This is a genomic window from Blautia sp. ZXY-1-B12 (assembly GCF_056339915.1).
Map to the genome: position 1 here is coordinate 1 of NZ_JBWJVP010000229.1, position 51,642 is coordinate 51,642.

Genomic DNA, 51,642 nt, shown 5'->3' on the forward strand with positions numbered 1-51,642 from the left:
TCCAGAGTGCCGCGGCTGAGACATTCCAGTGCTTCCGCTCCGTTCCCGGTAGTTACTGTCATGTGGGATGCCGCATCCATCTGTACGTCCTGATATTCACCATCTGTAATCTCACTCAAAATCTGAGAAGTACGTATCTGCAGGCTTTCGTCCCACCTGAAGATGAATATTTCCTGACATTCTCTCTATGGTTTCCATCGCCATATTCAGAGCCTGTACTTCCCGCTCTTCCGATGTAAGCAGAAAAGAATTTTCTTCGTATTCCCGGTATTCTTCCTTAAGGTTACAAAGTTCTGTTTCTTTCTCATCATAGTCCTGTCTGAGATTTTCTTTACTGCATCTGAGTTTCTCCTGCCTGGATACCCAACGTTTCTTCATCAGTATTCTCTTCTGAAATTCCCTTGCATACTTCAGCTGCTGTTTTCCACAAAATCCCACCAACGCAGCTGCAATAACCGCTACGATCAGACTTACCGAAACACTGTCCGCTATAATCGCAGTCAAAATCAATCCAAAGATGCCGGCAGCGGCCGATATCAGCATTCCCATTGCAAAGCTGTTTCTTTTTGCCTTTGCCTGTGCCATTCTCTCATCCAGAATAACCGCACCATTTTCATCTCCGGGATGCATCCGTAACGACTCCTCTTTCTCATTAATCTGATCCAGCTTTCCATTCAGATCATTCAGATCACTTATGATATCATCCATCCTGGTCAGAAGTTTCTGCCTCTCCTGTTCTGTCTCTTTCTGTTTTCTGTCTGCCTGTACCAGATAACCCTTTCTGGACATCTTGAGCATCTGCATGGCCCGTCCCAGATCCATGGAGCTGTCTGCAGTTCCCTGATAGCCGGTCATAAATTTTTGCAGCTCCCGAGCCAGATCCTGTTCTGTCGGACTCTTTAACTTCGCAGCAAAAACTGCATTATCGTAGATTGCTTCACTGATATCTCCGAGAAACATATTTTTAATATACGTATGTACTATCGCTCTTTCGCTTTCATTCTCTCCATACAGAACGTTAATTCCCGGAGAAAACTCTAAAGTTTTATCATGGATTTCTCCAGAGTTTTTAATATTTAACTGTCTGATAATCATATTCTGTCTGTCACCTGCTTGTTTCCAGTAAAGCCTGAAGACCATAATATAATGCCTTCTCCTCCACTGCATTTCTGTCTTTTTCAAGAAAATAACTGATATAGTCACCAATCAGTGTTCCACTATATTTTTTTTGAAGTGCTTCCAGATCATAGGAAGGCTTTGATTCATCCAGAACCTCTGTTACGTAGCCAAAAGACTTCAGTCTCTCGGGAAGCAGCAGAAGCTCCGGTGCCCTGGTTCCCTGGATTACGATCCTGTAGATATTCATGCGTCCTTTATTCGCCAGATCCGCCTTCAGCATATCCTCCAGAGATGCCTGTGTAGAATCTTCACGCAGCATCAGAAGAATCTGCTCATAGGAACGGCAGGCAAAAGGAACAAAATTTGTCTTAAGCCTTCCATTTTCCAGATGTCCTTCTATGTATCCATGATCACCCAGATCATTTCTGTCAACAGGCTCCAACGCACCTGCATAAGCTGCATTATCCCGGATCAGAATCTGGGGTTTATGAATATGTCCTAATGCAATATAATCAAATCCTGACGCAGCAATTGATTTGATATTCATGGGGATATGCTTCGCATCTCCACCATGAGCCAGTAAAATGTGAACCCCCTCTCCCTCTGCAGGATGTATAGAATCATACAGAGGATTCTCTATTTCCTGATGTTCATAGCTCAGTCCATATACATAAATATCCAGTTTCTCATCTTTCACACAGGTAAGCTGTTCATTCTTAAAAAATGTCACATTCTTTTCCCACTGAAAATCCCGGTAAAAAGAATCAGCCTTAATATAGTCATGATTTCCTGCCATCAGATAAACCCGGGTATCCGGGATGGTGGAAAACAGGTTATTTACTTCTTTCAGTTCCCGTAGAAGAGGCTGGCGGTGGAACAAATCTCCTGCTATAAATAACAAATCCACCGGATTCTCGCGGATACCCGCAATAACCCGGCGGAAAGTTTCCCAGATTTCTTCCTCCCGCCTGCTGCTCCATGGACAGCCCCTGTCAGGAACTGCACCAAGGTGTACATCTGCAAGATGAATAAATCTCATGCCAATCTCTCTTTCTATAACATTTTTGATATCTGCGGATTGCTCTGCAGCTTCAATGCTCCCACAATACTGATATCAGTCAAATTATAAATCACAGTTTTTAACAGTTCTTGGGAATGGAATTACGTCGCGGATGTTGCCCATGCCGGTAAGGTACATTACGCAACGTTCAAATCCAAGACCAAATCCTGAATGGCGTGTGGAACCATATTTACGAAGATCAAGATAGAAGTCATAATCCTCTTTCTTAAGTCCCAACTCGTCCATACGTTTCTCAAGTTTCTCAATGTCATCCTCTCTCTGGCTTCCACCGATGATCTCACCGATTCCAGGCACCAGACAGTCCATAGCTGCAACAGTCTTGTTATCCTCATTCATCTTCATGTAGAAAGCTTTGATCTCCTTCGGATAATCTGTTACAAATACAGGTTTCTTAAAGATTTCTTCTGTAAGATAACGTTCATGCTCTGTCTGCAGATCGCATCCCCAGAATACTTTGTAGTCAAATTTATCGTTGTTCTTCTCCAGAAGCTCTACTGCTTCTGTGTAAGTGACATGACCAAACTCAGAATTGATCACATGGTTCAGTCTGTCCAGAAGTCCCTTATCAACAAAAGAATTGAAGAAATTCATCTCTTCCGGTGCATTCTCCAGTACATAACGGATCACATATTTCAGCATTGCCTCTGCAAGATCCATGTTGTCATTTAAATCTGCAAATGCGCATTCCGGCTCGATCATCCAGAACTCTGCCGCATGGCGGGTTGTGTTGGAATTCTCAGCGCGGAAGGTTGGTCCGAAAGTATAAACATTGCGGAATGCCTGTGCAAAAGTCTCGCAGTTTAACTGTCCGCTTACTGTCAGATTAGTTTCTTTTCCGAAGAAATCCTGAGAGTAATCTACAGCACCCTTGTCATCTGTCGGAACGTTGTTCATATCCAGAGTAGTTACCTGGAACATCTCACCTGCACCTTCACAGTCGCTTCCTGTGATCAGCGGAGTATGCACATAAACAAATCCCTGCTCCTGGAAGAAACGGTGAATCGCATAGGCACACAGAGAACGTACACGAAATACTGCCTGGAATGTGTTTGTTCTCGGACGGAGATGTGTGATGGTTCTTAAGTATTCAAGACTGTGGCGTTTCTTCTGAAGCGGATAATCAGGTGCAGAATTACCCTCTACTGTAACTTCTGCTGCCTGGATCTCAAATGGCTGTTTTGCCTGTGGAGTTGCTACCAGTGTACCTTTGACAATGATCGCTGCACCTACGTTTAATTTGCTGATCTCAGCAAAGTTCTCCATTGTATCGTGATAAACTACCTGAAGAGTCTCAAAGAAGCTTCCGTCGTGAAGCACGATAAATCCAAATGTCTTGGAGTCACGTACGCTTCGTACCCATCCGCCTACTGTAACCTCTTTATCCAGGTATTTTTCTCTCTCTTTGTAAATCTCTTTTACTGTTGTTAACTTCATATCTATGTTTCCTCTTTCTCCTCATCGTTCTGGTCTTACACAAAAAGACGAAACGCTGTTTCAGATAACAGCCGTCTCGCCTTTTAGTATAGACTATTCCCTGTTTTCACGCAAGGAGTAATCTGGTATTTAACTATGTTTTTTCTTTTGTCAGGTGTAGCAAAATCATGCTCTCTGCCATTTGGTCAGGCAGGCACTCTCAATGAATCCATACATTTTGCAAAAATACGCTTATATGTCCTTGTAGTATAGTGAAGCCCGTCATCTACCGTACCGGTTCCGTAATGATCACTGGCAAAGCTGTATCCTGTTGATTTCAGATAAGAATACATATCAATATAAGTATAAGCAGAAGACAGATTTGCTTTCATATACTGATTGAATGATCTGACTGCCGCCTCACTTCTGTCCGCTCTTCCCGCATTGGGAAGCATCAGACGATTCACCGGATTTACAGACATGAAGTACAGTTCACATCCTTTGCTTTTAAGCTGTGGTGCAATCCAGTTATAATACTCCGCATAATCTGCAGATTTTGACAAGTCGTTTACTCCAAAATTAAAGATCACTGCGGTTTTCTTTGAAAGAATACTGTTGGAATCGTGCTGTACTATGGAATAAAGCTGAGCCCATCCTGTAGTGGTAAACCAGTCCAGTCCCTTTCCTGCCGAGCAGACAAACTTCACATTTTTAGTCGCAGATTCTCCCATTCCTGTCAGAACATTTTCCATAAATTCCGTACGGGAATCACCTACAAAAATCACCTGTTTATATTTATAGATATCTACCTGCGGAAGCTGATCCTCTGTAAGGTCTGTTTCCGTTGTTCTGTTAAATACCACTGCATAGAGATCCACATTTCCATTTACCGTGATTTTTTCTTCTGCCTCATACTGCGGAGAAACACTCTGCATTGGTTTTGTGGACCACCCCATAAAAGTATAACCTTCCGCATCCCTTACGCCCGGAAGAGAATAAGAACTTCCTTTTGCCAGAGTCGTTTTCTGCCAGGTGCTGCCGTCACATCTGTGAAAAGTCAGCTGTACTGCCTTCTTCTGTACCGCATAAAGAGTGATATTTTTGTTGACTGTACATTTCGCCTTTGCTGTTGCTTTCTCAGAATTTTTCTTACTTGACCATCCCTGGTTAACATAACCGGTTCTTGCCGGTACTTTTGCAAAGGTAACAACCGTTCCCTCTTCTACTGTCTGAGTAAGTTTTTGATAAGCCGCATTAGTGCTTCCATTTCCCAGATAGTAGCTGACCGTATAATAATTACTCTTTCTGCGCACTGCATAGAACTGAGTTGCCTTTGTAATCTTTACTGTATCACCGGCTGAATATTCCGGTTCTGTTTCTCCCTTTTCAGTTGTCCAGCCCAGATTTGTATAGCCCTTTACTTTCGGCACATCAGGCAGTGTCACTTTCTGATTTTTTGACGCATACATGGTGAGCGAAGTATAAATTTTGCTGGTACTTGTTCCATTATTGTTATTGAAAGTAACTGTGTAAGGCAATTTCTTATATACAGCATAGAGAGTCAGTGTTTTTGATATAGTCACATTCTGGCCTGCTTTATAGTCAGCTTTGGAGGCTTTTTTACTCTTTGACCATCCCAAAGACTGATATCCTGTCTTGACAGGCACCTGCGGCATTGTAACTGTAAGTCCTTTTCCGACTTTCTGATTCAGTCTGGTAAATTTACTGTTGCTTGCCCCCGTATTGGTCTTAAAATTCACCTGAAGTGCTGTACGGCGCACAATGTAAAAATCTGTGTCGCCGGTCACTGTAAATTCTGAATTCAGTTCATATTTTACAGCAGAACTTCCCTTTGTATCTGTCCATCCATAATTAATGTATTTAGATGATGGCATATCCGGAAGTATGACGTTTTTTGTCTCATATGCCTGCAGAATCCCATTGGAAAACACACTGGTTCCTGAATTATTATAAAGGGAAACCGTACATTTCTTTGGCATATAGAAGTTCAGGATGCCTTTTTCGAGAAACAGATTCCAGCTCTCGCCTTTCTTCAGAGTAAGAATATCTCCACCCTTCAGAGTGATCGCATCTCCAAGTTTTTCATTTTTTTCCAGTTTCCACATATCTGGTGCACCTGTATCCGGTACATTGGGAAGGATCAAAGATTCACCCCAGGACATCACTGTTCGCAGCTGTTCGCATTCATTTCCTTCTCCGTCTATAAACCGGAGCATTACCTCTTTCTCCGGATTAATCGTCGGCGTGGGAGATGGTGATGGTGTGACTGAAGGAGTCGGTGTTGAAGACGGCATCGGTGTGACCGAAGGAGTCGGTGTTTCTGTCAGTGCAGGTGTACCCTCCGGTGTCGAAGTCACTGTTGGTGTTGGTGACAGTTCCGATGCCATTACTTTCTCCGAATCAGAAGCTGCCGGCAAAGTATTTTCTGTATCAGTTATGCACGAATCTTCTTCCCCTGAACTGAAAATCTCTTCAAAACTGTCCGGAGTGCCGAACTCTGCTGCCTGTACGGGAACTGTTGCAGTGATCAGTGCCACAGTCAGAAACACACTTGCCAGACGCTTTCCTCTTTTGTGTCTTTTTCTGTACATATTTACCTCCATTTTGCAAAAACGTCCCAACATAAAATATGCGGGACGTTCTCTATGCATTCCCAATCATTCAAAAACATCTTCAGACTGCCCGGCTTTTGATCAGAACCGCCACAACCTGCTCATATGTAAATAATACCAGATTTGTCATCCTGCTATGTAAACACTGTTTTCTTATGGTTGAAAATATTCCTTATAATTTATTGATAAACCTCATAAATGCTTCTCTGCCTTCAGCAGTGCATTTATATACGCCGGCATCCTCAAGTACATGAACGAATACATTACCGACTTCTTTTCTGAGAACATCCTGAATGTTGTCTTTATCAAGGTTGTCATATTTCGGAAGGAATTCTGCAACCCACGCTGCATGTTTCTCAATCTTCTCATTGGAAGAAATGTCTTTTCCCTCCAGAATATATTCTGCCAGAAGTTCCAATTCTTCTTTTAATCTTGCCGGAAGTACGGCAAGTCCCATTACTTCGATCAGACCAATATTCTCTTTCTTGATATGGTGATACTCTGCATGCGGATGGTATACACCAAGAGGATGCTCATCAGTAGTAATGTTATTTCTAAGTGTGAGATCCAGTTCAAACATATCTCCGGATCTGCGGGCGATCGGTGTGATCGTATTGTGCGGTTCTCCATCAGTTTCAGCAAAGATAAACGCACTTTCGTCTGTATAACCTCTCCACGCTTCCAGAACATGTGTAGCAAGCTCTATCAGTCTCTTCTCATCCTTATGACGGATCCTTAAAACTGAAAGAGGCCATTTAACAATACCTGCTTCTACATCCTCATATCCCGGAATAGTCACATGTTTCTCGATCGGTGCTTTTGCCATTGCGAAAGTATAATGTCCGCCCTGGAAATGATCGTGACTTAAAATAGAACCGCCTACGATAGGCAGGTCTGCATTGGATCCCAGGAAGTAATGCGGAAAAAGTTTTACAAAATCAAAAAGTTTAATAAAGGTATTCTTCTCAATCTTCATCGGAACATGCTGACTGTTAAAGACGATGCAATGCTCATTGTAATACACATATGGGGAATACTGAAATCCCCAGGGGCTGTCATTTACAGTGATAGGAATGATTCTGTGATTCTCTCTGGCAGGATGATTAACTCTTCCTGCATATCCTTCGTTCTCCGGGCAAAGAAGACATTTCGGATAACTGCTGGATTTTACAAGCTTGGCAGCAGCGATTGCCTTCGGATCTTTTTCCGGTTTGGAAAGATTGATGGTGATATCGATTTTACCATATTCACTGTCTACTGTCCATTTCTGATCTTTCTTTACACGATAACGACGAATATAATCGCTGTCCTGACTGAGTTTATAGAAGTAATCGGTTGCTTCCTGTGGATCTTTCTCATATCTGCTCCAGAACTCATTCTGTACCTGCGCCGGACGCGGCATCAGACAGTTCATAAGTCTGGTATCAAAAAGGTCTCTGTACACAACACTGTCTTCTATGAGATTTCTCTTCACAGCCTCATCCAGAAGTGCATTTAATACCTCTTCAAGATTGATATCCCTGTACTCTTCCTCAGGTTCCACATATTCGTCTTCTTTAAAGACATCCAGAAGAAGATTTATTGTATAATTCTTCTCGCAGGCCGGTGTAAGTCCTGTTTCTACTCCGTACTGTACTAATTTTTTAATGTTCTCATATAACATCTGTACGTTCCTCCGTTTCGCTGTTACTGTTTCACTCTTACAGTAACGTATTTAAACAATAAATTTCTCTGCCACTGTTTGTCCTTTTTAGAATACTCAAATATCAGTGAAATGTAAAGAAGCATTTTTACAATTTTTTGGATGAATAACCGGCAGGTTGCTGTCGCGTTACTGTTCGCTCCGTTCTCAGCTGCCTGCCGGTTATGTTTTTCATCAGTAATTTACTGTTTCTATATAGGTGATAAACACATTTCCGGCTTTCTGGAAAAGATCCGTACTGTCATTCATTCCATACGGATAGGTCTCTTTTTTAACCGGATCATACAGCCAGGTATTATATTCATCATATCCTACGATCACCACGCTTGTATCTGCTCCCGTTTTGGCAATTACCGGACGCTGTGCACTTATCTCGTACAGCACACTGTCCAGACTGCAGCCGGAAAGATCGATCACAGTTCCGGTCTTTTTGAGACTCTTTTTCAGGGTTTTAATATCATAGGTTCCCTGAAGCACAATCTCCGGAATCCCTTCTGTATCTATCTGCATTTTTGTCTTTTTATTTCCACGTTCCCATACATACTGCTGTGTACGGTTCAGCACTACACCTCCCAGCGTATCTGCACGCAATACAGCCTTCGCCGGATCTGTATAGATACCGTTCAGTCCGCCCTGTCCGTAAACATAATATGCTGTTTCCTGAGGAATCTGAGTGTCCAGAACAATGTCTTTCCGGTCGGAACTGCTTACCTTTGCATACATAGTCAGCGGAGAATCTGTCTGTTTGGTTGTGTTAAATACCAGTTTCACACGAACACCTGTCCTGGATGCAGAAATAAGTTCGATTTTTACTGTATTTGCCGCTGCCTTTTTATTATTCATGATCGTATCTTTCTTCTGGGCAACATAAGAGGTTTCTCCGGATTTTGCAGAAAGTTCAAACTCGATCAGAGTATTTCCTACTGAAATATCAGTGATATAAAGTCCGTCTTTCCGGTATTCTTTTTTTACATTTCCTTCAAAATCTTCAATACGCAGAATGCGGATCCCAACAGATTTATGTTCCTCCTCATCTGTAAGAATATCTTCTTTATTCAGCATTCCATAAATCAGATCTTCATTCATAAATCCAACTGTACGAAGTCTCTGGCCTTTCTGCGGTGCGATCAGTCGGGTTTTACAGGTATCAAAATCAATTTCCTTGATATTTCCTTTTTCATCCCCCTCTGAAACCAGCCAGGCTGCATGATCATTATTATCGGAAGATACAAAATTCGCATTTTTTATTCCTTTTTCAAGAATTTCACTGGAGTTCTCTTCGATATTGATTCTGTAAAGATTCTTCGCCAGAATCAGAAACAGCTCATTCTTTTCATTGACATAGGACAGTTTTTCAAGATCTTTTTTCAGAAATTCAAATGATTCCGAAACAGGGATAAAGGCTCTTTCTTCTGCCACGTTTTTATCACGATTGTAATGGTAAACTGCAATTCCTTCATATCCTTCATGGCTTCCTCTGTTCATATATCCATAAAGTACGAAATCAATATCTCCTTCATCAGTTACTCTGACGATCTTGATGTCATGCTGAGTTCTGGAATCGCGGAAATCTCCGTCCTTCAATTTTCTGAAACTGAAAACCTGATTTACCTTTTCATTGCCCGGTGAATAGGACCACAGATCTCCCTCCTGCACAAAAGCTATCACAGTAGCAGCATCATTCATCATATATTCTACATTCTTATCGCGCACTCCAAGGATAATCCCATCATCCTCATAAACAGGCAGTGTACCATCAAAGACCTGATTTGCAGAACGCTGGAAATCCAGCAGATAAATCCTGGTATCCTGATATTTCATTCTGTAAAATTCTTTTACGTCATATAATTCCGTTTCCTCATCATCATTCTGCGAAGTCAGCTGATATTCCAGCACAACGCTGGCAGTTGTCTCATTGATCTCTTTGATCACAGGAATTCCCTCCTGACACAGCTGCGGAGCAAGATTCCCCCAACTGATCTCACTCAGGGAAGAATTAATATTAATCCCCGAATAATTCGTTGCTGCTCCTGTTGTCTGTGGTTCCAGATAACTTCCCAGTGCATCTGCTGACTCTTTGTCAAGACACGCTTCATAAAAATATTTTACAAAAGCTGCATAATCTGATACATGTACCTGTGACCTGGAAACAACTCTCGTATAATAATATGCTGTACCCTCATCCAGTTCCAGGGCAATCTGCATGGAATATTCCTGATTCATACGCAGATCACTGCCAATCTCCACGTCTACGGACAAATACTGATCTTCTTTTACAAGATTCTTAATCTTCTTATTTTCAAGGACTTTACTTCCATCAGATGTACGGATCTCATAAGAAAAACTCTTTACTTCCGAATCATAGGGATTCACTTTAAATGTCAGTTTTTTTGATGTATCCAGAGGAGTCACACTGTCTCTGGTAAAATCCGCCTGCATAGGCTGCGCATATCCATACATCCGGTTTATCAGCGTATCATTCATATCCACCATGACTTCCGGAAACACTGCGTCATTAAAATCAGAACGGTTATCTGTGGATTCACTGTTAAGAAGCAATGCAGTACCTGCTGTACCAAGCAGAAATACCAGAAGAAGAATACCTGCTTTTTTCAGTATCCTTTTCATCGCACACTCCCTTCCTGTTCTTTTTCATTCAGAAGCCTGTCCAGTGTGGGATGGATATTCAGGGCTGCAAGCATTTTCTCCACCTTACCCTGGTCTGATCTTTTCCCTGTTCTGACTGCTCTGATCAGGAGATTCTTAGGTGTATGTTCCATATCAATAAACTCCAGGATCTGGGTATCATAACCTTTGCTCTCCAGAAGATCTGCACGCACAGCATCTGTGATCAGCGCAGACATCCTTTCTTTCAGGATTCCATAGCGCAGAACCGGCTCCAGCATTTCATTTTTGATCTGTTTATTAACTTCATGCTGACAGCAGGGTACGGAAAGAATGACTTCAGCTCCCCATTCCACTGCCTTGGCAAGTGCATAATCGGTAGCTGTGTCACAGGCATGAAGCGTTACCACCATATCCACACAGGATACACCTTCATAATCTGCAATATCACCATGATAGAAATGCAGCTTCTCATATCCGTATCTGAGTGCCAGAGAATTACATTTCTCAATTACATCTGTTTTCAGGTCAAGACCTATGATATTTACATCATATCCTTTTAGTTCTCTTAAATAATAATACATGGCAAAGGTAAGATAACTCTTTCCACAGCCAAAATCCAGAATCGTTATTTCTCTGTCTCTGGAAAGTCTGGGAAGTATATCTTCAATAAATTCAAGGAAACGATTGATCTGTCTGAATTTGTCATATCTGGCATGGATAATCTTTCCCTGTTCATTCATAACTCCCAGATCGATCAAAAACGGAACCGGAACGCCTTCTTTAAGAATATATTGTTTCACCCGGTTATGTGCCTGGATCTGAACTTTTTCTTTCTGTTCATGGTGTTTCTGTTTAATAGTCATTTTCCCCTTTTTACTGACAAGAACAACCCCGTCTGTTACTGCACCCTGTGCCTGAAACTGTCTGAAATTCTCTGCAAGTTCTTTTTCCACATATTCAATCAGTTCCGTACGCCCGTAGTTTTTATGCAGAACTTTCTGTCCTTCTGTGGCAGATGCCTGATAACAGATCTGTCCTTTCAGCCGGATCGGACGAATCTTTATTTTTGATATGCCATCTTTATTTCTGCCGGCACTCAGAACAGCCTGTATCAGATTTTCATTTATCTGTTCTTCTAAATATTCTCTTAAATTTTTCATTGCTCTTTCTGTCTGTTAATGTTATATAATCTGTTGTAACTGTCCGGTGTACCAGCAAACCGATTTCCCGAACAATTACAATCTGTTTTAAAAGTATCTCCTGCAGCGATATCTGCGGCATCTTCTTCTGGATATTTCCTGACAAAGCATTACCTGTATCAGTTCATCCAGAAAATCCTCCCTGATAGCCTGAGTGCTTATTTCCGGTTCCATACTCTCCCTGATCTTGCAGCTTAAATGATAAATCATATATTTATCCGGATATTCATCATAAAGGCGGCTTCCCTCATAATCCATGAGATCACATTCCTCTTCTATTTTCTCCTGAATATGCTGTACAGTCCCCGGATAATAGGATTTCATCAGGTTAAATTCTTTATCCTGCATCCGTTCTCCTTCATACAGAAGAGGATTTGCATATGTGGTATAAAACGGAAAATATTCTTTCAGATACATCGTACGATCCTGCATTCTTTTCGATTGTCTATTTCAGTATATGCAAAGTTCTGCAGACTGTGCCGAAATACAGTTCACGTGCCGCTTTATTTCATCTGCTTCTTGCAGATTACAATTCCTGGATCATTCTTACAGTTAATTTGACACTGTGTTCAATTGCCGCCATCTCAAACTCAGCGTAATCCATGTGAGCACTTCCGTCTGCCTTATCAGAGATTGCTCTTACTACAAGGAATGGAATATGGTTCAGATAAGCAGCCTGACCGATAGCAGCACCTTCCATCTCTACTGCAAATCCGCCAAATTCTGAAATGATGGCATCTTTAACGCTCTTATCTGAGATAAACTGATCTCCGGAACAGATTCTTCCTTCAAATACACTGATCTCAGGATTTACTTCTTTACATACTTTTGCAGCCAGTTTACGAAGTTTTTCATCAGCAGGGAAGGAAAATTCATCCATCTGCGGAATCTGACCTTTCTTATATCCGAAGCCGATTGCATCCATATCATGATGCAAAACATCTGTGGAAAGAACAATATCCCCAATATTTACATCATTATTCAGACTTCCTGCAATTCCTGTATTGATCACCGCTTCCACACCAAATACATCTGCAAGGATCTGTGTGCACATACCTGCGTTTACTTTTCCGATTCCTGAGCGTACAACAACTACTTTCTTTCCTTCCAGAGTTCCCTCATAGAAATCCATACGGGCTCTGGATGTAATTGTGACATCCTGCATTTTTTCCTTGATTTTTGCAACTTCCTGTTCCATTGCTCCGATAATTCCGATACATTTCATTATTAAAACACCTCTTCTTTGTATATTGTAATTTTTCATTTTCATGGTATCAGGTTCAGATGTGTAAACAGTGACAAATGTTCCTGACATTTCTTTATTATAGCAAAACTTTATTTATATGGAAACTTTTTTTATCCTCTGTTATAATACAATTGCTATTTTATGTTACTGTTCACATATCACTATTCCGCGAGGTGTTTTGGCATGAATATGCCAAAATCCCGAGACATACAAGCCAAAATTCCATTGCCGCAGGCAATCTGGAATAAATTTTGGCTACGTTACTGAGAACGAAGTAAACAGTAACGTAGTGGTATATGAACAGCAGCATTTATAGTTACATTTTTTCACACAGGAGGAAACATATCATGACGTATAAAACAAAAGGTGTCTGCGCCAGCCATATTGAATTTGAAGTAGATGACAATAAGAAAGTCCACAATGTCCGTTTCATCGGCGGATGCAGCGGAAATACCCAGGGTGTAGCCAGTCTTGTAGAGGGAATGGATGCAGAGGAAGTGATCAGCAGATTAAAAGGAATCAAATGCGGATTTAAGAATACCTCATGTCCGGATCAGCTTTCCACTGCACTGGAGGAAGTTCTGAACAAATAAACAACTGTGGAAATACTGAACAGTTACGCAGGTGACCATATAAAATATCCCACGAAAACTATAGCAAGCCTCTTAAATAATGTAAATTGAATCAATATATTATTTACAAAGATTGCTATAGATAAAGTTTCGTGGGATATTTTTTTAATTTACATATCTGTCCTGTCCCATTTATCACACAGGGACTGAACATCTCTTGAAAATCTTTCCAGATCTTTATTCGGCGTTCCTTCATTTTTCCTGATAACCGTAATAAGCCTGTAACCAAGTGCCAGAAGTTTCTCGAAGGCTCTGGCTGCTCTTGTTGCCTTCGGTGATGCAGATGCTTTCTGGATTTTCACACCCTTTGCCTCATACAGACATACATCGTCTGCCAGATCATAAACCGTACCGCTGAACGGAGCCATTGTATCATACCCCAGTTCATCTGTCAGACGTTTTGCAAAAATCTCTGTAACTGTATCATCTCCATGAGTAACAAAGACTTTCTGCGGTTTCTCCTCAAATGCCTTCGCCCAGTCTAAAAGGCCATTCACATCCGCATGACCGCTGATTCCCGGCATCTGGCAGATATGCGCTGCCACATGAACAGGTTCACCAAACAGTTTCACATCTGCAGCCCCCTCGATCAGTGCTCTTCCAAGAGTACCGACCGCCTGATATCCTACAAAAAGAATCGTATTCTTCTCATTCCACAGATTATGTTTCAGATGGTGCTTGATACGGCCTGCATCACACATACCACTGGCTGAAATGATTACCTTGGGCTCCTCATCATAATTGATCGACTTCGAATCATCACTGGTGACGGAAACCTTCAATCCAGGGAAACTGATTGGATTAATTCCCTTTTGGATCAGTTCCATCGCTTCTTCATCAAAACAGTCATACTGATGCTCCGAGAAAATCGTGGTAGCTTCATTTGCAAGAGGACTGTCCACATATACTTTAAATCCGTCATGTCCATACACCAGTCCGTCTGCCTTGATCTGTCTGATAAAGTACAGCATTTCCTGCGTACGTCCCACTGCAAAAGAAGGAATCACAAGATTTCCTCCTCTGTCAAAGGTTTCCTGGATGATTTCTGACAACAGTTTCACATAATCAGGCTTTTCTCCATGACTGCGGTCACCGTAAGTGGATTCCATAACTATATAATCTGCATGGTGCAGATACTCAGGATCCTTGATCAAGGGCTGGCAGGTATTTCCAATATCTCCGGAGAATACAATCTTTTTCTCTGTATCCTCCTCCCTGATCGTCAGCTCAATACTTGCAGAGCCCAGCAAATGGCCTGCATCAATAAACCGGGCTGAGATTCCCTCTGCAGGAGTGATCATCTTATTGTACGGGCATCCCACAAAGTTTCTGATCACTCCCATGGCATCTTCCATTGTATAAGCCGGAACAAATTCCGGTTTGCCCTGTCGTCTGCCTTTACGGTTTCTCCATTCTGCTTCAAACATCTGAATGTGCGCACTGTCTCTGAGCATAATATCGCATAAATGGCTGGTGGCATCTGTGGCATATACCGGTCCCCTGAACCCCTTTGCATAAATAGCCGGAAGATTACCTGAGTGATCTATATGTGCATGTGTCAGAAGAACAAATTCTATCTCTCCCAAAGCCACTGGTATTTCTGCATTTTCATAATAATCCGGTCCCTGCTCCATTCCGCAGTCTACAAGAAACTTGTGACCTGCTGCCTCCAGATAATAACAAGATCCCGTAACCTCATGAGTTGCCCCGATAAATGTAATCTTCATATAAAAACCTCCCTTCAGATTTTGATGTACTCTCGGAATCTTTTTGTACTTGATTTTATGAGAAGATTTTTTGTCAGATGTGCCCGAATTTTTGAGGCGTACGCGGTGCGTACGTTGATAAAATTCGGATGCATCTGGCGAAAAATCAGCCATAAAAGCAAGTGCAATAAAGACTCCGAGAGTACATTTTTGATATCCCCAATTGTTTTGCTGCATTTTGCCTGTTTAACCCGGCAGCTTTTTACTGCTTTTATGATCCTTCTATATTGTATTAATTATACACTACAATGAAACAAATTAACAATATCTTTTCTGAAAACAAAAAGCAGAAACAGTTTTTTTTCGACTGTTCCTGCCTTTCTTTGCATCTGCCACGTAAGAATTTTAAAAATTTGCCGATATTTTAATGATTCTCTGTCGGTCAGTGCATAAATATATAACGTTTTGTTCCGAGCCTTTGATCCGCACACTTATCCGAAGAATAAAATGCCGGATTTCTGCTTCGCAAACTTTCATTACATATACTATGCGAATCAAATCGGCAAATATCACACAAAAAAATAAAATTTTTTTATTTTTTTTCAAAAACGGATGTCTTCTGATATGTCTGCGTATTTTTATCCGGATATCGACAGTCAGCTATAGCAGTCATTCCCACCAGCGCAGTCAACATAACTACTGCCACTGCGGCAGCTGCAGATTTCAGGATTCTGTGAGTCCTGTTCCAGTCATACTCAAGAATTTCAAGTTTTTCCTTTGCCGCCCTGGTGCTTCCTGTCTTTTCAGCTCTGGCTGCTTCATTGAAATCCCCTGTTTCTCTCAGTCGGGTGATCAGCCGATCATACCCCGCCCGGATCTTCTCCTCGGATTCTTCCGGAAATTCATCCCATGAGGTTTTGCCTGCTACGTTCAGCAATGCGGATTCAAGTATTTTGGTTTCCGCATCATACTGCTCTTGAAGTATTTTGTCTATCTGCTGATTTTTTGTCTGTATATCTGTTTTGTTCTTCATAATATTTAACTTTCCTTGACAATTTCTCCCCCTGGGTTCATATTAAATAGTAACGTATAGCAATTCCATAAAATAATGAATCCGGACATTTTCGCAGGATTTCACATATTCCCTGCAGTCTTTTATAGAATTGTTGTAACTATTCAGAATAAAACAGGAGGAATCTCTATGAAACATATTGTGCTCACCGGCGGCGGCACAGCCGGACATGTGACTCCGAATATTGCTCTGATCCCACGCCTTAAGGAGCTTGGATACGAAATTTCCTATATCGGATCCTACGATGGAATCGAAAAAAAGCTTATTGAAGAAATGAATATTCCTTATTACGGAATCTCATCCGGAAAGCTGAGACGTTATTTTGATCTGAAAAACTTCACAGATCCATTTCGTGTACTGAAAGGATTCGGTGAGGCCAAAAAATTATTGAAACAATTAAAACCAGATGTGGTTTTCTCCAAGGGTGGCTTCGTGACTGTCCCGGTTGTAATCGCTGCCGGTCAACGTAAAATTCCTACCATCATTCATGAATCAGATATGACTCCCGGACTTGCAAATAAGATCTGCATTCCATCTGCAACAAAAGTATGCTGTAACTTCCCTGAGACTGTAAAAAGTCTTCCTGCTGACAAAGCAGTACTTACAGGTACTCCTATCCGTCAGGAATTATTAAACGGAAGTAAAGAGGCAGCCCGCGAATTCTGTGGTTTCACAGATGACAAACCGGTTCTTATGGTGATCGGCGGAAGTCTTGGTGCCGCATCTGTCAATGAAAATATCCGCAAAATCCTTCCGGAACTTTTAAAAGAGTTTCAGGTTATCCACCTGTGTGGTAAGGGAAAAATGGATGAAAGTCTCAAAGACACAAAAGGATATGTACAGTATGAATATATTAAACAGGAGCTTGCCGATCTGTTTGCTCTGTCTGATATCGTTATCTCCCGCGCAGGTGCCAATGCAATCTGTGAACTGAATGCTTTAAAAAAACCCAATCTTCTGATCCCGCTTTCTGCAAATGCCAGCCGCGGTGACCAGATCCTCAATGCACGTTCATTTGAACGTCAGGGATTCAGCATGGTACTTGAGGAAGAAGAGATTACAGAAAGCACACTTTTAAACGTAATCCGCGAACTGTACCAGAACAGAGAGTCCTATGTTCATGCCATGTCAGAAAGCAGTCATATGAATTCTATTGAAAAAATCACCGGGCTGATCGAAGACTGCGTAAATAAACAGTAATCACCGGGTTATTTTCTTATATTCCCTGGCAAGCCAGCGTCTCGTCCTCATGACTCTGTTATTCACATTATTTTCTGTGATATGATAATGTCTGGCAACGAGACGCGTTGGTATGTCATATAACGTTACACTGACATAGATTTCATAATTTGTCCTGTTCTTTTCTCTCAGTTTTTCAAATATCGACTGCAGGTATCCTGCTGCCTCCAGATTCAGAACAATCTCATCTACACGATTACCTTTTCTTACCCGCATATCTGTCATTTCCAGAATCGCATCTGAGTTCGCATATTCATATTTCCTGAAGGCCTTTTTGCGATGATCGGATGCCTTATGGTAGCTGATTCTGACAATCAGATTCTCCAGTTTCTTTTCATCTGAAAAATCCACACTCCGGCCCATATGAAACAAAGTCTCAAATACGTCCTGACAGACATCTTCTGCTTCGTCTTCATCGCCAAGGATAAATTTTCCAATATTGAACGCCCGCGAGCGGTATTTCCTGTAGATACTTACAAAATCTATATTCTCCATCTTTTGTAATGTGCTGTATCAGAATATCAGGACAGCTGCTCCTTTACTTTTAACAGGATTTCTTCTTTATCTGCATCACTGAGCTCACCCGGGTGCCATGTGATTCCCACCTGATCTCCTTTATATCTCGGAATCAGATGCATATGAAAATGAAATACTGTCTGCCCTGCACACTCGCCATTATTCTGTACAATATTAAATCCGTCACATTTCAGTGCTGCTGTCATCGCTGTCGCCATTTTCTTTGCAAGAATCATTGCCTTTGCAGCCATTTCATCCGATAATTCATAAATATTGGCAGCATGCGATTTCGGAAGGATCAGCGCATGTCCCTTACTCGCCGGGCCCAGGTCAAGAATTACCCTGAAATTCTCATCCTCATAAAGTGTTGCAGCAGGAATCTTTCCATTAGCGATTTTACAAAAAATACAATTTTCCATCTTTAAATCCTTCTTTCTTAAAATTCAAGATTTTGATTTGCAATAATCAGTAATACTTGTCGTTTTATTGCGAATTTTTCAGGACGAAATCAGTTGCGGCTGAAAGTTCACAATGATACACTTTTCCTGAGGTGATAATATGCAGATTGAAATAACAAAACAATCAGAAAAAGATTTTCGTTTTCTTTTATCCAGACTTTCACATGAAATCCGTAATCCGGTCACGCTGATCAACAGTGAACTTCAGTTGATGGCTTCCTCTCACCCGGAACTGTGCAGTTACAGACAATGGGACAGTCTTATGGATAACCTTGAATATGTAAAAGAACTGCTGAAAGAACTCTCTGACTTCAGCCATGCACAGACAGTTACTCTTGTTCCCGTAAATCCCGCGGAATTTCTAACCACTGTTTTATCCTGTCAGAAAAACACTCTGGACTATCTGGGAATCCGGCTGGAAATACATGTGGAACATACTTCTTCACCTGTTTTTCTTGACCGGATAAAAATGCGTCAGGTCATATTTAACCTGATCAAAAATTCCTGTGAAGCCATCGATCAGCCAGGCGGAAAGATTATTGTAAATCTCACCCCTGCAGATTCCGGCATCTGCATCTGTATTAAAGATAACGGATGTGGTATGACGCATAAGCAGACTGAGAACATCTTTCATCCCTTCATTACATATAAACCGGAAGGAACCGGTCTCGGGCTTGCAGTAACAGCAGAAATCATCTCTGCACACCATGGTCAGATCAGGGTTTCCAGCACTCCCGGTCAGGGTTCTGCCTTTTATATTTATCTGCCGGCATCCCCTGAATAAAGGTCGGTTATCCTGCACGCTGCGAAGGGTGATAAAGCAGAACTGCAAGCAGGAATCCACAGATAAGACCGCCTACATGTGCCGCATTGTCCACTCCTTCGCTTGTAAAACCAAAATAAAGCGAAAAAGCAGCCATGATCACTACCTGTCTGGCAGAAAGATCTTCAATATGACCTCTGCCCCTGATCACAGCATAGATCATTGCACCCATCACAGCAAACACTGCACCGGATGCACCTGCCGAAACTGCAAAATCCGCACTGTCCAGTTCCAGGAACAGACACAGCAGATTTCCACCCATTCCTCCCAGAAGATAGATCAGCAGATATTTCAGTTTTCCAACTGTACGCTCCAGTCTGCCTCCAAGCACAAACAGTACCAGCATGTTATTTCCAAGATGCTGCGGTCCAAAATGAAGGAACATACTTGTAAAGATCCTATAGTATTCTCCCTGCATAATGGCGGGAGTATATGCCGCTCCGCACTGAAGCATATGCATGGTATCCTCTGATCCTCCGGTAAATTCCACTGCAGTAAAAACGAGAATATTCGCCAGAATGAGAAGCACTGTAACCGGTGCCTTTTTCAGTTCTTCCAAGTTTTACCTCTTTTCTGTTTCTTTATCTCAAAAACAATGTACCATTACTAATTGTAGCAGACCTCCTGTATTTTGTAAAAACATTTATTCCAGAAATATATATCTTGCCTGTGCAAAATCCACTTCATCTTCCGGTTCAAGCTGATATTCCTCATCCGGACGAAGTAATCTTCCATTTACAGACGTTCCGTTTCTGGAATTCATATCACTAAGGAAATAGTTTTCTTCTTTTTTTCGTATTTTTGCATGGATACGGCTTACGGTAGGCAGGCTGATCACCGCATCACAGGCAGTTTCCAACTTTCCGATCACAGTCAGATCTTCATTGAGATAAATGGTCGCCAGTTCTCCCGGTTCTTTGCTCACCAGACTTGCAGGTCCGCTTACTGTTCCGGCAGATAGTACTACTGTTTCACCATAGTCCATATGTATCCGGGATGATTCGGAAGTTTTTTGTCCACAGTCTGACATTTTCTGCCCATTCACCGGCTGACTCTGATTTGTTTGCTGATTTCTCTCCACTGTCTGGGACAGGTTTTCATATAATCTGTCCTCCCATTTCTGCTCTGACACTTTTCCTTCTGCTTCTTTCCATCCTGATCTTTTCCCTGATGTTTTCTTTTCTGTTTTATTCCATGATGGCATATTTCTTATTTTTTCTATGTGTCTCACTGTTTCTCCTGATGCATACGTCTGTTCCGGGAGATGCAAAACTTTTTTTGTCTTTATAATACGCAGGCCCAGCATGATACCCGCTATAGCTATAACAATTACACCAAGTATGGTTTCCATTTCCACATGTGGCAGATATCCCTTCAGGATAGCAGCTGCCAGTCCACAGATCAGAACAGCAGCCGGCACAATAACACCGACCGGGTTCAGTCGGCCGGGTTCTTTTGAATCTTCTCCTTCTCTTACAAATTCATTCCGGTTTTCATTATCTTCCGGGAAAGTCTCTTCTTCTGCAAACTCCATCTCCTGCTCTGTCTTTTTTGTATTTATTTTTTCTTTCTTCTCCCCATTTACATCTGAACTCTGAGTTTTGTATAATTCTTCTTTAATATGCTCCAGATGAAAACTGTCTTCCATTGCTCTTTTATATACTCCATATCCAAGGATTACCGCATCCTGATCCTGATGGTCTATTTTCGGCAGAATATATTCTGTCAGAAGCTGAAACTGTTCTTTAATATCCTTCTCATATCCGGGCATCATGCAGAAATAAATCTGTCTTTTTTCAATATCTGTATAAATATATTCCGGCGACATTATAAACTGTCCGGGATTGATCAGATATTCCGCCGCATCTTCCATAGCCTTTACAAAACCACCGAAAATAAGCCTGAGATCTTCAACTCCCATCTTCTTTTCTTCATACAGCACATTCACCGCCTGTTTCGAAGTAATATCAAAATAGATAAAAAATCTGCCATCCATCCCCTGTATCCTGCACTTCAGAAGAGAGGGAATCACATTTCCCGCAAGCATCCTTACCTGATAGGAATCTGTATTGATCTCATTCTCACCATAGACAATGAGATAATTATGATTCATATCCCTCTTATATTCTGTCCGCATACTATTCTATTCCCCCATTTCTCTCAGTACCGCCTGCGCCGCCCGCAGTCTGCGGATATGTTTCACCGGATTTATCACTGCGGATTTCCCTTCTGTCCTCAAATGCCAGCTCAGATTGCCATACGACGAGATCGTGTCCAGGTCATAGGTTACCTGCACTTCTTTTCTCACATTTGTCTGGGTACCTAAATTCTCCGCCCCGAAAAAAGCCAATACTCCCCAGCTCCTCACTACGCATCCTTGCAGTATCATATATTTCTCCGTTTTTCTTAATCCCTTCCATGCTCCCGCTTACTGCCGATTCATAAGCTGCCGCTGTCAGCCATGCCCTGTTATGTACAAAAAAGCTCAGATAGATAAGTCCCATCAACACCAGCAGGATCAACGGCATGACACAGGCAGTCTCGATTGTAAAACTTCCCTTACGAATTATACTGTATTCATTTGTTATACAAAAATTATCTTTCATATCAAAAATCCTCCCAGATATCCTGCCAGCAGAAATGGCACAAACGGTATTTCCGTACTTCCCTTTCTGCAAAATCCCATCATCATGATGCCGGACCATACTGCACTGCAGATCATTCCCATAAAAAGTGTTGAAAAAAATTCTTCCGGGTACAGCACTGTCCCCAGTGCCATAAGCAGCCAGCCATCGCCCATTCCCACAGCACCTTCTGTAAGGATGCTGATCAGCACAAAGAGAAAACCTGTCCCCACGCACATAAGAACCTCCGGAACATTTCTTCTGCTATATATTGTCCACACAGTTCCGCAGACTGCAAATATTATGATCAGCAGAAGAGAAACCTGCTTTTTTCTGATATCTATCCATGAATTTATTCCCAGAAATCCAAGTACACATATTTCTTTTACGCCATTCATCTCCATATACATCTCTCCGGCAAAATTCAGCCACACCTGCTACATGCTCCCATTTCCGAAACAGAGGAAGCTTTTACCAGTCTTACCGAACGTTTCAGCCCACTGCAGGACTCCAGATTATGGTATCTGTTTCCCTGTTCCGTAACATATACCACTCCTGCCGGATTCTGATTCCTGCTGCAGATTTCACAGGCTGAATAATGCTCCCCGTACTTATTGGATGCAGATTTTGCGGAACTTCCGGGAATTTGTTTTAATGAAACATTCAGATAGCTGCAGCCCGGATTTTTATGGTACACACTGCCCGAGTCAGTTACATAAACCATCGGTTCTGTTTCTCCCTGCTCTCCTCCATTGTCAGGAAATTCGGTTCCTGTCCATGCATGGACTTTTACATGGTTATAAACTACAACATCCGGAAGAGGTATCAGTCCACCAAAGGGTTTATACGTGTAGATATCCGGCAGCGTAATATCATCAACACTGTCCCCACCCGGAAGATACGCATACATTCCTGCCTGTTTTGCCTTCGTACACAATGCAGTCAGATGTTCCGTCTGCAGTTTATATATATCCATAAACGAAATCAGCGTAACCATTCCCAGGAAGAACAGCGGCAGTACAAGTGCTGTTTCTACTGCCAGACTTCCCTTCTTAATCTTTCCCCGAAAAGAGGTGCAGAAAGATACTTTTACAGAAGAAACTTCTCCAATATGTTCTTTTGCATTTGTCCGAAAATATTTCCGACTCTTTTGGGGGAATAAAAGATCGTAAATATTGCTTAGAGAGACTTTTCTCCTTTCATAAATTTTTTTATCTTTTTTTTCCGATTTCTTCAATGCTTTGTTTTTCTTTCTGTAAAAGCATCTTTTCACACCTCTTTTCAGCAATTCATTCATAACAATACTGACGTATCACCTGAAATTCCTTTTTCCTGTTTGCTTTTACCTCCGCAAATGCCTCCAGAGCTACAACACAGGAATCCATATAAAAATTTGCCCTGCCTTTCTTTCTTATCGCATCTTCGATCATATCCATAGCTCTCATCACTTTCTTTTCCTTTGAAACAGGCAATATCAGAACCTGAAGGTAATCCTCATAGGACAATCCATGTTCATTGTTTTTCCGCATGGAATCCAGTCCTTCCATCAGACTTGAAAGATTAGACAGCGAAATCTGCCAGTCTGCGGAAGTTTTTACAAGGGGAATCTTCCCTCCTGCAAAAAGTTCTCTCACATCCAGTACGCTCTCCGCAAATGCCCAGCATAAAAGCAATGCAGACTCTATCACTACCGCTGCCGGAGGAACCAGAAATCCCGACGCAATGGCTGCAGCGAGTGCCTGTGCCTCTGTTCTTTTTACATTATCTGCCATCAAACATGCAAAGTTTACGCCTTCTCTGATGAACAAGAGCTTTGATGCCACAGATTTAAGGTTATCTATATCATTGTCTCTTCCTCCAAAAACATATTCCATCTGATATGCAAGACTTTCTTTTGACGGATCTGTGTAATTTCCCAGATGATTCATCAGATACTGCTGAAACAAAACCCCGGAAGTATAACTGCTATCTGCTGTCACTCCGTCCGGCATCTCCATTCCCTGTTGCAGCTGTCTTCCCGAAACCATTGTGTCTTTGCTGACTGTCCGGGTGGAAATTTCCCGTCCGGGTGGCAAAACCAGCTCCAGTATTCCCATTTTCATAATTCTTTTTATAATACTGATGGGATTGTCAGCCTGTGGCTGCGTCGGTGCTGGCTGGGTTGATATTTGTCCTTCCTGTTGCTGCCTGTTTTCAGCTTCCTGTGCTGCCTGCCGGCTTTTCTGAGAAGCCTGATTCATTTCCGAATCATATCTGTCGATGGAGCCTCCTGTCTCCGCCTGTTTCGCTTTCAGATCCGCCTCTTCTGTTTTTCTCTCTCGATCAGACATTTTGTTGAGAAGGAGCTGTACCCCCTGACTTCCAAGAGTTTCCTGCATATACTGCACAATCTGCTGATAAAAAACCTCTCCGCACTCATCTGTCAGAAGCCGGTAACCGGTAAGTCCGCTCTGATGCAGTTCAAGTTTCTGACTGTTCTGCTTTAACACCGGTTTCATATAGGATTCCAGATTATCGCAGATCTTTGCGAGATTAAGCTGCCCGCCTCCCATGGAACCATCCAGCGCAAACAGATCATATTCCTCAAGAAGTTTCCTGTCATACTGTCCAAATACAGAATAAAGTCCAATATCCATACTGTTGAGTATTTGGGTTCTGGCCGATGCCATACGTACAGATTCTATACTTGTACATACAAGAGACAAAAGCAGACTGAGTATTAATGCAAGAAATAATGTAATGCTTCCTCTTTCCTTTCCGCAATATTTCATACAGGAAGTACACCTCCTTCTCTTTTCATCTTAAATAGAATTACTCTGTTTGGCGATCTTTGAAAGAATGCTCTGCACCAGTTCGGTCAGCTGCTCTTTGAAAATAATGACAAGCCCGATCAGGACTACAAGAATCAGAATGATCTCCACAACACCTACAGCGTCTTCTTCCTCTGCGAATCTTCGTATCAGTCCGTTTTTCTTTTTTATCTGTCTTATCAATTGTCCCATTTTTTCCCTCCATATCCAAAAGCACCCTTTACGCTGCACAGAATTTACTGCAGCACCTTATCATGTTTCTCCGTAGAAAGACATAAAAGCAGGAATCATGACAATTGCCATAACGACAATAAGCATCATGATCATCGGCACCAGAAGTTTTGTGGCTGCAGCCTCTCCAAGAACACGTGCTTTTCTCTTTCGTTCTTCCCATGCTTCGGTTGATTCTCTTTCAAGCATATCAGCCATCTGTCTGCTGCCCTTCTGGAGATTCTGGATAAGAAGCGTGGCAAATGTTTTATACTTTGCCTGACCACATCTTTCTCCAAATCTTCTGTATGCTTCACTTTCAGAAACTCCGCTTTCCATCTCATAGCAGACAACCCGTATCTCTTCATACGCAGGTCTTGGATTCCGCTTTCTCTTTCTTCCATAATCCAGAGAAATTTTCTGGAATGCCTTTCTTACAGTCATTCCGGCCTGAACCAGAAGTGTAAATTTCATGATCAGTCCCGGATAATCCATAAGAAGTTCTTCATACCGTTTCTGAAGCTGAACCTGTTCTTCTCTCCCTTTCATCACAAGAATTGCCATTGCCGCAATAAGAAACAGTCCTGTCAGAAGCATTCCGGAAGTGTCTGCCGGACTTTCCCATTTTACCTTTTTTCCATTCAGCTTATCCGGAAGATAATAATAATCCGGATCACTACGCTGCTCGTTATACCGGGATACTGCCTCTGCAATACTTTTTTGTGCCTGTTCTTTTCTGGTCAGCTTCTTATTCTGTTTCGGTTCTTCCTCCTGCTCTTCCAGTTCCTTCTCCGGTACCTGAATGTACATGGAGACCGATTCTTCTCCGTCAACGGATACCATAAATTCCTTCTCATATGATCCTGTATCCTCCTTTTCCAGACGGTATCCCTGAGGATACACCTGTCCACCGTTTTGCAAAGTAAGGATCATGCCCAGCAGATTTCCGGCTATCGCTACTACCGCAAAAAGTCTGATACCATCCTTCCCTCCGATTCCGGAAGATGGAATCCATCCTTTTTTCCAGCCGGTCAGTGCACACAGGATCATAACAAAAATGACAACATGTACCCACATTTGTACTGTCACACCTCAATATCTACAATCTTTCTGCCAAGCCAGTATGCCGCAGCATAAATGACAAGACAGATACTCATTGCTGCAATTCCAAAGGGATTTCCATAAAGAACACTTAGGAAGCCCGGTGAAGTCATCTGCAAGTACAGGATAATTCCCACAGGCATAAGACTCATGATCATCTGTTCTGACTTCTTTGCTGCCAGTGTAGCCTCTATCTCTTTTTTAACGTCAATCTTATCTCCAAGCATACGAGACACCTTCTGAATTACCCGGTTCATATCACCACCTGTACGCTTGGCTGTATAAAATACAGAGGCAAAATTTTCGATATCTTCTATCTGACTTCTTTCTCCAAGATCCAGAAACAGCTCTTCCAGCGGAACACTGATATGCTGCTGGCTTTCAATATAGCGAAATTCCTCCACAATATCCGTTCCCTTTCCGTAGAGTCTCTCCAAATCTCTGACACAGGTTTTTACCGCGCTTTCCACCGAATATCCGGCCTGAACCGCAACACTCAGCGAAGTAAGTGCATCCTTAAACTGATAATTCAGATTCTTCCGTCTTTCCCTGATCATACGATTTTTCTGCCATTTCAGATAAAATACAGGAACGGGAAGCATAAGAAGCAACACCCATTTACTTTTGTAAAAAAGATAATCTGCCATTATGCACAACGCCAGTGCCTGTCCCATATATTTCAGAAGTTCTTTCATAGAAAAACGATAATGATCATAATTACGTTTCTGATAAAGCTGTTCTTTTTCTTTCCCTTTCATAGTTCAATCCCCGCTCTTTCCAGTTTTTCCACATGGAGGAGGGATGCTGTCTTTACAAGACCTTTCCCTTCCTGCCATTGATACAGCGGCCGGATACGGATTTCTCCATTTTCAAAACCGCACACCTCAGTTACTTCCAGCAATTTCCTTGATTTATCCCTCATTCTTCCCAGATGTACCAGAATATCCACTCCGGAAGCAATCTGTCTTCTGATTGCTTCCAATGGAAGATCAACGCCCATCAGAACCATTGTTTCCAGTCTGGATAACATATCCCTGGCAGAATTGGCATGGGCAGTAGACAGCGACCCTTCATGCCCTGTATTCAATGCCTGAAGCATATCCATTGCCTCTCCGCCGCGGACTTCTCCCACTATGATTCTGTCCGGACGCATTCGTAATGCAGATTTGATCAGATCTCTGATCGTAACGGAAACTGCTCCTTCCATGTTTGCCATCTTTGCTTCCAGCCGGACCAGATTGTCAATTCCCCTGATGCGAAGTTCTGCATTATCTTCTATTGTGATCAGTCTTTCGTCCCTGGGGATATATTCCGACATTGCTGCAAGAAATGTAGTCTTTCCGCTTCCGGTTCCGCCTCCTATGACCATGGAATATCTGGCCTTCACAAGCTTCTCCAGAAATTCTGCACATTCCTGTGTGATACTTCCCAGTGCGATCAGCTTTTCCATTGTAATGGGGTGTTCAGGAAAACGCCTTATAGTGAGAATCGGACCATTTAATGCAACCGGATAAATTACAGCATTTACCCTGGAACCATTTTCCAGTCTTGCATCCACGATCGGCATGGATTCATTGATCACACGATTACATTTTCCAACAATCTGCTGGATCACATCCTCCAGTTTCTCAGCAGAAGTAAAACTTTTATGCCATTTCATAAGCTTGCCGGCCCGTTCTACAAAAATAGTATCCGGCCCGTTTACCATGATCTCAGTCACTGTCTCATCATCCACCAGTTCCTGAAGCACATCCAGTTTGCGGACAGAATAAAACAGTTCCTGACGAAGCTGTACCTTTTCTTTCAGCGCAAGACGGACATCTTTTATCTGGTTCAGAATCAGCTCATCAATCACATCAAGGATTTCTTTATCCGATAATTCTCTGGACAGATCCAGTTCTTCCATCAGCATCTGCCGCAGCTTTCTAAATACATCTTTGTTCATCCTTTTTCCCTTTACAGCATCTTTCCGGAACTTTTTTAATTTTCTTTTTTCTGGCTTTCTTTCCTCAGAAGGTTCCGCACATAATCTCCCAGTTCACTCCACATCAGCTGTTCAACATACGCAGGTGACAGGCAGGTTGCCATATGAAACGGTGGATTTATCTTTTCCGTCTTTTCCAGAATCTGAGGATAATCCCAGATTCGGACCAGATTCTCAAACTGCGCAATCTTACACTGTGAAACAGCATCAGACAATACAGGCATATAAATCTTCTTACACATATCCAGCAGCTGGAAATTTTCATCAATCCCACATCCAATATCCAGCACAATCACTTCATAAGAACTGTCAAGTATAAGCATCTGAAAAAGCCGTTCCCAGTCCTGCCAGGCTGTTGTACGGATGTCTGCCGGCATCTGCACAGGCGGAATGTAATCCAGATTATTGATCGTCTGTATCATACTGTTCATCTTATAGAGAAGATTCTGGTTATCCTGTCTCACATAATAAAGAAGATCACTCAGATTGTGGGCAAAACCTTTTCCCATCAATTCTTCAAATCCGGAATATTCTTCCATATTCAGATAAAGAACGGCTCGTTCTTTGGCAAGTATCTGTCCAAGTGTCAATGCAAAAGAGGTTTTCAGACAACGTCCCAGAGGTGAAAATATTCCAATAATTTCTGTTGTCTTTTTTAATACAGCGATCTGATCTGCCACTGTCTTTTTTTCGGCGCCATAACATGCCATCACTTCCCGGAGAACATCAGAAGAAGACTGATATTTATACACACTTGGATACTGGTCAAGTTCCGGAGGGTGTACCCCTTCCGACAGAATGATGATCTTCCCGATATCCAGATCCCGGACTTCCCGGCACATAGCCCGCCCGGAGATCAACAGCAACTCTATATGTGTTTGTTTCCCATAGGCGATCAGGTTCTCTACAGATGTAAATGCCTGTATCTCAAAGGGAATATTCTTCTTCCGGTTCATATAGTCCATAAAGTTCAGCGCATAATCCACTTCCAGATCGCATACTGCAAAAATATTTCTTTTCAATAGATACCTCCTGCATATAACAACACACTTATAAAAACAGGAATCGTAAAATGGAAATTTTCAGGAGCAGCAATACTTTTTCTCCGATAGGAACTAATCTTTCCCGTACTGACTGTACATTTCACATATTCAATAAAATAAAGGATACGTTCACAGAAATTGTGGTTAAAGATCAGAAGTGCGGCCGAAATGCCTGCACCTGTCAGAAAAGAAATAAAGATGCATTTTATGATAGATTCACAGCCCATTATCCCTCCCAGTGCACAGAATAGTTTAATATCTCCGGCACCTATCATCCCAAAAGCAAAGAGGATCATAAGAAATAACGGCATTACGCTTCCCATTATAAAAAATCCAATTCCCGTAATATTCTTTTGCCATATACAGACAAACAGTCCCACAGACATGGAAAAAATAATCCATCCGTTATCAACTTTTGCTGTACGGATATCCATGATCATGGCAGTCCCGGCAACCGCTACAGGAAAAAGGTGAAAAAATGCATATTGCATCACCTCCAGTCTTATATTTTTCGCAACTGTTTCGATACTGTTCATACAATAGGAAACAGTCTGTCTCTTCTTTGGTATTTTAAAAAAATAAAAGTGGAATTAACCGCCGAACTGACGGGATTGAATCACCAGAAGAACTCTGGTGAGTATTATTATAGGACCGGACAATCCATTTGTCCAGTCCTATTTTTTGTCGAATTTCTAAAATATTTATAAACTTGTTACCTGTCCACACGCTGCTATCCCGAAATATACTATGCGAAGTGTATTACTGAGAACAAATTGAACAGTAACATAAACCCGGCTATAATGCACTTCACAGAAAGAATATCATGCACCTGTCAATTAGAGTTCGATTTCCTGTCTGCATCCTTCCGGTACAATGATAATACCATTTTCTGTATCTTTCACTATGCTTCCACCAGTAACATCGGCTATTTCATGAATATTTCTCAGCAGATAGGTCATACCTCCATTTTCTGCTGAAGCTTCCAGAGTGAGTTTATTTCCCTCTCTTACAGCTTTTACTGTAAAAGCTGTCTCTCCTTTACGCGTCACTACCTCACAGAATGCAGTTTCATTTACTTCATAAACCTGAATCTGTACATCTTTCTCCAGTTCATAATCAACGGTAGTATCTACAGCACCAATCGGAAGCAGAGTATTCTCTCTTACAAATACAGGCAGTGAAGAAAAATCATAATCTTCTTCATACCATCTTCCGCCTTCTTTGACTTCTCCGCTTAAAAGATGAGTCCATTTTCCTGCCGGCAGATAATATTCTGCATGACCTTCTTTGTTGAAGATTGGTGCAACCAGAATACTGTCACCTAACATATACTGCATATCCAGATATTTGGTTGCAGGATCATCGTTAAATTCCATGATCATTGCACGCATGGACGGAATACCTGTCTTGTGTGATTTTACGGCCATAGAATACAGGTATGGGAGTAATCTTAATTTCAGCTTTGTAAACTTACGGCATACATCTACAGCTTCTTCATCAAACAACCACGGTACACGATAACTCTTGGAACCATGGAGACGGCTGTGTGTGGAAAGAAGACCAAACTGCAGCCAGCGTTTGTATACCTCCGGTGCTGCTGTCATTTCAAATCCGCCCATATCATGACTCCAGAAAGAGAATCCTGATAAAGTAAAGGACAGACCACCTCTTAAGCTCTCAGCCATGGAAGCATAGGTTGCAGAACAGTCACCGCCCCAGTGAACCGGGAACTGCTGTCCGCCTGCTGTAGCACTTCTCGCAAAAAGGATTGCTTCACCTTCACCCTTTACTTCCTTCAGCAGATCAAATACTGCCTTGTTGTAAAGGTATGTATAATAATTATGCATAGAAATCGGATCTGAACCGTCATAATATTTCACATCGACCGGAATTCTCTCGCCAAAGTCTGTCTTGAAACAGTCAACACCCATATCAAGCAAAGTTTTCAGCTTATTCTGATACCACTTCACTGCATCCGGATTTGTAAAGTCAACCAGGCCCATGCCAGGCTGCCAGTTGTCGATTTGCTTGATTCCTCTTCCGTCTGCACGCTGTACCAGGTATCCGTTCTTCAGACCCTCTTTAAAGAAGTTAGTTCCCTGTGCAATATATGGATTGATCCATACACAGATCTTAAGTCCTTTATCCTTATAACGTTTCAGCATTCCCGGTACATCCGGGAAGATTCTGGAATCCCATTCAAAATCACACCAGTGGAACTCTTTCATCCAGAAGCAGTCAAAATGGAATACACTCAATGGAATATCTCTGTCTGCCATTCCCTGGATAAAGGAATTGGTCGTCTCTTCATCATAGTTTGTTGTAAAGGATGTGGAAAGCCATAATCCAAAGGACCATGCAGGCGGCAATGCCGGTTTTCCTGTAAGATCTGTGTAGTTCTCGATCACACCCTTAATGTCATCTCCGTAAATAATATGATATCTGATCTCTTCACCTTTCACAGAGAATCCCACATTCTCAACCTTTTCACTTGCAACTTCGAAGGAAACATGATCACTGTGGTCTACAAATACGCCATAATGTTTGCTTGTTACATAGAACGGAATATTTTTATAAGAAATCTGAGAAGCTGTACCGCCATCTTCATTCCAGATATCAACAACCTGACCGTTCTTTACAAACGCTGTAAATCTCTCACCCAGACCATATACACATTCTCCAGGTGCAAGAGAAAGCTCTGTCACCATATATGGCTGATACTGTGCTGCCATATAGTTCGGTTCCGGGAATTTTGTCAGCGTAGCTCTGTCATATTGCATATAGCCAAGATTGCGGAATCCGATGTTTGTGAGAACTTTTCCGTCTGCTTCATATGTAATCTTAAAGTCTTTCAAGTCCACTCTTACTGTCATTCTTCCGGCTTTCATCACAGCTTCATCTTCTGTAATCTCAACCTCTGTTTCCTGTGGATCCTCATTCAGCTCATACCTTGGCTCACCTTTTACATAACCTTCATAATGATAACTTCTTACACTTATGATATCTTTACGTACAGAAATAAATTCTGTAGTGATAGTTCCTACATCCAGAGCACCGCCTCTGTCTGTGATCTGGCGGAATGGAGAAACAATTCTCATTCCTCCCGGAATTGCCTCCGCTGTAAAAGCCTGCATCGCATAGGATGCGTTTGCGCGTTCATTTTTCTCCCAGTAACCTTCTGTGAACTTCATTCCTGATCCTCCTTGCTTTTAATCTTATGATTTGCTTATTTTCCGAAATTGAAACTCTTTCAGTACCTCGCGGGATAACGGACTGCTGAATAGTTATCTGATACCAGTATACATCATGATTTTTTTTCTTACCAGCAATATAACCCAATTTTTATCTGTGCAAAAAACAAAATCTGTATATTGCATAAAAACAAAAGATTGTGGTAATATTCTTCAAAATATACACGTTCTACAAGTATATCTATTTTGGCACCAGGAGGTAAGAAAATATGTGCACAGCAGCAACTTATAAAACAAAAGATTTCTATTTCGGCAGAACCCTTGATTATGAATTTTCCTACGGTGATGAAATCACCATCACACCACGAAACTACCCATTCCATTTCCGTCATTCTGATAAAGCCCCTGACTCTCACTATGCCATCATCGGAATGGCTCATGTGGCCGGAGACTATCCACTCTACTATGATGCCATTAATGAAAAAGGTCTCGGCATGGCAGGTCTGAATTTCGTAGGAAATGCAGTCTATGCAGAACCAGTATCGGACAAAGAAAACGTAGCCCAGTTCGAATTCATCCCATGGATTCTCAGCCAGTGTGCCACCTTAAAAGAAGCCCGCCAGAGACTCTCAACTATGAATCTCACCAACACACAGTTCAGTGAGAACTTCCCATGTGCTCAGCTCCACTGGATCCTCGCAGATGCTTCCGGCTGCCTCGTTATCGAATCCATGCAGGACGGCTTCCATATCTACGAAAATCCTGTAGGGGTACTAACCAATAACCCACCCTTCCCACAGCAGATGTTCCAGCTTAACAACTACCAGTCTCTCTCCCCTCGCCAACCAGAGAACACCTTCGCTCCAGGATTAGAACTCCAATCCTACAGCCGCGGTATGGGCGCCCTCGGCCTCCCGGGAGACCTTTCCTCCGCCTCCCGCTTTGCCAAAGTTGCCTTCACAAAAATGAACTCCAGGTCCGGCGACTCCGAACTCGAAAGCGTCAGCCAGTTCTTCCACATCCTCGGCTCCGTAGATCAGCAGCGTGGCTGCTGCGAAGTAGCAAAAGGCAAATATGAGATCACTCTCTACACTTCCTGCTGCAACACAACAAAGGGAATTTATTATTATACCACCTATGAAAATCATCAGATCAATGCTGTCGATATGCATCGTGAAAATCTGGATACAACAGTCCTAATCCGATATCCTGTACTCGCAAAACAGAATATCTGTTTCCAGAATTAATGTGAAGCACTCTATACCTGTGGCAATTTCGACAAATATTCTTTAATTATAGCCATTGCCATTTTTCAGTTCTGTACGGTATAATAAAGACAAATTATTGGTTTCAAAAAGAGGTAATAACAATGGTACATTTTTTTGATATTACAAAGTTCAACTTATATAAAGAAGATAACCGGCGCGAAGTAAAAAAAGCAAATGGCGGCCTTCCTTCTTCTTTATGGGAGACTTACTCTGCTTTTGCAAATTGTTATGGCGGCGTAATTATTCTGGGAGTTGCCGAAAACAAAGATGGAACCTGGAGAACTACAGGTTTAAAAAGTACAGACAGGGACAAGCTGTTAAAACATTTCTGGGATACAATCAATAATCGAAAAAAGGTCAACGTAAATCTTCTATCTGATCAGGATGTAGAGATATATGAGAAGGATGAAGATACTATCATCGTGATTTATGTTCCTATGGCAAACAGAGAACAAAAACCTGTGTATATTAATGATGATATATTTGGCGGAACATTTCGAAGAAATCACGAAGGAGACTATCATTGTACCAAACTTCAGGTGAAAGCCATGCTCCGCGACCAGACAGACAACACTATGGATATGGATGTACTGGATGATGTTCCAATAAGCGACCTAAATTATGAAACCATTCAGGGATATCGCAACAGACATCGAGCCCTTAAACCTGCACATCCATTTGGCCGTTTAAATGATTCTGAATATTTACGCAGCATAGGAGCTGCTGCCATTTCCAATATTGATAAATGCCTTCATCCAACAGCTGCAGGAATGCTAATGTTTGGAGATGAATATAACATTGTACGACATTTCCCTGAATATTTTTTAGATTATCGTGAAATTCTGGATCCAACTATACGCTGGACCGATCGCTTACAGTCAAGTTCCGGTGAATGGTCCGGTAATATATGTGATTTTTACTTCCGAGTATATAATAAACTTGTTAAAGATATCAAGGTACCTTTTAAAACAATCGATGGAAACCGTATTGATGATACTCCCGTACATGAAGCATTGAGGGAAGCCCTCGCAAACTGTTTGATAAATGCAGACTTTTATGGTGTTCGAGGCATTGTAGTCCGAAAAGAAGCTGACAGAATAGTATTTGAAAATCCAGGATATTCCAGAACAGGAAAACAACAAATGAAAAAAGGGGGAATTTCTGATCCTCGCAACAAAGTACTCATGAAAATGTTTAATCTGATCAATATCGGCGAGCGTGCCGGCAGCGGAGTACCCAACATTTTTAACACATGGGAGGATCAAGGCTGGGTTGAACCAGTTATAGAAGAACAATTTGATCCAGACAGAACTCTTCTGATTCTTAGCTTCGATAAAAAACAAGCGATAAAAACAAGCGATAAAAAACAAGCGATAAAAACAAGCGATAAAAAACAAGCGAATAAATCCTGTCATAAAAAACAAAACAAAAAAACTTTGGAAAATATAGAAAAAATCAGAGAGTATTTATCTAAAAACAATATCTCAAAAACCAGTGATATTGCTGAATATATTGGATTAAGTCTTCCGCGAACCCGGGCTATTTTAAAAGAAATACCTGATGTATCTCCAATTGGAAATAATTCAAACAGAAAATGGACTCTGCAAAAATAATTTTCACCAGCTAAGAAACAAGTCAGAACATGGTACAAAGCAATAAAAGCATCTACGGAAAGCCTTCATCAGACCATCCAAAGATGCTTTTTATTGATATATTTTGTTTCTTTAAATTTCTTTATGACTCGTAACCCTCAGTCGTGCCATAGCTCTGGACAGAGCCAGCTGATTCATATGATACTCCTGAATACTCTGCTTCTGTCTCATCTGCTCTTCTGCTCTCTCTTTCGCTTCCTGTGCCCTGCGGATATCAATCTCCTCAGGACTCTCTGCCGTCAGACAGAACAGCTTCACACGGTTATTGATCATCTCCACAAACCCACTGCTCACAGCCAGAACATGCTTTGTGCCATCAGCTTCCTCGAAACGCATTTCTCCCGGAATGATAGCAGCAACAATATTCTCATGCTGTGCCAGAAAGGCCTGCTCACCGTCAACAGCCGGGATTGTCAGGGTTTTGGCACGTCCTGCAAACGCCAGCTTATTACTGGCATAAATCTCAAGACCAAATGTATCTGCCATAAAATCCGCTCCTTATTCCTGACCCATCTCAGTCTTTGCTTTCTCGATGACATCCTCAATTGTACCAACATTGAAGAAAGCGTTTTCCGGATACTGATCCATCTCACCATCAACGATTGCCTTGAATCCACGGATGGTTTCTTTCAGAGGAACATATTTACCCTTGATACCTGTGAAGTTCTCAGCTACATGGAAAGGCTGGGAAAGGAACTTCTGGATCTTTCTTGCACGGAATACAGTGCTCTTATCTTCTTCAGAAAGCTCTTCCATACCAAGAATAGCGATGATGTCCTGAAGTTCTTTATATTTCTGAAGGATTTCCTGTACTTTACGTGCTACTTCATAATGTTCTTCACCTACAACATCCGGCTCCAGGATACGGGAAGTAGATTCCAACGGGTCAACGGCCGGATAAATACCCTGCTCTACGATCTTTCTGGAAAGAACGGTTGTTGCATCCAGATGAGCAAATGTAGTTGCAGGAGCCGGGTCAGTCAGGTCATCGGCAGGTACATAGACAGCCTGTACAGATGTTACAGAACCATCCTTAGTAGAAGCGATACGTTCCTGAAGTTCACCCATCTCAGTAGCCAGTGTTGGCTGATAACCTACGGCTGAAGGCATACGTCCAAGAAGGGCGGAAACCTCGGAACCAGCCTGTACAAAACGGAAAATATTATCAATGAAAAGAAGCACATCTCTGTGTTCCTCATCTCTGAAGTACTCAGCCATTGTCAGTCCGGTTTCAGCAACACGCATACGGGATCCCGGTGGCTCGTTCATCTGTCCGAACACTAAGGCTGTTTTTTCAAGAACACCGGACTCTTTCATTTCTGACCATAAGTCGTTACCTTCACGGGAACGCTCTCCAACACCTGTGAAAATGGAATATCCTCCATGCTCTGTGGCAATGTTCTGGATCAGCTCCTGGATCAGGACTGTCTTACCAACACCGGCACCACCGAACAGACCGATCTTACCACCTTTTGCATATGGTGCAAGAAGGTCGATAACCTTAATACCTGTTTCCAGGATTTCTACAGCCGGTTTCTGATGTTCGAAATCCGGCGGATCTCTGTGGATGACCCATTTCTGTTCTCCCTCAAGGGAAGGACCGTCATCTACTGTATCACCAAGTACGTTAAATAAACGTCCCAGTGTCTTATCACCTACAGGAACCTTAATGCCGCTTCCTGTGGCGATGACTTCTCTGTCACGCTGTAAGCCTTCGCTTGCGCTCAGCATAATGCAGCGTACCATATTGTTTCCCAGATGATGGGAAACTTCCATTACACATCTTTTACCGTTGTTCTCTACCTCAAGGGCATCCTTGATCTCAGGAAGATTTCCATCTTCAAAAACAACGTCTACAACAGGTCCCATAACCTGTACAATTTTACCTTTGTTCATCGTCGTCACTTCCTTTTTTGTGCTTTTGCACCGCTGACAATCTCAGTGATTTCCTGTGTGATGGCAGCCTGACGCGCACGGTTATACTCAATGGATAACTCCCTGAGCATCTTCTTTGCACTGTCCGTAGAGGACTGCATTGCCATCATTCTGGCATTATTTTCACTGGCATACGCTTCTACAAGACATCCATAGATCAGACCGGTCAGGTAATTGGGGATCATGGTATTCAGAAGTACATCGGCTGATGGTGACAGCACAATTTCCTCCTGCGGCATGTCCGCAAGCATTGCCTGATTTGGCAGGAACTCTGCTTTCTTCAATGGAAGAAGCTGCATATTCACCGGCTCCATTGCAACTGCACTCTGCATCTCCGTATAGAAAATACGGACTTCGTCCAGTTCTCTGTCCAGGAACGCTCTGACAATCTCCTCTGAGATCAGACGCGCTCTGTGCATGGTCGGTTTCTGTACTGTATATGGAAAGTTCTCTGCGATATCCATATGTTTCTTCGTGAAATACTGACGGCCTACCATACCCAGTACATAAAGCTTGCAGTGCTCATGCTCTGCCATAAACTGTTCTGTCATTTTCTGGATATTATGGTTATAGGCACCTGCCATACCTTTATCACCGGTAACTACGATACAGCCAATCTTACGGTCTTCCTCTGCGATCTTATGACGGATACTGAAAAAAGGATGCTCTGTATCTGGCATATGACGCAGGATTCGGGAAATTGCTGCCTGCATATTATAATAATACGGTTCTGTATCGGACAGGATTCTTTTGGCCTTCTGCATCTTGGATGAAGAAATCATATACATGGCATTGGTGATCTTCATGGTGTCCTGAATGCTTTTCATTCGAGTCTGAATCTCTTTCGTACTGCCCATATCAACACCTACCTGCTCTTATCTGCAAATTCTTCTGCCACTTTCACGATCTTTTCTGCCAGTTCATCCGGAAGCTGTCTCTTCTCCTCGATCTCTCTTCCGATTTCCGGATAAGCACTGTCAAAGTAGTCCAGCATGTCTCTCTGATACTTCTTCATCTTCTTAGTTTCCACGTGCATCATTGCCTTGTGTGTTGCCGCACAAAGAGTGATGACCTGCTCATGAAGACTTAACGGACTTGAAAGCGGCTGTTTCAGAAGTTCCATAAGTCCGCTTCCGTATTTCAGCTGCTGAGTTGTAGCCTCGTCCAGATCAGAACTGAACTGTGTAAAGATTTCCATCTCACGATACTGAGCCAGATCGATACGGACACTTCCTGCTGCTTTCTTCATGGCTTTTGCCTGTGCAGCACCACCAACTCGGGATACGGAAAGACCTACGTTAACCGCCGGACGCATACCGGAGTTAAACAGATCACTCTCCAGGAAGATCTGACCATCTGTGATGGAAATAACGTTTGTAGGAATATAAGCGGAAAGGTCACCTGCCTGTGTCTCAATGATAGGAAGTGCAGTGATAGAACCACCGCCGGCCTTTTCATTCAGACGGCTGGAACGCTCCAGTAATCTGGAATGGAGATAGAATACATCTCCAGGATAAGCCTCACGTCCCGGTGAACGTTCCAGAAGCAATGACAGTGCACGATATGCAACTGCATGCTTGGATAAATCATCATAAACCATTAATACATCTTTTCCCTTATACATGAAGTACTCAGCAAGTGCAGTACCTGCATAAGGAACAATATACTGAAGCGGTGCACAGTCACTGGCTGTAGAGGAGAATACTGTTGTATAGTCCATAGCACCGTGTTTCTCCAGAGTAGATACAATCTTAGCTACTGTAGAAGCTTTCTGTCCGATTGCAACATAGATACAGATTACATCTTTGCCTTTCTGGTTCAGAATGGTATCCAGTGCAACAGAAGTCTTACCTGTCTGTCTGTCACCGATGATCAGCTCACGCTGGCCACGGCCGATCGGGAACATGGAGTCAATAGAAAGAATACCTGTTTCCAGAGGAACTGTTACAGATTTTCTGTCAATAATTCCAGGTGCCGGATTCTCTACCGGACGATACCCGTCTGCCTTGATCTCACCTTTACCATCGATCGGCGCTCCCAGAGCGTTTACGATCCTTCCGATAAAAGCGTCACCTACAGGCACACCTGCCTGCTTCTGGGTTCTTGCTACCTTTGTTCCTTCTTTGATCCCTGTATCTTTACCGAACAGGATACATCCGATGCTGTTTGCACGGATATCCTGAACCATACCTTTCAGACCATTCTCAAAGGTTACAACCTCGCCATACATAGCATGATCAATACCATGTACCGTGGCGATACCATCTCCGACGGAGATGACTGTTCCTACTTCCTGGTCCTTGCTGATTTCGTCATAATTCTTAATTTCTTCTTTCAGAATCGAAATGATTTCATCTGGATTCATTGCAGCCAACTTTTATTCACCTCCGTGTCAATTTCTGTCTTAAATTGTTATAACGTCCGCGGAGACTCCAGTCGAACTCTTTGTCTCCGGCAGAAAGAATGAAGCCTCCGATCAAAGATTTGTCTTCTCTGAGAGTAAGGATTACTTCCTTTGCTCCAAATTCCCTGCGAAGGAAATCTTCCATCTTCTCTTTCTGGGCTTCTTCCGGTTTTGTTACATATGTGAGAACAGCTTTCAGGATACCTTTCTGCTTGCGGCTATAATCACCGTATGCTTCCAGAATATCATAAATGCTGCTGATTTTCTGATATTTACAGGTCACCTTCAGGAAATTTTTCATCTCCTGTGGGAAAACCCTGTCAATTACATGTTCTTTTTCTTTTAAAGAAACCAGCGGATTCTCAAGAGCACCCTTTAACTGCGGGGTACTCCTGAAAATCTTTTCTGTCTCCAAAACAGCTTCTTCCGGGACAGAAAGCTCATATAATGCTTTTGCATAATTAATGCTTGTTTCCGTCATTGGAATCACCTGCCTCTTTTATAAACTGGTCATAAAGGGACAAATCCTGCTGACTGCTGTTTTTCTCTCCCATGATCTTTGAGGCTGCATCCAGCGCGATCTCTGCCACTCTGCTTTCCATAGCCTTCATAGCATTTTCCTGCTCTGTCCTGATATCTGCCTTTGCTTTGTCAAGCATTGCACCAGCCTGTGTGTTTGCATCTTTTACAATACGCTCAGCCTGTACTTTTGCCTCATCCTTTGCCTGGTTTACAATACGCATGGATTCGTCTTTCGCAGATTTCAGTGCATCTTCATATTTGCCTTTCAGTTCATATGCCTGTTCTTCTGTATCTTTGGCACTTGCGAACTGCTGGTCGATCATGTTTTTTCTCTGCTCCATCACATTGAGGATCGGACCAAATAAGAACTTTTTCATTAAAAGATAAAGAACAATCAGGTTAATAATTGTAAAGACCAGGTTGATGTTAATCTCGATCACCTGTCCCACCTGCCTTTCTTAGTTATTCTTTATCCATCAATTAGCCAAGCATGATAACGATCAGAAGACCGATAACGAAACCATAAATAGCTGTTGCCTCGGCAAGGGCACATCCTAAAAGAAGGGATTTGCTGATCTTGCTTTCTGCTTCTGGCTGTCTTGCGATTGCTTCTACTGCTTTGGATGTTGCCATACCAATACCGATACCAGCGCCAATACCTGTTAAAACTGCGATTCCTGCTCCAATAGCTACTAACATAACTTTTTCCTCCTGTTGTTTAACTGAAATAAACTAAATATTACAAATCTTTCTTCACAATATGCTATCCTGTCGATATTCCGATGAGATCATTTGATGTCTGTGCAACAGATGTCTGTACCAACGGTTGTTTATGACCGTTATGACCCACCGAATATCCGGACAGCATTTAAGTGCTGTTCATAACTGCTGTCTTATCCCTTATGTCCCGCGTCTCAGGTCTTATATAGGTGTCATATTCCTGTATGAACAGTAATCTTTTTTATTCAATAGCTTCTTTGATAAATAAAGAAGTTAAGAATACAAATACATACGCCTGAATGAATCCGTCAAAGAAATCAAAATACAGGCTGAATGGAATAGGAAGAACTGCCGGGCATATAAACTCAAGAAGTTTCATAACCACATAGCTTCCTAACACATTACCAAAAAGTCGCATACAAAGTGATGTCGGTCGAATAACGACCTCCAGAATATTAATCGGCAGCATAATCGGTGCCGGCTCTGCGAAGCTTTTAAGAAAGCCTTTCAGACCTTTCTTATGGAATCCTGCATACTCGATCAGAAAAATACTTGTGATCGCAAGACCGATCGTACAGTTTAAATCCTTTGTAGGCGGTACAAATCCAAACACACCGAAAATGTTTGCAATTCCAATGTAAATGACAACTGTCATCAGATAGGGAATATACATTTTTCCCTCTTCTCCAAGGATATCCTTAAAGAAGTTATGAAGAAAACTGACACCGGTTTCCAGCAAAAGCTGCTTCTTACCGGGGTTTTCCACACTCAGGTTTCTTACGAGCACCAATGACAAAATTAAAAGCACTGCCATGATCACCCATGTCACTGCTACTGACTCTGCAACTGGTATTCCTCCAAACACCGGTATGGTAAAAACTGTCTTACATTGAAGTTCTTCCATTAACGTGTCTGCTAAATTACCCGTTTCTTTTCCCTCCTTTTTCTATTTAAATCTCCGGAAGATATTCTGGCTTTTTATGCTGTCTGCCTCAGATGCCTCAGCCAGGATTCCTAAACTTATGTCTGTAAAATATTTCATAAGCTTTCCATCGATTCAAGATTTTGAGATTATTATATTAAAATCCGTTAAAAAGTCAACAATTATTTTGACTATTTCTGGCAAAAATAGATTTTCTTTTTGTGCATTTCATCCAGACATTTTGATTGAAAAATAGATTTTCATAATTTTTTTAATGCATTTTCACGAAAAAAAGGCAATTTTCATTGACCGAACTGTAAGCAGATGATATTATTTTATATGGTTTTTATATAAATTTTATATCTCTGCACTTACCAATCCTTATATTGGTAATACCAAACAGGAGGTTTTTTATGCAAATCATTTGTCTGGGAGACAGCATTACGGACTGTAATCATTTATTTGAAGATTTTCCTCTGGGAAATGGGTATGTACAGATACTCTCAGAAATGTTCCGTAATCAGACTCCTTCTTTCTCCATATCCGGAGATACTATCGGACGCTCATCAAGCGCTGTACAGTTAACAGATAAATCAACAGGTGCCATACATTTCAGGAACTGTGGCATAGATGGCTTCACTGTGACAAGAGTCCTTGAAAATATCCGCCAACACCGTATTTCTTTGCATCACTCTCCTGTTGTAACTCTGCTGATCGGCATCAATGATATCGGTCTGATAATGAACACAGACCGGATGGATTCTCAGAAAGAACAGATGATAAGAGAGTTTGCCACTCATTACAATGAATTATTGGATCTGCTCACTGCAGATGCCAGGCAGGTAATCCTTATGGAACCCTTTATCTTTCCACATCCGGAAGAATATGAGACATGGATTCCCTATGTCCATACCATGTCTGATATTATCCGACAGCTCTCTGTCAGATTCAGACTTCCATTTCTGCCTCTGCATAACTATTTTAATAAGGAAGCAACTCAATCGGGATTTGATGCCATAACAACGGACGGGATTCATCTTACTTTGTATGGGCATAAGCTTCTGGCCGAGAAACTGTTCCCTCTCCTTCAAAGCATTGATAACAATCCCTGAACAGATAAACTATTGCGCATTTTCCCGGAACTTTGTATAATAAATCACTGTCCTCGCTCATATCTGCGGACTTATTATGGAAAGGAGTCTTCCTTATATTATGGAAACTACAATTAAACAGATTGAAGATATGTCTCTGAATGCCTGGCCATCTCACAAGATGGAATTATACGACGGCTGGATCCTGAGATTTTCTTATTTTTATACACACAGAACCAACAGCGTAGAACAGTTCGGCAATTCCACCCTCACCTGGCGGGAAAAAATCCCATATTGTGAAAGCGTATATAAGCGTCTGGGAACCCCCGCTGTATTTAAGATCAGTCCTCTTGTCTCTCCTGACTTTGATTATGTTCTGGAAAACCGTGGATATGCTATCCAGCATACCACCAATGTCATGGCAATGAGCATGAACGCCGCACGGCTGGATGCTCCATATCCTGATGTAACCTTCTGTGACAATATTCCCTCCGAATGGATTGAAAGTCTGTTCCGTTTAAAAAACACCACCAATCCCATCCACCGGAAGGTTGTTCCATCTATGTATCAGGCAATCCTCAAGGAAACCATCTGTGCTTCCATCCGCATGGACAACCAGATCATCGCAACCGGACTTGGTATTCTGGACAGAGATTATATCGGCATCTATGCCATCCATGTCAAAGAAGAATACCGCAAACATGGCTATGCCCGTCAGATCTGCACCGGACTTCTGAAAGAAGGAATGAAAAAAGGTGCACAGAATGCATATCTTCAGGTTGTAGAAGGAAATGACAATGCCCGCGCTCTTTATAAATCGCTGGGGTTTCATCAGCTATACACCTACTGGTTCCGCGTGCAGCCGGATGAAAACGGAAATTTCCCGCCTGAGAAATAAAAAAGAACTATCTGTAAAGCATTTTCATTTTCTGCTTTTACAGATAGTTCTTAATTTTTATAGATTTTAACTTTTCTTTTTCGGGGAATCAGTTGATTCATTTAACATAGTTCGCGCCAACTATGTTGTATATCATTTTAATATTCAAGTCTTATTCTGTATTTTATCTCTGACTTAATTATGTTACTGTTCACTCCGTTCACAGTAACGTAGCCAAAATTCATTCCAGATTGCCTGCGGCAATGGAATTTTGGCTTGTATGTCTCGGGATTTTGGCATATTCATGCCAAAACACCTCGCGGAATAGTGGTGTGTGAACAGTAACTCAATTATACTGTTTTGTTTTTCAGCACTGCAGGTGATGTATTACCTACCACCATTGCTGTCAGCGGACTGAAATACAGCAGACATGTTAATACACAGTAAATCGGGATCATAATTACAAACTGTACCAGTCTTCCGGGCATGATCGCATAGAAGTTATATCCAAGCATGATCACAAGTCCTGCTGTTGTAAGAACCAAAGAGCTGAGAACTGCAGTTACCACGATAGATACGCAGATACCAACTGTCTTTCCTGTTTTCTTTCTGTTTGCAAATAATGGTTTTGCAAGGGCAGGAAGCACACCCCAGAGGATTGCTGCAACTGTGATAAACGGATTTACAGCATAGCCTTTCATAAAGCACCCGATAATATCTGCACATAATCCACAGACACCGCCTGCCACCGGTCCCAGCCACAGACCTGCAAGGATTGTACATACACTTCCCACAGAAATACGGTACGCACCAAGATCAATGACCAGAACTCGTGTGAGTACCAGATGCATGGCGATCAGAAGAGCCATGAACACCAATGTTTTTACGTTCCAATATTGTTTTTTCTGCATAATAAAAACACCTCCATAATGTGTTTAAAAAATAGAGTAGTTACATAAATAATAATCCCTCCACATTATGAGATGCTCTCATATGTAGCAACGGGTGCGGAAATTATATCGTAAGCAGCACGCTTTCTGCTTTTCGTTTCACGGCGACTCCCCAGCCTGTGAACACTTGACGCATAAAATCCTACTTCGCTATTATTTATTTATCGAAATTATAACACAATCCATAGAAATTGCAATATATTTTCCGTTATTATTTTCACAAATTTGAATGCTGTTTTTTGTTCATTCTATACGAATGGTCTGCTTTTTTTACTTGAGAATATTGCTGCAAACACTCGTAAGTCTATGAATAAAACAGCCGCATATACTAATACTATAACATTATGCAGCAGTCCGGCATCTTCAGAAATGAGAAATTACATGAATACAGATATCCCGCCTCGGTCTGCTATAATCATGGAGGTAAAAAATGTCAGAAATATGTAAAAATAACTGCCAAAATCCTTATAATATATGTTATGATAATTACCTGAATACCAACGCCTGTACGGAATGTACCGGCCTGATATGCACTCCTGCCAAAGACAATGACGAATGGGAAAGCTACCGGAAAATTTTTGATTTTATCCCCGAACCGCCGGAAAGCAATATCCCTCCCTGTAAATAATTATTGCATACGGCAGGAATCATGTTCAAACGAATGATTTATCGGAGGTCCTGTCTGTATTATGAAAAAACTGCTTGCTGCATGTGTCTGTGCCGGCCTTAGCTTTTCTTTTGCCGGATGCAGCCCTGAAACCATACTGGAACAATTCACATCCACCGGAGACACATCCGTCCGGGAACTTACTTCTTCATCTGACACCACAACTGAAACCGAAACAAAAGACCGTATCTATATGGATGAACTTTCCGGTACCCTGCAGGATTTTTCAGGAAGCCAGCTTATTCTGAACACGGACAGTGCCTCCTATGTATTTAATGTTTCCAATGCCACCCTGGAATGTAAAGGCGGCATGATCACCGGCGATGAAATCAGTATCATTTACGAAGGTCAGCTTTCCGGTACTGACACAGGCAGTGTACATGTTCTGAAGGTTGTAGATGAATTTCATAAAAAAAATAAGCTGAAAAAGCGCACTGCGCATGGGCAGGTCATTTCCCTGACTTCCAATACCATCACAATAAAATCAAAGAAAGGAAAAACAGCCACCTATCCGATCACAGGAACAAAACAATATTATCAGAATGGAATCAAAGCCGGTGACTGGGTTTACCTTACATTCAAGGGAAAATTCCCGGATACCTCCAATGATTCTTCCGTATCCTTAAATGCCAGTCACCTGAAAGTACTGAGTATTTCTGATCTGAAAGATCTGGAAATACCGGATCCTACCCCAACTCCGGATCCAAAACTCACACAGACACCGGAGCAGATAGAAAATAAAGAAAAACAGCTGCTGGCAACTGTACAGGGAGTAAATCTGAATATCCTCCGGATTCTTCCTGCCGGAAGTGACACCTCCTTTAATCTGGATATGTCAGCAATTCCCGCTTACTTCAAGGGAGGAATTGCCCCGGGATCTCATGTTAATGTTACTTATATCGGAGATCTGGAAACAACATCCCTGGAAGAAGTCCGTATTATTGCTGTGACAGGTGAGGATCCTGATACCATTAATGACAAACATATTTCCTTTACAGTAACCGGCACGATCATTGGAAGTACTGCCAACACCATCACTGTACAGACAGATGACGGTGCCATAGATACCTTCCGTACAGAAAACGCGCAGGATCTCACTGCAGGCGGCATGGAATACGGCGACTATGTGTGTGTTACCTTCCATCCATCCAAATCAAAATCTTCTAATATTTATACAGCAATTAAGGTACAGGATGCGTAAATTGTTACTGTTCACTCCGTTCTCAGCAACACGCTTCGCGATGCAGGAAATATGAACCTCCTTGTGCAATGCCCAAGGAGTATCGTTTGCTTCACAAACTTAATTTATGCTAATCGCATAAATTCGCGCGGTATGTCTCGGGTTTTCTGTGACCTTCGCTCACACAAAACACCTCGCGGGATATCACCAGTGAACAGTAACCGTAAATTTCTTCTTGATTTCCGCTTCACCTTCCGCAAGCCAGCGGTATGCAGTATCCTGATTTCCCAGGATTTCTGCAAAGGACTGAACTTCATCCCGGATTCCTTTTCCATGAAGAACTCTGTAAGCTCCCGCATCACTTCCGGGGGCTGTTTTTATTCCCAGCCGGAATGCTTTTCTGATATTCTCTTCTGCGGATTCTATGATCGGTTTCAGAGTCTCATCATCATAACGCCCGTCTCCCAGAAGATTTCTCACTGTAACCAGAGTCGGAACCCAGACTGTATCGCTCTCTGCCAGCATGGCAAGGCTTTCTTCATTCATATAGTTTCCATGCTCCAGACTGTCCACTCCGGCAGCCACCGCTGCCTGTACTCCGTAATCTCCGTTGGTATGGGACATGACAGCCATACCTTCCTCATGTGCAATATGTACCATTTCCTTTACCTCTGACCCATCCAGAGGTGTTCCGGTAATCGCTCCATGTTCATTAAAATCCAGAATCCCGGTAGTCATGATCTTAATAAAATCTGCCCCTGCCTGTTTCGCCTCCAAAACACGCTTATGAAATTCCACCATTGTGGCAAAACCATTTCCCACAATAGAACCATAATGCCCTTCTTTGTGAATGGCAAATATCGGAGTTCTGTAATCTATTCCATACTCTGGTGCAAGCTCTTTCGCTCTCGCAGAAACACCCAGCGCATCACCGCCATCACGTACAAAAACAATTCCCCGTTCCTGGTATGCTTTCAGATGCTCTCTTATTATCTTGTCGTCCGGTCCATTTTTATGCACCTCAACTGCATGGCGGTAATTCACACCATCCATAATAATATGCGCATGACATTCTCCAAACATTTCCCGTTTCTCTTCCTCTTCCCTGCTGCTTTCTTAATTCAAAACATAGAGTCAGACGGATAAACTCATCCGCTTCGCTATGCAACTCTATGCTCAATAACCACTCCGCAGTTTTACTTAATCTTTTATCTATAATCTTTTATCTACAATTTTTTATTTTTCAAAAAAATTTCGGATTTCGTCTTCTGTTGCCTGCACAGACCCCTGGACAAAGAATGGCTTTCCGCCGCCTCTTCCGTTTAATGCAGCATTCATTTCCTTTGTATACTGCCGTAAATCTCCGTCAATCTCGCCCATGGCATACTTATAGCTTCCATCTTCATTTCTGGAAAATACTGCACAGCAGCCCTCACAGGTATTCATCACTGCATCCGCAAGTTTACGTACAGAATCTGCTTCCAGACCTTCTTTAAAGATCAGGACACTTCCTGCACCTTCCCATTTCTTAGCCTCTGCCCTAAACATCTCTTCTTCCATACGGGCAACCTGGCCTTTCATACGGAAATTCTCATCCTGAAGACGCTGTACTGCATCTGCTGTTCTGTCCATCTTTGCAGAAAGCTTCATGGAAATCTGATGATTCTGCTCATTCACCATATTCAGATAATCCAGAACACGTTTACCGCAGATCATCTCCATACGGATACCATCATGGAATTTCACTACAGAGAGAAGCTTCACCATTCCAATCTCACCTGTATGTGTCACATGGGTTCCACAGCAGGCGCATACGTCTACTCCCGGAAACGTCACGATACGAACCTGTCCTGTCAATTCTTTCTTACTTCTGTAATCAATAGTCTTCAGTTCCTCAGCATCAGGATAAGTGATTACAACTTCCCTATCCTCCCACACTCTCTCATTCACTTCCCGCTCAATTTCTGCAAGCTGCGAGTCATCCAGCATACCATTCAAATCTACAGTGATCACATCGCTTCCCATATGGAAACCTACATTATCATAACCATACTTCTCATGGATAATACCGCTGACCATATGCTCACCGGAATGCTGCTGCATCAGGTCAAAACGGCGCGCCCAGTCAATCTTTCCCTCAACCTTCGCACCCACTTCCAGAGCCTTATCAGTATAATGAAGTAATTCTCCATCTTTCTCATGAACCTCTGTCACCTTTGCATCCCCCAGTGTTCCCACATCACTTGGCTGACCGCCGCCCTCCGGATAAAAAGCACTCTCATCCACAATGACCGCATAACCTTTCTTTTGCTCTCTGCACTCTACTACGGTTGCGGTGAATTCTTTTTTATATACATCTTCATAGTATAAACGTCTTGTTTCTGTCATGATCTGTCTCTCCTTGTTAATCTGTCATATTGCCCCGCATTATCTTCTATAATAAATATAAATGCCATATTTTATTTCATTGCAATCAAGTATAGACCAAATCAAAAGGCTTCGCAAGACCGTCACTCAGAGATATTTTCTATAAAAAATCCGTTAATCAAAACAGCCAATAACCAGCGCAGAAAAATAGTTTGTTTTGTGTGCATTTGCAGGATACTTAGATATTCTTAGCTGGCAAAAATCTGCGTTATGAGAAAAATGACACACTGTCTGAGCCGCCATGCGGCGAGTTTGTGGCATTTTTCTCATGCTTTTAGCAGATTTTTGGCAGCTTAGAATATCTTAGTGTCCGAAACCGCACACAAAACAAACTATTTTTCTGCGCGTCCCTTTTTTCTCAAAATTTCCAATATCTGAATCCATTCCCCCACCTCCTGCGTTATAATTAAATGAACAGGGAAAAGGAGACAGTAATGATCACAGAAAAGCAATATCTGGAATATCTGATTAAGCAATACCAGAACTTAATATATTCGATCTGCCTGAAATCTGTCGGTAATCCATTTGATGCCGAAGATCTCACTCAGGAAGTCTTTCTGTCTGCCTATAAGAACCTTTCCCGCTTTGATGGTAATTATGAGAAAGCCTGGTTAAGTAAGATCGCTGTCCGAAAGTGTCTGGATTATCTGAAAGCAGCCGGGCGGCGAAGTATTCCAACAGAAGACACCTACTTTTCCCAGATTCCGGACAGGCAATCCTCTCCCGAAGATGAATATGTCAACTACCCATCACCTAAAGGTAATGGGCTTGTAACTGCCCAGTCGTAGTAACGGCTTACGCCTCCGACCTTTTATCCCCAATAGGCATTGCTGCCTAAAGTGGCGTTACATCATTGGGTGGTTGACAGCACCCTTTGTAGCAGAGTTTACTCTGTTACAACTGTATTAGGTACTTGGCTATCAGCAAGATAGTTTATTCCCATACGATACAGATTCATAGCTCCAATACGGTCATCATTAGACGTATAACCGCAGTTTTTGCAAGTAAACAAATGTATTTTCTTATTACGATTAGACTTTTCAGTATGTCCACAAGCAGGACAGCATTGACTGGTATAACGAGGATCCACCTTTATTACAGAAGATTGATTCTGCTTCGCTTTGTAAATCAGCTTCTGCTCAAGGTCATAAAAAGACCATGATACAGAAACATAGCGGTTTTTTGTTTTGACACGTTCTGTAACATTGCGAATACCAGTCAAATCTTCTAATACAAAGAGAGTATGCTTTGGATTACCGGTGGCGAGTGCCTTCGATACCTGATGGTTAATATCCTGCATCCAACGGTTTTCTCGCTGACCGATAGCTTTTAGTCTTCGCCTTGAGGATGGCGTATGTCGCATTTGAAGTTCTTTACGAAGCCTGGAATAATTAGCCCGTTTCTGTTTAATAGCTTTACCACTAACAAATCCAGACTTATGTTTACTGTCATAAGTTGCAATAACAAAGTTAATACCTCTGTCAATACCTACAACATTACAAATATCAGAAATATTACTTTCTTCAACCTCATAGGTAACTGGTATATGCAGATAGTATTTACCATGTTTATTTACAAGTTTGGCAGTACCAAACTTGTAAATAGAATGGTTAAAATACTTAGACATACCCTCAGCAAAATAAGGAAGTTTCACACGACCATTAAGCGTATTAACGGAAAAGCAGTTTTGAGTTAAAGAATAATCTCTGTTCCAAACCAGGTCGTACTGAGGTTTTTTAAAAGATGGTTTTATCCATTCATTCTGATTTTCAAGAATGGTCTTATATCTTGCGATAACCGTTTTAAAAACAGACTGCGCCATTTGTGATTTGAGACTGAACTTTTCTCTTAGAGTAGAGTACAAAATTTTATTGAGTGAGAACTGCTTTAGGTCATGTGTGCGGAATACATAATCTGAAACATAATTACAGGCATCACAATAAACAGACATTGTTTTATTAAGCAAAACTTTATCTGTATCAGTTGCAACTATCTGAACTTTTGCAGTTATAGTTATCTGTTCCATAAAATTTATTCCTCTCATTGATACTTCACTAGCAATAGTGTATACTAATATTTAGTGAACGTCAATAACTATCAGAGGTGATTTATGGATAATAGATATTATCGTCATAACAGACGAAAATACAGTCTGAAAGTACATATAGTTCTTGTAACCAAATACCGCAAACAACTACTACAAGGCTCTATTGCTGATGATGTGAAACAAAAGATTCTCGATATAGCTAATACTCGTGGCTACGAAATAATTGCTATGGAAACAGACAAAGACCATATACATTTTTTGTTAAGTTATGATGCAACGGATAGAGTATGCGACATTGTTAAAATTGTAAAGCAGGAAACAACATACTACTTATGGCAAAAGTATAATTCGGTCTTATCAAAACAGTATTGGAAGAAAAAAATATTTTGGTCAGATGGTTATTTTGCTTGCAGCATTGGAGAAGTGTCATCAGCAACTATACAAAAATATATTGAGAGTCAAGGATAATAGATAACAATTTACAAGGCTCCTCCCACCGCCTAAAGGCAGTGGGTTTCCGCCCATGACAAACGAAAGGATTTATTTATGA

Annotated in this window: 49 protein-coding genes and 1 riboswitch; of the genes, 10 read left to right on the forward strand and 39 right to left on the reverse strand. The window is 41.9% G+C overall.

The genetic code is table 11. The features are described 5' to 3' along the window. Nucleotides 1-111: 111 nt before the first annotated feature. The 9 genes from AC075L_RS15720 to AC075L_RS15760 all read right to left on the reverse strand — a co-directional run bounded on the left by AC075L_RS15720 (nt 112) and on the right by AC075L_RS15760 (nt 13,000). Nucleotides 112-1,140 (reverse strand): SLC41A family transporter, encoded by a 1,029-nt coding sequence (locus AC075L_RS15720; protein ID WP_476387889.1) that lies wholly within the window; start codon nt 1,138-1,140, stop codon nt 112-114. After that, a complete protein-coding gene (locus AC075L_RS15725; protein WP_055059440.1) occupies nt 1,106-2,158 on the reverse strand; it encodes a metallophosphoesterase family protein in 1,053 nt (350 codons plus the stop codon). The genes AC075L_RS15720 and AC075L_RS15725 overlap by 35 nt, the downstream gene beginning before the upstream one ends. Before the next feature lie 84 nt (nt 2,159-2,242). Continuing rightward, complete coding sequence (gene asnS / locus AC075L_RS15730; protein WP_008706954.1) at nt 2,243-3,634, reverse strand: asparagine--tRNA ligase; 1,392 nt, start codon at nt 3,632-3,634, stop codon at nt 2,243-2,245. Nucleotides 3,635-3,819: 185 nt separating this feature from the next. Then, nucleotides 3,820-6,225 (reverse strand): InlB B-repeat-containing protein, encoded by a 2,406-nt coding sequence (locus tag AC075L_RS15735; protein ID WP_008706956.1) that lies wholly within the window; start codon nt 6,223-6,225, stop codon nt 3,820-3,822. 193 nt (nt 6,226-6,418) lie between these two features. Continuing rightward, nucleotides 6,419-7,909 carry a UDP-glucose--hexose-1-phosphate uridylyltransferase gene (gene galT / locus AC075L_RS15740; RefSeq protein ID WP_227310904.1) on the reverse strand — a complete coding sequence of 497 codons (1,491 nt, stop codon included), beginning with the start codon at nt 7,907-7,909 and terminating at the stop codon, nt 6,419-6,421. A gap of 213 nt (nt 7,910-8,122) precedes the next feature. After that, nucleotides 8,123-10,576: a hypothetical protein gene (locus tag AC075L_RS15745; RefSeq protein ID WP_022379845.1), complete on the reverse strand. Its 2,454-nt coding sequence runs from the start codon at nt 10,574-10,576 to the stop codon at nt 8,123-8,125. Further along, nucleotides 10,573-11,736, reverse strand: coding sequence for a class I SAM-dependent methyltransferase (locus tag AC075L_RS15750; protein ID WP_008706963.1), 1,164 nt, complete (start codon nt 11,734-11,736; stop codon nt 10,573-10,575). Before AC075L_RS15750 ends, AC075L_RS15745 begins: the two co-directional genes overlap by 4 nt. Nucleotides 11,737-11,823: 87 nt before the next feature. Then, nucleotides 11,824-12,192 carry a hypothetical protein gene (locus tag AC075L_RS15755; protein WP_022379846.1) on the reverse strand — a complete coding sequence of 123 codons (369 nt, stop codon included), beginning with the start codon at nt 12,190-12,192 and terminating at the stop codon, nt 11,824-11,826. Between the two features lie 109 nt (nt 12,193-12,301). After that, on the reverse strand, nt 12,302-13,000 hold the full coding sequence (locus tag AC075L_RS15760; protein WP_008706966.1) for a 5'-methylthioadenosine/adenosylhomocysteine nucleosidase: 699 nt from the start codon (nt 12,998-13,000) through the stop codon (nt 12,302-12,304). Between the two features lie 368 nt (nt 13,001-13,368). On the opposite strand from AC075L_RS15760, the gene AC075L_RS15765 reads away from it, so the two are divergent. After that, the gene (locus tag AC075L_RS15765; protein WP_008706968.1) at nt 13,369-13,614 is read left to right on the forward strand and encodes a TIGR03905 family TSCPD domain-containing protein; all 246 of its coding nucleotides are present in this window, start codon (nt 13,369-13,371) and stop codon (nt 13,612-13,614) included. 149 nt (nt 13,615-13,763) lie between these two features. Here the strand turns inward: AC075L_RS15765 and AC075L_RS15770 are convergent, their stop codons facing one another. Together AC075L_RS15770 and AC075L_RS15775 are read right to left on the reverse strand one after the other, a co-directional pair. Next, on the reverse strand, nt 13,764-15,380 hold the full coding sequence (locus AC075L_RS15770; RefSeq protein ID WP_055199833.1) for an MBL fold metallo-hydrolase RNA specificity domain-containing protein: 1,617 nt from the start codon (nt 15,378-15,380) through the stop codon (nt 13,764-13,766). Nucleotides 15,381-15,951: 571 nt separating this feature from the next. Next, the gene (locus AC075L_RS15775) at nt 15,952-16,392 is read right to left on the reverse strand and encodes a hypothetical protein (protein ID WP_055053367.1); all 441 of its coding nucleotides are present in this window, start codon (nt 16,390-16,392) and stop codon (nt 15,952-15,954) included. Nucleotides 16,393-16,560: 168 nt separating this feature from the next. Here AC075L_RS15775 and AC075L_RS15780 point away from each other — a divergent pair, with 168 nt between their 5' ends. Continuing rightward, a complete protein-coding gene (locus tag AC075L_RS15780) occupies nt 16,561-17,631 on the forward strand; it encodes an undecaprenyldiphospho-muramoylpentapeptide beta-N-acetylglucosaminyltransferase (RefSeq protein ID WP_177968495.1) in 1,071 nt (356 codons plus the stop codon). Here the strand turns inward: AC075L_RS15780 and AC075L_RS15785 are convergent, their stop codons facing one another. After that, entirely contained in the window at nt 17,632-18,165 is a 534-nt protein-coding gene (locus AC075L_RS15785) for an RNA polymerase sigma factor (protein ID WP_008706973.1), read from the reverse strand. A gap of 26 nt (nt 18,166-18,191) precedes the next feature. Further along, nucleotides 18,192-18,605, reverse strand: coding sequence for an HIT family protein (locus AC075L_RS15790; protein ID WP_128867721.1), 414 nt, complete (start codon nt 18,603-18,605; stop codon nt 18,192-18,194). A 139-nt stretch (nt 18,606-18,744) separates the two neighbouring features. On the opposite strand from AC075L_RS15790, the gene AC075L_RS15795 reads away from it, so the two are divergent. Beyond that, nucleotides 18,745-19,428, forward strand: a complete 684-nt coding sequence (locus AC075L_RS15795; protein WP_008706975.1) for a sensor histidine kinase — start codon at nt 18,745-18,747, stop codon at nt 19,426-19,428. A 7-nt stretch (nt 19,429-19,435) separates the two neighbouring features. Here AC075L_RS15795 and AC075L_RS15800 read toward each other — a convergent pair whose 3' ends face one another. The 14 genes from AC075L_RS15800 to yicI form a co-directional block, all read right to left on the reverse strand. Next, on the reverse strand, nt 19,436-20,026 hold the full coding sequence (locus tag AC075L_RS15800) for a rhomboid family intramembrane serine protease (protein ID WP_020993258.1): 591 nt from the start codon (nt 20,024-20,026) through the stop codon (nt 19,436-19,438). Nucleotides 20,027-20,110: 84 nt separating this feature from the next. Then, nucleotides 20,111-21,580, reverse strand: coding sequence for a DUF6382 domain-containing protein (locus AC075L_RS15805; protein WP_476387890.1), 1,470 nt, complete (start codon nt 21,578-21,580; stop codon nt 20,111-20,113). Between the two features lie 30 nt (nt 21,581-21,610). After that, nucleotides 21,611-21,775 carry a hypothetical protein gene (locus AC075L_RS15810; RefSeq protein WP_476387897.1) on the reverse strand — a complete coding sequence of 55 codons (165 nt, stop codon included), beginning with the start codon at nt 21,773-21,775 and terminating at the stop codon, nt 21,611-21,613. Continuing rightward, complete coding sequence (locus tag AC075L_RS15815; protein ID WP_476387891.1) at nt 21,747-22,073, reverse strand: TadE family protein; 327 nt, start codon at nt 22,071-22,073, stop codon at nt 21,747-21,749. The genes AC075L_RS15810 and AC075L_RS15815 overlap by 29 nt, the downstream gene beginning before the upstream one ends. Next, entirely contained in the window at nt 22,070-22,525 is a 456-nt protein-coding gene (locus AC075L_RS15820) for a prepilin peptidase (RefSeq protein WP_082809048.1), read from the reverse strand. The genes AC075L_RS15815 and AC075L_RS15820 overlap by 4 nt, the downstream gene beginning before the upstream one ends. Further along, entirely contained in the window at nt 22,516-23,364 is an 849-nt protein-coding gene (locus AC075L_RS15825) for a TadE family protein (RefSeq protein ID WP_476387892.1), read from the reverse strand. Before AC075L_RS15825 ends, AC075L_RS15820 begins: the two co-directional genes overlap by 10 nt. Before the next feature lie 16 nt (nt 23,365-23,380). Then, nucleotides 23,381-24,862 carry a DUF5702 domain-containing protein gene (locus tag AC075L_RS15830; protein WP_022380465.1) on the reverse strand — a complete coding sequence of 494 codons (1,482 nt, stop codon included), beginning with the start codon at nt 24,860-24,862 and terminating at the stop codon, nt 23,381-23,383. A 30-nt stretch (nt 24,863-24,892) separates the two neighbouring features. Continuing rightward, nucleotides 24,893-25,093, reverse strand: coding sequence for a Flp1 family type IVb pilin (locus AC075L_RS15835; protein WP_020993262.1), 201 nt, complete (start codon nt 25,091-25,093; stop codon nt 24,893-24,895). Nucleotides 25,094-25,153: 60 nt separating this feature from the next. Continuing rightward, complete coding sequence (locus AC075L_RS15840) at nt 25,154-26,188, reverse strand: type II secretion system F family protein (RefSeq protein ID WP_195722286.1); 1,035 nt, start codon at nt 26,186-26,188, stop codon at nt 25,154-25,156. 8 nt (nt 26,189-26,196) lie between these two features. After that, nucleotides 26,197-26,970, reverse strand: coding sequence for a type II secretion system F family protein (locus AC075L_RS15845; protein WP_119253065.1), 774 nt, complete (start codon nt 26,968-26,970; stop codon nt 26,197-26,199). Continuing rightward, nucleotides 26,967-28,157 (reverse strand): TadA family conjugal transfer-associated ATPase, encoded by a 1,191-nt coding sequence (locus AC075L_RS15850; protein WP_008706987.1) that lies wholly within the window; start codon nt 28,155-28,157, stop codon nt 26,967-26,969. The genes AC075L_RS15845 and AC075L_RS15850 overlap by 4 nt, the downstream gene beginning before the upstream one ends. A gap of 35 nt (nt 28,158-28,192) precedes the next feature. After that, nucleotides 28,193-29,218 carry a P-loop NTPase family protein gene (locus AC075L_RS15855; RefSeq protein ID WP_226852822.1) on the reverse strand — a complete coding sequence of 342 codons (1,026 nt, stop codon included), beginning with the start codon at nt 29,216-29,218 and terminating at the stop codon, nt 28,193-28,195. Then, nucleotides 29,215-29,730, reverse strand: a complete 516-nt coding sequence (locus tag AC075L_RS15860) for a prepilin peptidase (RefSeq protein WP_055150352.1) — start codon at nt 29,728-29,730, stop codon at nt 29,215-29,217. The genes AC075L_RS15855 and AC075L_RS15860 overlap by 4 nt, the downstream gene beginning before the upstream one ends. Before the next feature lie 345 nt (nt 29,731-30,075). Beyond that, nucleotides 30,076-32,430, reverse strand: coding sequence for an alpha-xylosidase (gene yicI / locus AC075L_RS15865; protein ID WP_476387893.1), 2,355 nt, complete (start codon nt 32,428-32,430; stop codon nt 30,076-30,078). Between the two features lie 269 nt (nt 32,431-32,699). On the opposite strand from yicI, the gene bsh reads away from it, so the two are divergent. Further along, nucleotides 32,700-33,677, forward strand: coding sequence for a choloylglycine hydrolase (bsh, locus tag AC075L_RS15870; RefSeq protein WP_118341770.1), 978 nt, complete (start codon nt 32,700-32,702; stop codon nt 33,675-33,677). 122 nt (nt 33,678-33,799) lie between these two features. Then, nucleotides 33,800-35,311 (forward strand): ATP-binding protein, encoded by a 1,512-nt coding sequence (locus AC075L_RS15875; protein ID WP_118341771.1) that lies wholly within the window; start codon nt 33,800-33,802, stop codon nt 35,309-35,311. Nucleotides 35,312-35,422: 111 nt separating this feature from the next. On the opposite strand, the gene atpC is transcribed toward AC075L_RS15875, so the two are convergent. From atpC to AC075L_RS15915, 8 genes are all read right to left on the reverse strand, one after another. Next, complete coding sequence (gene atpC / locus AC075L_RS15880; RefSeq protein WP_008706997.1) at nt 35,423-35,836, reverse strand: ATP synthase F1 subunit epsilon; 414 nt, start codon at nt 35,834-35,836, stop codon at nt 35,423-35,425. 12 nt (nt 35,837-35,848) lie between these two features. Then, complete coding sequence (gene atpD / locus AC075L_RS15885) at nt 35,849-37,246, reverse strand: F0F1 ATP synthase subunit beta (protein ID WP_008706999.1); 1,398 nt, start codon at nt 37,244-37,246, stop codon at nt 35,849-35,851. A gap of 5 nt (nt 37,247-37,251) precedes the next feature. After that, entirely contained in the window at nt 37,252-38,142 is an 891-nt protein-coding gene (gene atpG / locus AC075L_RS15890) for an ATP synthase F1 subunit gamma (protein WP_008707001.1), read from the reverse strand. A gap of 8 nt (nt 38,143-38,150) precedes the next feature. Continuing rightward, complete coding sequence (gene atpA / locus AC075L_RS15895) at nt 38,151-39,650, reverse strand: F0F1 ATP synthase subunit alpha (RefSeq protein ID WP_055057703.1); 1,500 nt, start codon at nt 39,648-39,650, stop codon at nt 38,151-38,153. A 16-nt stretch (nt 39,651-39,666) separates the two neighbouring features. Further along, complete coding sequence (gene atpH, locus AC075L_RS15900; protein WP_173705191.1) at nt 39,667-40,170, reverse strand: ATP synthase F1 subunit delta; 504 nt, start codon at nt 40,168-40,170, stop codon at nt 39,667-39,669. Next, nucleotides 40,151-40,651: a F0F1 ATP synthase subunit B gene (gene atpF / locus AC075L_RS15905; protein WP_020993266.1), complete on the reverse strand. Its 501-nt coding sequence runs from the start codon at nt 40,649-40,651 to the stop codon at nt 40,151-40,153. The genes atpH and atpF overlap by 20 nt, the downstream gene beginning before the upstream one ends. 40 nt (nt 40,652-40,691) lie before the next feature. Next, nucleotides 40,692-40,910: an ATP synthase F0 subunit C gene (gene atpE / locus AC075L_RS15910; protein ID WP_008707007.1), complete on the reverse strand. Its 219-nt coding sequence runs from the start codon at nt 40,908-40,910 to the stop codon at nt 40,692-40,694. A 262-nt stretch (nt 40,911-41,172) separates the two neighbouring features. Beyond that, nucleotides 41,173-41,835 carry a F0F1 ATP synthase subunit A gene (locus AC075L_RS15915; RefSeq protein WP_008707008.1) on the reverse strand — a complete coding sequence of 221 codons (663 nt, stop codon included), beginning with the start codon at nt 41,833-41,835 and terminating at the stop codon, nt 41,173-41,175. A 431-nt stretch (nt 41,836-42,266) separates the two neighbouring features. Here AC075L_RS15915 and AC075L_RS15920 point away from each other — a divergent pair, with 431 nt between their 5' ends. Beyond that, the gene (locus AC075L_RS15920; protein ID WP_476387894.1) at nt 42,267-42,965 is read left to right on the forward strand and encodes an SGNH/GDSL hydrolase family protein; all 699 of its coding nucleotides are present in this window, start codon (nt 42,267-42,269) and stop codon (nt 42,963-42,965) included. Nucleotides 42,966-43,065: 100 nt separating this feature from the next. Then, on the forward strand, nt 43,066-43,842 hold the full coding sequence (locus AC075L_RS15925; RefSeq protein ID WP_055150171.1) for a GNAT family N-acetyltransferase: 777 nt from the start codon (nt 43,066-43,068) through the stop codon (nt 43,840-43,842). Nucleotides 43,843-44,171: 329 nt separating this feature from the next. On the opposite strand, the gene AC075L_RS15930 is transcribed toward AC075L_RS15925, so the two are convergent. Beyond that, nucleotides 44,172-44,732: a folate family ECF transporter S component gene (locus AC075L_RS15930; RefSeq protein WP_118571672.1), complete on the reverse strand. Its 561-nt coding sequence runs from the start codon at nt 44,730-44,732 to the stop codon at nt 44,172-44,174. A gap of 86 nt (nt 44,733-44,818) precedes the next feature. Further along, a riboswitch (THF riboswitch) is annotated at nt 44,819-44,923 on the reverse strand. A 537-nt stretch (nt 44,924-45,460) separates the two neighbouring features. Between AC075L_RS15930 and AC075L_RS15935 the strand changes: the two genes are divergently transcribed. Beyond that, nucleotides 45,461-46,639 (forward strand): hypothetical protein, encoded by a 1,179-nt coding sequence (locus AC075L_RS15935; protein ID WP_008707014.1) that lies wholly within the window; start codon nt 45,461-45,463, stop codon nt 46,637-46,639. 183 nt (nt 46,640-46,822) lie between these two features. On the opposite strand, the gene AC075L_RS15940 is transcribed toward AC075L_RS15935, so the two are convergent. Then, entirely contained in the window at nt 46,823-47,701 is an 879-nt protein-coding gene (locus AC075L_RS15940; protein WP_173679690.1) for an amidohydrolase family protein, read from the reverse strand. Between the two features lie 153 nt (nt 47,702-47,854). Beyond that, nucleotides 47,855-49,006, reverse strand: a complete 1,152-nt coding sequence (locus AC075L_RS15945; protein ID WP_476387895.1) for an alanyl-tRNA editing protein — start codon at nt 49,004-49,006, stop codon at nt 47,855-47,857. 473 nt (nt 49,007-49,479) lie between these two features. Between AC075L_RS15945 and AC075L_RS15950 the strand changes: the two genes are divergently transcribed. Next, the gene (locus AC075L_RS15950; RefSeq protein WP_476387896.1) at nt 49,480-49,833 is read left to right on the forward strand and encodes an RNA polymerase sigma factor; all 354 of its coding nucleotides are present in this window, start codon (nt 49,480-49,482) and stop codon (nt 49,831-49,833) included. 98 nt (nt 49,834-49,931) lie between these two features. Here AC075L_RS15950 and AC075L_RS15955 read toward each other — a convergent pair whose 3' ends face one another. Next, nucleotides 49,932-51,071, reverse strand: a complete 1,140-nt coding sequence (locus AC075L_RS15955) for an RNA-guided endonuclease TnpB family protein (protein ID WP_118569508.1) — start codon at nt 51,069-51,071, stop codon at nt 49,932-49,934. 84 nt (nt 51,072-51,155) lie between these two features. Between AC075L_RS15955 and tnpA the strand changes: the two genes are divergently transcribed. After that, a complete protein-coding gene (gene tnpA, locus AC075L_RS15960; RefSeq protein ID WP_055054026.1) occupies nt 51,156-51,560 on the forward strand; it encodes an IS200/IS605 family transposase in 405 nt (134 codons plus the stop codon). The last annotated feature ends 82 nt before the right edge of the window (nt 51,561-51,642 follow it).

Excerpts from the sequence above, each read along its gene's own strand:
- AC075L_RS15720 (WP_476387889.1), bottom strand. The coding sequence starts at position 1,140 with ATGGTCTTCAGGCTTTACTGGAAACAAGCAGGTGACAGACAGAATATG.
- AC075L_RS15725 (WP_055059440.1), bottom strand. The coding sequence starts at position 2,158 with ATGAGATTTATTCATCTTGCAGATGTACACCTTGGTGCAGTTCCTGAC.
- asnS (WP_008706954.1), bottom strand. The coding sequence starts at position 3,634 with ATGAAGTTAACAACAGTAAAAGAGATTTACAAAGAGAGAGAAAAATAC.
- AC075L_RS15735 (WP_008706956.1), bottom strand. The coding sequence starts at position 6,225 with ATGTACAGAAAAAGACACAAAAGAGGAAAGCGTCTGGCAAGTGTGTTT.
- galT (WP_227310904.1), bottom strand. The coding sequence starts at position 7,909 with ATGTTATATGAGAACATTAAAAAATTAGTACAGTACGGAGTAGAAACA.
- AC075L_RS15745 (WP_022379845.1), bottom strand. The coding sequence starts at position 10,576 with ATGAAAAGGATACTGAAAAAAGCAGGTATTCTTCTTCTGGTATTTCTG.
- AC075L_RS15750 (WP_008706963.1), bottom strand. The coding sequence starts at position 11,736 with ATGAAAAATTTAAGAGAATATTTAGAAGAACAGATAAATGAAAATCTG.
- AC075L_RS15755 (WP_022379846.1), bottom strand. The coding sequence starts at position 12,192 with ATGTATCTGAAAGAATATTTTCCGTTTTATACCACATATGCAAATCCT.
- AC075L_RS15760 (WP_008706966.1), bottom strand. The coding sequence starts at position 13,000 with ATGAAATGTATCGGAATTATCGGAGCAATGGAACAGGAAGTTGCAAAA.
- AC075L_RS15765 (WP_008706968.1), top strand. The coding sequence starts at position 13,369 with ATGACGTATAAAACAAAAGGTGTCTGCGCCAGCCATATTGAATTTGAA.
- AC075L_RS15770 (WP_055199833.1), bottom strand. The coding sequence starts at position 15,380 with ATGAAGATTACATTTATCGGGGCAACTCATGAGGTTACGGGATCTTGT.
- AC075L_RS15775 (WP_055053367.1), bottom strand. The coding sequence starts at position 16,392 with ATGAAGAACAAAACAGATATACAGACAAAAAATCAGCAGATAGACAAA.
- AC075L_RS15780 (WP_177968495.1), top strand. The coding sequence starts at position 16,561 with ATGAAACATATTGTGCTCACCGGCGGCGGCACAGCCGGACATGTGACT.
- AC075L_RS15785 (WP_008706973.1), bottom strand. The coding sequence starts at position 18,165 with ATGGAGAATATAGATTTTGTAAGTATCTACAGGAAATACCGCTCGCGG.
- AC075L_RS15790 (WP_128867721.1), bottom strand. The coding sequence starts at position 18,605 with ATGGAAAATTGTATTTTTTGTAAAATCGCTAATGGAAAGATTCCTGCT.
- AC075L_RS15795 (WP_008706975.1), top strand. The coding sequence starts at position 18,745 with ATGCAGATTGAAATAACAAAACAATCAGAAAAAGATTTTCGTTTTCTT.
- AC075L_RS15805 (WP_476387890.1), bottom strand. The coding sequence starts at position 21,580 with ATGAATCATAATTATCTCATTGTCTATGGTGAGAATGAGATCAATACA.
- AC075L_RS15815 (WP_476387891.1), bottom strand. The coding sequence starts at position 22,073 with ATGAAAGATAATTTTTGTATAACAAATGAATACAGTATAATTCGTAAG.
- AC075L_RS15830 (WP_022380465.1), bottom strand. The coding sequence starts at position 24,862 with ATGAAATATTGCGGAAAGGAAAGAGGAAGCATTACATTATTTCTTGCA.
- AC075L_RS15835 (WP_020993262.1), bottom strand. The coding sequence starts at position 25,093 with ATGGGACAATTGATAAGACAGATAAAAAAGAAAAACGGACTGATACGA.
- AC075L_RS15840 (WP_195722286.1), bottom strand. The coding sequence starts at position 26,188 with ATGTGGGTACATGTTGTCATTTTTGTTATGATCCTGTGTGCACTGACC.
- AC075L_RS15845 (WP_119253065.1), bottom strand. The coding sequence starts at position 26,970 with ATGAAAGGGAAAGAAAAAGAACAGCTTTATCAGAAACGTAATTATGAT.
- AC075L_RS15850 (WP_008706987.1), bottom strand. The coding sequence starts at position 28,157 with ATGAACAAAGATGTATTTAGAAAGCTGCGGCAGATGCTGATGGAAGAA.
- AC075L_RS15860 (WP_055150352.1), bottom strand. The coding sequence starts at position 29,730 with ATGCAATATGCATTTTTTCACCTTTTTCCTGTAGCGGTTGCCGGGACT.
- yicI (WP_476387893.1), bottom strand. The coding sequence starts at position 32,430 with ATGAAGTTCACAGAAGGTTACTGGGAGAAAAATGAACGCGCAAACGCA.
- bsh (WP_118341770.1), top strand. The coding sequence starts at position 32,700 with ATGTGCACAGCAGCAACTTATAAAACAAAAGATTTCTATTTCGGCAGA.
- AC075L_RS15875 (WP_118341771.1), top strand. The coding sequence starts at position 33,800 with ATGGTACATTTTTTTGATATTACAAAGTTCAACTTATATAAAGAAGAT.
- atpC (WP_008706997.1), bottom strand. The coding sequence starts at position 35,836 with ATGGCAGATACATTTGGTCTTGAGATTTATGCCAGTAATAAGCTGGCG.
- atpD (WP_008706999.1), bottom strand. The coding sequence starts at position 37,246 with ATGAACAAAGGTAAAATTGTACAGGTTATGGGACCTGTTGTAGACGTT.
- atpG (WP_008707001.1), bottom strand. The coding sequence starts at position 38,142 with ATGGGCAGTACGAAAGAGATTCAGACTCGAATGAAAAGCATTCAGGAC.
- atpA (WP_055057703.1), bottom strand. The coding sequence starts at position 39,650 with ATGAATCCAGATGAAATCATTTCGATTCTGAAAGAAGAAATTAAGAAT.
- atpH (WP_173705191.1), bottom strand. The coding sequence starts at position 40,170 with ATGACGGAAACAAGCATTAATTATGCAAAAGCATTATATGAGCTTTCT.
- atpE (WP_008707007.1), bottom strand. The coding sequence starts at position 40,910 with ATGTTAGTAGCTATTGGAGCAGGAATCGCAGTTTTAACAGGTATTGGC.
- AC075L_RS15915 (WP_008707008.1), bottom strand. The coding sequence starts at position 41,835 with ATGGAAGAACTTCAATGTAAGACAGTTTTTACCATACCGGTGTTTGGA.
- AC075L_RS15920 (WP_476387894.1), top strand. The coding sequence starts at position 42,267 with ATGCAAATCATTTGTCTGGGAGACAGCATTACGGACTGTAATCATTTA.
- AC075L_RS15925 (WP_055150171.1), top strand. The coding sequence starts at position 43,066 with ATGGAAACTACAATTAAACAGATTGAAGATATGTCTCTGAATGCCTGG.
- AC075L_RS15930 (WP_118571672.1), bottom strand. The coding sequence starts at position 44,732 with ATGCAGAAAAAACAATATTGGAACGTAAAAACATTGGTGTTCATGGCT.
- AC075L_RS15935 (WP_008707014.1), top strand. The coding sequence starts at position 45,461 with ATGAAAAAACTGCTTGCTGCATGTGTCTGTGCCGGCCTTAGCTTTTCT.
- AC075L_RS15940 (WP_173679690.1), bottom strand. The coding sequence starts at position 47,701 with ATGTTTGGAGAATGTCATGCGCATATTATTATGGATGGTGTGAATTAC.
- AC075L_RS15945 (WP_476387895.1), bottom strand. The coding sequence starts at position 49,006 with ATGACAGAAACAAGACGTTTATACTATGAAGATGTATATAAAAAAGAA.
- AC075L_RS15950 (WP_476387896.1), top strand. The coding sequence starts at position 49,480 with ATGATCACAGAAAAGCAATATCTGGAATATCTGATTAAGCAATACCAG.
- AC075L_RS15955 (WP_118569508.1), bottom strand. The coding sequence starts at position 51,071 with ATGGAACAGATAACTATAACTGCAAAAGTTCAGATAGTTGCAACTGAT.
- tnpA (WP_055054026.1), top strand. The coding sequence starts at position 51,156 with ATGGATAATAGATATTATCGTCATAACAGACGAAAATACAGTCTGAAA.